This is a genomic window from Bacillus sp. CZDM1 (assembly GCF_055502545.1).
On record NZ_JBUESO010000021.1, the window covers coordinates 1 to 57,671 of the forward strand.

Annotated in this window: 56 protein-coding genes and 1 riboswitch (1 of these 57 running past the window's edge); of the genes, 6 read left to right on the plus strand and 50 right to left on the minus strand. The window is 40.7% G+C overall.

Features of this window, described 5'->3' with window-relative positions:
• Positions 1-343: 343 nt before the first annotated feature.
• The 9 genes from ACY3XC_RS26530 to ACY3XC_RS26570 form a co-directional block, all read right to left on the minus strand.
• Entirely contained in the window at positions 344-1,810 is a 1,467-nt protein-coding gene (locus tag ACY3XC_RS26530; protein WP_464871231.1) for a nicotinate phosphoribosyltransferase, read from the minus strand.
• 58 nt (positions 1,811-1,868) lie between these two features.
• Positions 1,869-2,420 (minus strand): cysteine hydrolase family protein, encoded by a 552-nt coding sequence (locus ACY3XC_RS26535; RefSeq protein ID WP_464871232.1) that lies wholly within the window; start codon positions 2,418-2,420, stop codon positions 1,869-1,871.
• Positions 2,421-2,522: 102 nt separating this feature from the next.
• Positions 2,523-3,464 (minus strand): diacylglycerol kinase, encoded by a 942-nt coding sequence (locus ACY3XC_RS26540; protein ID WP_464871233.1) that lies wholly within the window; start codon positions 3,462-3,464, stop codon positions 2,523-2,525.
• Positions 3,465-3,642: 178 nt separating this feature from the next.
• Complete coding sequence (locus ACY3XC_RS26545) at positions 3,643-4,557, minus strand: hypothetical protein (RefSeq protein ID WP_464871234.1); 915 nt, start codon at positions 4,555-4,557, stop codon at positions 3,643-3,645.
• Complete coding sequence (locus tag ACY3XC_RS26550) at positions 4,554-4,646, minus strand: LPXTG cell wall anchor domain-containing protein (RefSeq protein ID WP_464871235.1); 93 nt, start codon at positions 4,644-4,646, stop codon at positions 4,554-4,556. The genes ACY3XC_RS26545 and ACY3XC_RS26550 overlap by 4 nt, the downstream gene beginning before the upstream one ends.
• On the minus strand, positions 4,643-5,719 hold the full coding sequence (locus ACY3XC_RS26555) for a hypothetical protein (protein WP_464871236.1): 1,077 nt from the start codon (positions 5,717-5,719) through the stop codon (positions 4,643-4,645). Before ACY3XC_RS26555 ends, ACY3XC_RS26550 begins: the two co-directional genes overlap by 4 nt.
• Positions 5,716-6,198 (minus strand): anti-sigma factor family protein, encoded by a 483-nt coding sequence (locus ACY3XC_RS26560; protein WP_464871237.1) that lies wholly within the window; start codon positions 6,196-6,198, stop codon positions 5,716-5,718. Before ACY3XC_RS26560 ends, ACY3XC_RS26555 begins: the two co-directional genes overlap by 4 nt.
• On the minus strand, positions 6,195-6,728 hold the full coding sequence (locus ACY3XC_RS26565) for an RNA polymerase sigma factor (RefSeq protein WP_464871239.1): 534 nt from the start codon (positions 6,726-6,728) through the stop codon (positions 6,195-6,197). The genes ACY3XC_RS26560 and ACY3XC_RS26565 overlap by 4 nt, the downstream gene beginning before the upstream one ends.
• Before the next feature lie 90 nt (positions 6,729-6,818).
• Positions 6,819-6,965: a hypothetical protein gene (locus tag ACY3XC_RS26570; protein WP_464871240.1), complete on the minus strand. Its 147-nt coding sequence runs from the start codon at positions 6,963-6,965 to the stop codon at positions 6,819-6,821.
• Positions 6,966-7,062: 97 nt separating this feature from the next.
• Here ACY3XC_RS26570 and plsY point away from each other — a divergent pair, with 97 nt between their 5' ends.
• Positions 7,063-7,689: a glycerol-3-phosphate 1-O-acyltransferase PlsY gene (gene plsY, locus ACY3XC_RS26575; protein WP_464871241.1), complete on the plus strand. Its 627-nt coding sequence runs from the start codon at positions 7,063-7,065 to the stop codon at positions 7,687-7,689.
• Positions 7,690-7,723: 34 nt separating this feature from the next.
• On the opposite strand, the gene ACY3XC_RS26580 is transcribed toward plsY, so the two are convergent.
• Entirely contained in the window at positions 7,724-8,275 is a 552-nt protein-coding gene (locus ACY3XC_RS26580; protein WP_464871282.1) for a thioredoxin family protein, read from the minus strand.
• A 204-nt stretch (positions 8,276-8,479) separates the two neighbouring features.
• Here ACY3XC_RS26580 and putP point away from each other — a divergent pair, with 204 nt between their 5' ends.
• A complete protein-coding gene (gene putP, locus ACY3XC_RS26585) occupies positions 8,480-9,958 on the plus strand; it encodes a sodium/proline symporter PutP (RefSeq protein ID WP_464871242.1) in 1,479 nt (492 codons plus the stop codon).
• Between the two features lie 530 nt (positions 9,959-10,488).
• On the opposite strand, the gene gatB is transcribed toward putP, so the two are convergent.
• The 9 genes from gatB to aceB all read right to left on the minus strand — a co-directional run bounded on the left by gatB (position 10,489) and on the right by aceB (position 18,771).
• Entirely contained in the window at positions 10,489-11,916 is a 1,428-nt protein-coding gene (gatB, locus tag ACY3XC_RS26590) for an Asp-tRNA(Asn)/Glu-tRNA(Gln) amidotransferase subunit GatB (RefSeq protein ID WP_464871243.1), read from the minus strand.
• A 12-nt stretch (positions 11,917-11,928) separates the two neighbouring features.
• Positions 11,929-13,386 carry an Asp-tRNA(Asn)/Glu-tRNA(Gln) amidotransferase subunit GatA gene (gatA, locus tag ACY3XC_RS26595; RefSeq protein WP_464871244.1) on the minus strand — a complete coding sequence of 486 codons (1,458 nt, stop codon included), beginning with the start codon at positions 13,384-13,386 and terminating at the stop codon, positions 11,929-11,931.
• Positions 13,387-13,398: 12 nt separating this feature from the next.
• Positions 13,399-13,692, minus strand: coding sequence for an Asp-tRNA(Asn)/Glu-tRNA(Gln) amidotransferase subunit GatC (gene gatC / locus ACY3XC_RS26600; RefSeq protein ID WP_179159343.1), 294 nt, complete (start codon positions 13,690-13,692; stop codon positions 13,399-13,401).
• 163 nt (positions 13,693-13,855) lie between these two features.
• Entirely contained in the window at positions 13,856-14,212 is a 357-nt protein-coding gene (locus ACY3XC_RS26605) for a hypothetical protein (RefSeq protein ID WP_179159341.1), read from the minus strand.
• Positions 14,213-14,245: 33 nt separating this feature from the next.
• Positions 14,246-14,788, minus strand: coding sequence for a hypothetical protein (locus tag ACY3XC_RS26610; protein WP_464871245.1), 543 nt, complete (start codon positions 14,786-14,788; stop codon positions 14,246-14,248).
• A 295-nt stretch (positions 14,789-15,083) separates the two neighbouring features.
• The gene (locus ACY3XC_RS26615) at positions 15,084-15,515 is read right to left on the minus strand and encodes a YueI family protein (RefSeq protein ID WP_464871246.1); all 432 of its coding nucleotides are present in this window, start codon (positions 15,513-15,515) and stop codon (positions 15,084-15,086) included.
• 156 nt (positions 15,516-15,671) lie between these two features.
• Complete coding sequence (locus tag ACY3XC_RS26620; RefSeq protein ID WP_464871247.1) at positions 15,672-15,821, minus strand: hypothetical protein; 150 nt, start codon at positions 15,819-15,821, stop codon at positions 15,672-15,674.
• Between the two features lie 48 nt (positions 15,822-15,869).
• Complete coding sequence (gene aceA / locus ACY3XC_RS26625) at positions 15,870-17,147, minus strand: isocitrate lyase (protein ID WP_464871248.1); 1,278 nt, start codon at positions 17,145-17,147, stop codon at positions 15,870-15,872.
• 31 nt (positions 17,148-17,178) lie between these two features.
• Positions 17,179-18,771 (minus strand): malate synthase A, encoded by a 1,593-nt coding sequence (aceB, locus tag ACY3XC_RS26630; RefSeq protein ID WP_464871249.1) that lies wholly within the window; start codon positions 18,769-18,771, stop codon positions 17,179-17,181.
• Positions 18,772-19,023: 252 nt separating this feature from the next.
• Between aceB and ACY3XC_RS26635 the strand changes: the two genes are divergently transcribed.
• Positions 19,024-19,230, plus strand: coding sequence for a hypothetical protein (locus ACY3XC_RS26635; protein ID WP_179159334.1), 207 nt, complete (start codon positions 19,024-19,026; stop codon positions 19,228-19,230).
• Between the two features lie 50 nt (positions 19,231-19,280).
• Here the strand turns inward: ACY3XC_RS26635 and ACY3XC_RS26640 are convergent, their stop codons facing one another.
• The gene (locus ACY3XC_RS26640) at positions 19,281-20,333 is read right to left on the minus strand and encodes a glycoside hydrolase family 15 protein (RefSeq protein ID WP_464871250.1); all 1,053 of its coding nucleotides are present in this window, start codon (positions 20,331-20,333) and stop codon (positions 19,281-19,283) included.
• A 164-nt stretch (positions 20,334-20,497) separates the two neighbouring features.
• Here ACY3XC_RS26640 and ACY3XC_RS26645 point away from each other — a divergent pair, with 164 nt between their 5' ends.
• A complete protein-coding gene (locus ACY3XC_RS26645; RefSeq protein WP_179159332.1) occupies positions 20,498-20,674 on the plus strand; it encodes a hypothetical protein in 177 nt (58 codons plus the stop codon).
• 19 nt (positions 20,675-20,693) lie between these two features.
• On the opposite strand, the gene ACY3XC_RS26650 is transcribed toward ACY3XC_RS26645, so the two are convergent.
• The 12 genes from ACY3XC_RS26650 to ACY3XC_RS26705 form a co-directional block, all read right to left on the minus strand.
• Positions 20,694-21,320, minus strand: coding sequence for an NAD(P)-binding protein (locus tag ACY3XC_RS26650; RefSeq protein WP_464871251.1), 627 nt, complete (start codon positions 21,318-21,320; stop codon positions 20,694-20,696).
• A 9-nt stretch (positions 21,321-21,329) separates the two neighbouring features.
• Positions 21,330-22,775, minus strand: a complete 1,446-nt coding sequence (gene cobA / locus ACY3XC_RS26655; RefSeq protein ID WP_464871252.1) for a uroporphyrinogen-III C-methyltransferase — start codon at positions 22,773-22,775, stop codon at positions 21,330-21,332.
• Between the two features lie 37 nt (positions 22,776-22,812).
• Positions 22,813-23,133 carry a nitrite reductase small subunit NirD gene (gene nirD, locus ACY3XC_RS26660; protein ID WP_464871253.1) on the minus strand — a complete coding sequence of 107 codons (321 nt, stop codon included), beginning with the start codon at positions 23,131-23,133 and terminating at the stop codon, positions 22,813-22,815.
• 6 nt (positions 23,134-23,139) lie between these two features.
• Positions 23,140-25,554 carry a nitrite reductase large subunit NirB gene (nirB, locus tag ACY3XC_RS26665; protein ID WP_464871254.1) on the minus strand — a complete coding sequence of 805 codons (2,415 nt, stop codon included), beginning with the start codon at positions 25,552-25,554 and terminating at the stop codon, positions 23,140-23,142.
• 349 nt (positions 25,555-25,903) lie between these two features.
• Positions 25,904-27,451: an L-glutamate gamma-semialdehyde dehydrogenase gene (gene pruA / locus ACY3XC_RS26670; RefSeq protein ID WP_464871255.1), complete on the minus strand. Its 1,548-nt coding sequence runs from the start codon at positions 27,449-27,451 to the stop codon at positions 25,904-25,906.
• 128 nt (positions 27,452-27,579) lie between these two features.
• Positions 27,580-28,746: a CamS family sex pheromone protein gene (locus ACY3XC_RS26675; protein ID WP_179159326.1), complete on the minus strand. Its 1,167-nt coding sequence runs from the start codon at positions 28,744-28,746 to the stop codon at positions 27,580-27,582.
• Between the two features lie 13 nt (positions 28,747-28,759).
• On the minus strand, positions 28,760-30,766 hold the full coding sequence (gene ligA / locus ACY3XC_RS26680; RefSeq protein ID WP_464871256.1) for an NAD-dependent DNA ligase LigA: 2,007 nt from the start codon (positions 30,764-30,766) through the stop codon (positions 28,760-28,762).
• A 73-nt stretch (positions 30,767-30,839) separates the two neighbouring features.
• Positions 30,840-33,134: a DNA helicase PcrA gene (pcrA, locus tag ACY3XC_RS26685; RefSeq protein ID WP_464871257.1), complete on the minus strand. Its 2,295-nt coding sequence runs from the start codon at positions 33,132-33,134 to the stop codon at positions 30,840-30,842.
• Positions 33,135-33,198: 64 nt separating this feature from the next.
• Positions 33,199-33,882, minus strand: a complete 684-nt coding sequence (pcrB, locus tag ACY3XC_RS26690; protein ID WP_464871258.1) for a heptaprenylglyceryl phosphate synthase — start codon at positions 33,880-33,882, stop codon at positions 33,199-33,201.
• Positions 33,883-34,131: 249 nt separating this feature from the next.
• The gene (locus ACY3XC_RS26695) at positions 34,132-34,443 is read right to left on the minus strand and encodes a YerC/YecD family TrpR-related protein (RefSeq protein ID WP_283953524.1); all 312 of its coding nucleotides are present in this window, start codon (positions 34,441-34,443) and stop codon (positions 34,132-34,134) included.
• Positions 34,444-34,470: 27 nt separating this feature from the next.
• Positions 34,471-35,508, minus strand: a complete 1,038-nt coding sequence (locus ACY3XC_RS26700; RefSeq protein ID WP_464871259.1) for a DUF3048 domain-containing protein — start codon at positions 35,506-35,508, stop codon at positions 34,471-34,473.
• 123 nt (positions 35,509-35,631) lie between these two features.
• Positions 35,632-37,374 (minus strand): adenine deaminase C-terminal domain-containing protein, encoded by a 1,743-nt coding sequence (locus tag ACY3XC_RS26705; protein ID WP_464871260.1) that lies wholly within the window; start codon positions 37,372-37,374, stop codon positions 35,632-35,634.
• A gap of 168 nt (positions 37,375-37,542) precedes the next feature.
• Between ACY3XC_RS26705 and ACY3XC_RS26710 the strand changes: the two genes are divergently transcribed.
• Positions 37,543-37,833 (plus strand): YgaP family membrane protein, encoded by a 291-nt coding sequence (locus ACY3XC_RS26710; RefSeq protein WP_464871261.1) that lies wholly within the window; start codon positions 37,543-37,545, stop codon positions 37,831-37,833.
• Positions 37,834-38,198: 365 nt separating this feature from the next.
• Here the strand turns inward: ACY3XC_RS26710 and purD are convergent, their stop codons facing one another.
• The 18 genes from purD to ACY3XC_RS26800 form a co-directional block, all read right to left on the minus strand.
• Positions 38,199-39,470 (minus strand): phosphoribosylamine--glycine ligase, encoded by a 1,272-nt coding sequence (purD, locus tag ACY3XC_RS26715; RefSeq protein ID WP_464871262.1) that lies wholly within the window; start codon positions 39,468-39,470, stop codon positions 38,199-38,201.
• 15 nt (positions 39,471-39,485) lie between these two features.
• On the minus strand, positions 39,486-41,024 hold the full coding sequence (gene purH / locus ACY3XC_RS26720) for a bifunctional phosphoribosylaminoimidazolecarboxamide formyltransferase/IMP cyclohydrolase (protein WP_464871263.1): 1,539 nt from the start codon (positions 41,022-41,024) through the stop codon (positions 39,486-39,488).
• Positions 40,999-41,601, minus strand: a complete 603-nt coding sequence (gene purN, locus ACY3XC_RS26725; protein WP_464871264.1) for a phosphoribosylglycinamide formyltransferase — start codon at positions 41,599-41,601, stop codon at positions 40,999-41,001. Before purN ends, purH begins: the two co-directional genes overlap by 26 nt.
• A complete protein-coding gene (purM, locus tag ACY3XC_RS26730; protein WP_464871265.1) occupies positions 41,598-42,623 on the minus strand; it encodes a phosphoribosylformylglycinamidine cyclo-ligase in 1,026 nt (341 codons plus the stop codon). Before purM ends, purN begins: the two co-directional genes overlap by 4 nt.
• A gap of 11 nt (positions 42,624-42,634) precedes the next feature.
• A complete protein-coding gene (purF, locus tag ACY3XC_RS26735) occupies positions 42,635-44,041 on the minus strand; it encodes an amidophosphoribosyltransferase (RefSeq protein ID WP_464871266.1) in 1,407 nt (468 codons plus the stop codon).
• Positions 44,017-46,245, minus strand: coding sequence for a phosphoribosylformylglycinamidine synthase subunit PurL (gene purL / locus ACY3XC_RS26740; RefSeq protein WP_464871268.1), 2,229 nt, complete (start codon positions 46,243-46,245; stop codon positions 44,017-44,019). Before purL ends, purF begins: the two co-directional genes overlap by 25 nt.
• Positions 46,229-46,912 carry a phosphoribosylformylglycinamidine synthase subunit PurQ gene (purQ, locus tag ACY3XC_RS26745; RefSeq protein ID WP_464871269.1) on the minus strand — a complete coding sequence of 228 codons (684 nt, stop codon included), beginning with the start codon at positions 46,910-46,912 and terminating at the stop codon, positions 46,229-46,231. Before purQ ends, purL begins: the two co-directional genes overlap by 17 nt.
• On the minus strand, positions 46,909-47,163 hold the full coding sequence (purS, locus tag ACY3XC_RS26750; RefSeq protein WP_179159311.1) for a phosphoribosylformylglycinamidine synthase subunit PurS: 255 nt from the start codon (positions 47,161-47,163) through the stop codon (positions 46,909-46,911). The genes purQ and purS overlap by 4 nt, the downstream gene beginning before the upstream one ends.
• Positions 47,156-47,869, minus strand: coding sequence for a phosphoribosylaminoimidazolesuccinocarboxamide synthase (gene purC / locus ACY3XC_RS26755; protein ID WP_464871270.1), 714 nt, complete (start codon positions 47,867-47,869; stop codon positions 47,156-47,158). Before purC ends, purS begins: the two co-directional genes overlap by 8 nt.
• 78 nt (positions 47,870-47,947) lie before the next feature.
• Positions 47,948-49,246 (minus strand): adenylosuccinate lyase, encoded by a 1,299-nt coding sequence (purB, locus tag ACY3XC_RS26760; protein WP_464871271.1) that lies wholly within the window; start codon positions 49,244-49,246, stop codon positions 47,948-47,950.
• The gene (gene purK, locus ACY3XC_RS26765) at positions 49,243-50,391 is read right to left on the minus strand and encodes a 5-(carboxyamino)imidazole ribonucleotide synthase (protein WP_464871272.1); all 1,149 of its coding nucleotides are present in this window, start codon (positions 50,389-50,391) and stop codon (positions 49,243-49,245) included. Before purK ends, purB begins: the two co-directional genes overlap by 4 nt.
• Positions 50,384-50,872: a 5-(carboxyamino)imidazole ribonucleotide mutase gene (gene purE, locus ACY3XC_RS26770; RefSeq protein WP_464871273.1), complete on the minus strand. Its 489-nt coding sequence runs from the start codon at positions 50,870-50,872 to the stop codon at positions 50,384-50,386. The genes purK and purE overlap by 8 nt, the downstream gene beginning before the upstream one ends.
• 153 nt (positions 50,873-51,025) lie before the next feature.
• Positions 51,026-51,127, minus strand: a riboswitch (purine riboswitch).
• An 85-nt stretch (positions 51,128-51,212) separates the two neighbouring features.
• A complete protein-coding gene (locus ACY3XC_RS26775; RefSeq protein ID WP_464871274.1) occupies positions 51,213-51,410 on the minus strand; it encodes an NETI motif-containing protein in 198 nt (65 codons plus the stop codon).
• Positions 51,407-51,970 (minus strand): DUF2179 domain-containing protein, encoded by a 564-nt coding sequence (locus ACY3XC_RS26780; protein WP_464871283.1) that lies wholly within the window; start codon positions 51,968-51,970, stop codon positions 51,407-51,409. Before ACY3XC_RS26780 ends, ACY3XC_RS26775 begins: the two co-directional genes overlap by 4 nt.
• Before the next feature lie 97 nt (positions 51,971-52,067).
• Positions 52,068-53,990 (minus strand): ABC transporter permease, encoded by a 1,923-nt coding sequence (locus ACY3XC_RS26785; protein ID WP_464871275.1) that lies wholly within the window; start codon positions 53,988-53,990, stop codon positions 52,068-52,070.
• Positions 53,965-54,735, minus strand: coding sequence for an ABC transporter ATP-binding protein (locus ACY3XC_RS26790; RefSeq protein WP_464871276.1), 771 nt, complete (start codon positions 54,733-54,735; stop codon positions 53,965-53,967). The genes ACY3XC_RS26785 and ACY3XC_RS26790 overlap by 26 nt, the downstream gene beginning before the upstream one ends.
• A 108-nt stretch (positions 54,736-54,843) precedes the next feature.
• Complete coding sequence (locus ACY3XC_RS26795; protein ID WP_464871277.1) at positions 54,844-55,815, minus strand: sensor histidine kinase; 972 nt, start codon at positions 55,813-55,815, stop codon at positions 54,844-54,846.
• A complete protein-coding gene (locus tag ACY3XC_RS26800; RefSeq protein ID WP_464871278.1) occupies positions 55,812-56,513 on the minus strand; it encodes a response regulator in 702 nt (233 codons plus the stop codon). The genes ACY3XC_RS26795 and ACY3XC_RS26800 overlap by 4 nt, the downstream gene beginning before the upstream one ends.
• Before the next feature lie 58 nt (positions 56,514-56,571).
• Between ACY3XC_RS26800 and ACY3XC_RS26805 the strand changes: the two genes are divergently transcribed.
• A protein-coding gene (locus ACY3XC_RS26805) for a hypothetical protein (protein WP_464871279.1) crosses the window boundary here: on the plus strand, positions 56,572-57,671 show its 5' portion. Its footprint extends 121 nt past the window's final position; the window shows 1,100 of its 1,221 coding nt (coding positions 1-1,100); its start codon is at positions 56,572-56,574; its stop codon lies off the right edge, out of view.

Consider the following 57,671-nt stretch of genomic DNA (forward strand, 5'->3'; position numbering starts at 1 on the left):
GGATAACTGGGTTCGATTACAAACCCCTTGACTTTTTGGCTCAGAGTCAAGAAATCAGTATGGAAAAATTATACTTAGAATCCATATAAAGTAATATTTGTATACCCTTGTGGATATTTTTGCAATGCTAGTGGAAAACCTCCGCTTATTTTACCCTTTGCGGGTTACTCGATTAAGGACAAAACATTCTAATTAAAAGGGAATGAGCTTTATCTCAAAAATCAATGAAAACCTCATTCTGTTACATTACGGTGACCCGTATCACAAGAAAGTAAGGTTTTTTGTATTCCTAATAAAAAAACTCGCCAATCATCACTGCGGCGAGTTTTACTTTTTTTAAATACTATTCAGCCTTCATTTCAGCCACTTTCTCTTTTACTTCTTCAATATTTCTCATCTTGTTATCCCAGCATTTTTGACTAAGGTCAACTGGATATTCCTCTGGATTCATCGTACGTTTATACTCATCCCAGAGGGCAGCAAGATTTTGCTTTACATATTCACGCGATTCTTCCAGACATGGCATTTCATAGACAAGCTCACCTTTAGAGAAAATCACTTCATGAAGCTCTTTTGCGGTAAAGTTTGTCACGATCTTGTTCATATAGGTATGCGTTGGGTGGAACATTCTCAGGCGCTTCTCCGGCAATTTCTCATCCTCGAGCGCAATGTAGTCCCCTTCTGCATGGTTATTCTTATTATTGATAATACGGAAAATTTTCTTAATCCCCGGAGTCGTTACTTTCACCGGATTGGAAGAGATTTTTATTGTATCTTCCATTTTACCGTTTTCGCCTTCAATCGAAACAATTTTGTAAACTGCCCCAAGTGCTGCTTGTTCGTAGGCCGTAATCAGTTTAGTCCCAATTCCCCAGCTATCGATTTTCGCGCCCTGTGCTCTTAAGTTCAGGATCGTATACTCGTCCAAATCACTGGAAGCAAAGATTTTTGCGTCCTTAAACCCTGCCTCATCAAGCAATTTTCGTGCTTCCTTTGAAAGATAGGCTAAGTCCCCGCTGTCTAAACGGATTCCTATGAAATTAATAGAATCACCCATCTCCTTGGCGACTTTAATTGCATTCGGAACACCCAATCTTAACGTATCATATGTATCAACCAAAAAGACACAATCCTTATGAGATTCAGCATATTTCTTGAATGCGATATATTCGTCCTTATAGGCTTGAACCATCGAGTGAGCATGTGTACCCGAAACAGGGATTTGAAATAATTTACCCGCCCGAACATTACTTGTTCCATCAAAACCGGCTAGGTAAGCGGCTCGCGTACCCCAAATGGCCGCGTCCATTTCCTGAGCCCGGCGAGTACCGAACTCCATTGCAATTTCACTTCCAAGCACCTGCTTAATACGTGAAGCCTTCGTTGCGATTAATGTTTGATAATTAATGATGTTCAAAAGTGCCGTTTCAATCAACTGTGCTTCACAAAGCGGAGCATCGACGCTTAAAATTGGCTCATTTCCAAAAACAAGCTCGCCTTCTTTCATACAGCGAATCGTACCTGTAAAGCGCAAGCCCTTTAAGTAGTCTAAAAAGTCATCCTGGTAGCCGACTTCGTTTTTTAGATACTCCAAATCATCCTCTGAAAAGCGGAAGCCCTGGATAAACTGAATGACTTTTTCCAAACCAGCAAACACCGCATATCCATTCCCAAAAGGGAGCTTACGGAAAAACAATTCGAAAACTGCGCGTTTATTATATCTGCCGTCTCTCCAATACGTTTCTACCATATTGATCTGGTATAGATCAGTATGCAATGCTAAGCTATCATCCTGATAAATGTTTTTCATTCTAACCCTCCGAACCACTACTTTTTCAACATATTAAATAATTTTACCATTATAAAAACTATTTAACCAGCGCTCCAAGTGATTGTTCAAAGTGCCCTAATGCCCATTCATGGCCTTTTAGATTAAAGGACGCAACGGCTTCTTTATAAATCACGATCTTAAAGCCTTTATTGTATGCGTCTACAGCAGTATGAAGAACACAAATATCCGTGCAAACTCCAACTAGATGTACCTCCGTAATTCCTCGTTCCCGCAGCTTGATTTCAAGGTCGGTGCCTGCGAAAGCGGAGTACCGTGTTTTATCCATGTAATATACATTTTCTCGCTCTTTTTTCTCTTCAAAAAGTGTTTGCAGTTGACCAAACAAATCTCTTCCCGCCGTCCCACGAATATTATGCGGTGGAAATAGTTTTGTTTCTGGATGCAAGGAATCCCCTTCATCATGAACATCGATTGCAAAAACAACAAAATCACCGTTATCAATAAACTCACGTGTTAATTGAACAACCTTCTCTTCAATTGCCTGCCCTGGTTCACCACAGGTTAACGCCCCCGCATCTGCAACAAAATCATATGTATAATCAATATTAATGAATGCCTTCTTTTCCATTACGCTGCCTCCCCTTCACTTTTATATCCTATAATATTTCTGTGCTGAAATCATTTATTCCTCTAAACTAAAAAGCCCGCTCCATAGTGGAACGAACTTTTGTCAACTGTACCTTGTTCCCGGCACCCAATCAGTAGGTTTATCGAGCGGACGAATGTCATCGAGCGGTACAAATACTTCCAAATGCCTGTACAAGTTTGCGAACTCAGCGGGAAGCAATCCACCGAATTCACCATCAAGATTCAATTGTACCTTTTCAGTAGAATGAACTTTAATCCGACTCGCTTTCGCATAAATGACATTTGGATCATTTACATGCTCACCGCGAATTGCTAAAGTTGCGACTCGAACAAATTCTGCCAAATTAATTTTTTTCAGTATCAACAATGAAAATAAACCATCGTTGATTGATGAATCTGGCGCAATCTTTTCGAAGCCGCCGATTGAATTCGTCAGCCCCACAAGGAATAGCATTGCTTCCCCTTCAAAAAGCTTTCCATCGTACTCAATACTAACATCCGAGGGCTTAATGGAAGGGAGCATTTCCATCCCTTTTAAATAGTAGGCAAGCTGCCCCAGCATGGTTTTTAATTTACTTGGAACTTCATATGTAAGCTCCGTGATCCTGCCGCCGCCAGCAATATTAATAAAATACCTGTCATTGATTCGACCAATATCCACAGGAATCCGTTCGCCTCTGGTGATAATATCAACCGCTGCCCCAATGTCTCTTGGAATGTGCAAAGCCCTGGCAAAATCATTCGTTGTACCCGCTGGAATAATCCCCAGCTTTGGTCTGTACTCCTGCTCTGCAAGGCCATTGACCACTTCATTTATGGTACCATCGCCACCTGCAGCAATCACAACATCGTATTGGCGTTCAACCGCTATCCTAGCAGCAGCCGTTGCATCACCTGCACCCGTTGTCGCATGGCAAGAAGCTTCATAACCGGCAGCTTCAAGCTTCTCCAGAATCTCCGCTAGATGTCGCTTTAGAATTTCTCGTCCTGAAGTGGGATTATATATTAATCGTGCTCGTTTCATTTTCATCATCCTATTTCTTTGAAATCAATAATGGCATATGATGGGTCCATCCTATATTCTACCAATTTACCCTTTGGCTTACAATTATTAACCCAAGCAATATATCTTATTCTATCCATATTGCTGCCGTCTCCTATCATAACCTTTTTTTATTTTTTTGCAAAAAATAAGATGTGAATTAATTCGTATTTAAACTAACATTATAAGTATTCGTGATATTAATATGATATTTACCTTCCCCTGACTGGTATACAGCGTTTCTTTCTACACCTTCCACATTAGGATCCACCTTTTCGGTTACCTTCCACGCTCCATCTTTACCATTGACTTCACCTACACCAACTGCTGCAATGTTCAAATTGCTATCTTCTTCAACCTTTACATCTATTGATCCAGCTCCATTAATACTCCAGTCATTTTCAAGTGACCGCGGGTTTAACATTATTTCATTTCCGTTACCTATTACCTCAAGCTTCACACCCTTTGGAATTAGAATGGTGGCGGCCATTTCCTGGTGGCTATTAAATGGCCCCAATTCATTAGGAAGTGTCTTAACATTTATATAAAGTGTATCTCCCTTTTTATTCGCATACACATAGTCATTTGCACTTGCTATGAGCTTTTCCTTTTTCGGTGTCTGAATCCGGTAAGTTCCAAACATAGAGACCTCTTGCTCATCGGTTGCTTCAATCGTTGTTTGGTAGCCTACCGTTCTTAAGACAACGCGTTTGATACTATCATCCATTTGATAGGAAAAGTCAGGCAGCTCAAAAGATCGTTCTTCCCTCGCAACGACATCTTCTACTTTCTCCATGATTCCTGTTGCGCTAAGCATCGCAAACATAATTCCTACCGTTCCTAACAAACCAACAAAGACAATACTTAAAAAATCATATTTTAACACTGGCTTCTCCTGCCGCGAGAAAAATAAGTAGAGGAGAATTTCAATTCCAAGGACAATTAATAATATCGGCCACCATGCCGTCATCACATGGACCAAATCAAAACCTAGAAAATACGAGAGAAATAAGATGAGGCCAAGGAAAACAAGCGAGGCCCCCATCGAAAACGTACCAACACGCCATGTTCTCATGCCTGTTCCTCCTTTCTTTTTCTAAAAAGAAAACCAATTCCAGCTCCGATCAAAAGAACTCCTGTTAGTGTATGCTTCCATTTTTTCATGATTTCCCTTCCTCCCTTTTTTGCTTGCTTCCGGATAACAGCTTTATACCCCCGCCAATTAACAGCACACAGACGAGACCCGTTTGAAAATATCGTTGTATCCAAAACATTAAATCAATTTGGATGATATTCGATATCATTGGAGAGAAGACAGGAATCACCACATTCATGAATAGGTAGTAAATCCCCATAACCACTAATCCAATTCCAACCCACTTCTGATGATTAATTAAGTAAGAAATAATCGGAATATCGTCAATTTCTTCCTCTCCGTATTTAGATACCTTTTGCATGGCATCAAAAAAGCTATAAAACCAGATAATTGGAATCAAGAACAAGAAAATTCCAAGTCGTAAAATATCTAAGATGTAGATTGAAAATAGAAAGGCTGCCATTAATTGAATTCCACGTTTTTGTAAGCCAAGATACAAGTGACCTGCACCAGGGAAAATGGAAAGGAAAGTGGCAATGGATTTGCTCTTCTTTCCATCTTCTCTGCGTGTTTCAAAGTCTTCAAAAATAGTTCGATCAATAAGCTCCTCACCACGCTGCCTTTTGTTCAATTGCTGAACTGAGTCGAAAAAGCCGTACACCCAGATAATCGGCAACCCTGCTAAGAAAACGAGAAACTCTGAGCGACTACTAAGAGCCGTTATGAAAATCACCATAACACCAAGTCCTAAAAATGTTGCTAACAAGGTAAGTCCACGATTCATCAGTCCTAGTTGAAAATGGCCTAAGCCTGGGACAAACGACAGCACAATCGTATAGAATCGTTCTGATTCCTGAGCGGACTGTGATTGGGGTTCATCCGGGTTCGCTACTTGTAAAACTTTCTTTTGTTTAGAGATTTGAACCCCCATATCAATAAAACTAACCAAGTAGATAAAGATACCTATCATAAAGAACAGTACTGCAATTTCCCCATTGTAATTCATCAACCAGATCACCGTACAGAACGCTAAACTAACTACAGACAATAAATAGAAAACTCCCCGAAACATATTGCCGAAATAAATATGACCGAGGCCTGGAAAGAGAGATAGTGTTAACGCCTTAGTTGAACTTTTCATTTTTTATTTGCCTCCTTTTTCTCCAAAGAATCCATCCATGCAAAAGTTTTATCAATAACGCCTTCTGTCACCGAAGGCTTTTTTTCCTTCATATTCTGTGGTGCTTCTACAGCACTTGCATACGTAGCCAGCGACTGAAACACACCTGAAAAGGTAAGCAATAAAGTAGCTGCTGCGGCTAATAAATAATGAAACACCGCCTGTTGATAAAATGGCTTTTTAGCCTTTACCGTTTGTTTTGGTGCCGCAGGTTTTTTATCGGCTGCCTTTTGTTTCGATATATCTGCCATCACCAAGTCTGTAAAGCTGGACTCATTCGAAAGGATTGGAAGTGATGATTCATGGACAGATACTGCTTGTAAATAAAGCTCCAGACATTGGTCGCATGTATATAAGTGACTTTCAAATTCCTCACGGGTCTTTTCATTTATTTCATCTTTCACGTAATTCAACCACTCATCATAACTAAAATGCATCATGAAAAATCGTCCTCCTTCCAATTCTTTTTCATCCAAATACGCGCACGGTACAGCTTCGTTTCAATTGTTTTCACTTGTACATCTTGTTCTTCGGCCAATTGCTGATAGCTTTTTTCAGCTATATAAAAACCATATATGACATCTCGATAATTCTCAGGAAGCTCATCAAGTCTTTTTCTTACGAGCCTTTGCCTTTCATTAACGATTAGTTCCTTCTCAACAGCATCCTTTGGAGTGCCTAGTGCCTGCTGCTCCAAAGCCTCCATCACTTCTTCTTTCCTTCGTGCTTGCTTTCTCTTTATATCGATTGCATGATTTACGGCTATTCTGGTCATCCAAGTCTTAAAGCCTTGACTTTCGTATTGGGAGAGAGAGTTATATATTTTCATAAATACTTCTTGAGCGGCATCTTCCGCTTCCTTTTGATCACGAAGAACAGCAAAGACGGTCCGGAACACATCATTGCGGTATTTCTCAACCAAAAGGCGAAAGGCATGATCACTGCCGTCCATTACTTTTTGTATTAACACTGAATCACTAATCGCTCTCTCCCCCTTTCTTTTGCGACCTTCACCTTAATAGACGAGATGATTGTTACAAACCCCTACACTTTTAAAAAATTATTTTTCTTTTACATAATAAAATAGTAGCACAAAAAAAACGCGCGATTTAGTCGCACGTCCTAGGTATATAGGAATATCTTCTCTTGCTTTCGCATAAATTTTAGCAACTTGGCCAAGATTTATATGTTCCATATCGGTCGCCATTTTAAAATTTCCTATTTCAGGAATTATTAAAATGATACCATTGATTTATGGTAAAATGCTATTGTTAAAAAAGATACTCTGACAAAGGAATGATGATATGCTCTGGTTGCTGCTCCTTTCCTCCTATTTGATTGGAAGCATTCCGACTGCACTGATTGTGGGCAAGCTGGTCTATGGGGTTGATATCCGCGACCATGGAAGCAAAAATCCTGGTGCCACCAACACGTTAAGGGTTCTTGGAAAAGGGTCTGCCATTTTCGTGGTACTCGTCGATATTGGTAAAGGGGCACTCGCTGCTTACCTTCCTTTATACTTCGGCCTTGGTGTTGAACCTCTTTACTTTGGTCTGATGGCAGTAGTAGGACATTGCTATCCTGTTTTTGCCGGTTTTCGCGGTGGAAAAGCCATCGCTACAACTGCTGGAACGTTAGCAGTAGTAAATTTTCCATTGGCTTTAATTGCTTATGCAACGTTCTTCTTGGTAATATTTTTAACTAAATACGTATTTTTCGGCTCCATCTCTGTAGGACTTAGCCTGCTTATTTATTCTTATTTTTCACCAGAAATTAAATATGAACTTATCTTTTTATTTTTCACTTTATTTTTGATATATCTTCACCGTTCTAATATACGCAACCTTATTCTTGGAATTGAACCCAAAATAAATGACAAGAATCTAATTAACGACCGAATTCCACCTAAGAATAACGGTTTAAAAATGTAAAAAATCCCTGGCTGAACACGCCAGGGATTTATTTTTATAAAAAGGCTGTCATGATGCTGTTGGCAACGGTTTGCCAAATGGATGAATCATTCTGATAAGATGTCCCAAGACTCTTATATAATGTCATTTGCTTTTCTTGGAAATCCGGAGCTTCCTTATCAGGCAATTCAGCACGTCCCTTTTCTACAAGAGCCTGGATTTCAGGTGCACGAGGTCCCCAAACTCCAACTTCATTTCCTTCTTGGTCAATGAAAATAAATATCGGAATCGCTCTAGATGTACCATTCGTTAAATATTGGTCCATTAACTCAAGGTTTTGATCTCGTAGAACAAATCGAACTTCCATGCCAGCCGCTTCTGCTAATCTTAATAATACTGGGTTGTTAAGCATTGCGTCACCGCACCAATCCTCTGTTAGAACAATAGCTCTTAATTTTTTTGATTGGACTGCTTCAAGTTTTCGTTTGTCCTCTTCCCCTAACTCAAAGCGTTCATAAATGGAAAGCATTTCTTCTTTGTTCCGTGTCATTGTATTAATGTACTGATCTTTTGTTAATCCCTTTTGAAACCAAGAATTTAATTCCAACATTAACACTCCCTTCAACATACTATTATCATAATCCTTTCAATCCTTCCGTACAAACATATGGATTATCCCTTTCCTACTATTATATTTTCCTATTTTAAGAAAGTAATAAATTAACAATGGAAAAAGTATTCTTTAGTTGATAGAATATTTTATATATAGATAATATTATTTTAATTTTTTTCTACAATAGGGGGAAAATCTATGTCCAATGAAACACTTCAGCTAGTATCGATTGGAATTTACATTGCCATGATGCTTTTTATCGGTTGGTATTCTTATCGAAAAACTAGCAATCTAACGGATTACATGCTTGGGGGAAGGTCTTTGGGACCTGCTGTAACCGCTTTAAGTGCTGGGGCTGCGGATATGAGCGGCTGGCTGTTAATGGGCTTACCTGGAGGAATTTATGTAACCGGTTTAGCTGATGCCTGGATTGCGATTGGTTTAACAATTGGCGCTTATCTCAACTGGTTATTGGTTGCACCGCGACTACGCTCTTATACACAGGTTGCCAATGATTCCATTACGATTCCAAGCTATCTAGAAAACCGTTTTAAAGACAATACGAAATTGCTCCGAATTGTATCTGGTATTGTTATCCTTATTTTCTTTACTTTCTATGTTTCTTCTGGGATGGTTTCTGGAGCGGTCTTTTTTGAGAGTTCCTTTGGTACGAGTTACCATACCGGACTTTATATCGTTGGCGGCGTTGTAGTGGCATACACATTATTCGGAGGATTCTTAGCCGTAAGTTATACAGACTTTATTCAAGGACTAATGATGCTGGTAGCACTACTGCTTGTTCCGGCTATTGGAATTTTCAGTACGGGTGGTCCTGCAGAAACGTTTGAAACGATTCGCGCTATCGACCCAACTAAACTTGATATGTTAAAAGGAACAACCTTTTTAGGAATTGTTTCTGCAATGGCATGGGGACTCGGCTATTTTGGTCAGCCTCACATCATTGTCCGCTTTATGGCGATTAAGACGATTAAAGAAACAAAGAGCGCCCGCAGAATTGGTATGGGCTGGATGATTATAACCCTTATCGGGACAATTTTCACAGGATTAATTGGGATTGCTTTTTTTGAGAAGAATCCTCAACATGTACTAGAAAACCCTGAAGCCGTATTTATAGAATTGAGTCAGATATTATTCCACCCGCTATTTGCTGGTTTCGCACTGGCTGCGATTCTTGCGGCCATTATGAGTACGATTTCTTCTCAATTAATCGTAACATCCAGTGCATTGGTTGAAGATTTATACAAAGTGGTAATGAATAAAGAAGCAAAGGATAAACATCTTGTTTTCTTAGGGAGAATGGCTGTCCTTCTTGTCGCTGTCGTTGCGTCTGCTTTAGCTTTCAAGCAAAACAGTACGATATTAGACCTTGTTGCCTACGCATGGGCAGGGTTTGGAGCTGCCTTCGGTCCGGTTATCCTCTTAAGTCTATTCTGGAAAAAGATGACCAATTGGGGAGCACTTTTTGGAATGATCGTGGGTGCTGTCACCGTTATTGTTTGGAAAAATGTTGGTCTTGGCGACACACTTTACGAGATTGTTCCGGGTTTTGTCCTTAACCTAATCGTCGCTGTTATCGTAAGCTTCGTTACCTATAAGAAAAATGATGTGATTGAAAAAGAGTTTGATGAAAGTGTCCGCTTATTAACAAAGGAATAGAAACTTTTAGAAATACCTGGATATCAATATCCGGGTATTTTTTTCAATCTGACCGATCGACAATTCCCTCCTTTTCTTGTTAATCAAACGTTTGATTAGTTTTGATTCAACCCCTGATATTATAGGTTTTTTTATAAAAAAAGGGTAGAATCCTGTCATGTAACTAATCATTTGATTAAATAGCGGTAAAACCCTTCAACGAAAGGCCTTTTGCCTAAATTGATTTAAAATGATTGTCGATTTATCGATTGGAATCCAGTCCATTATCATTATTGGCTGCCAACAGGTAACCACTCGACAATAATCCCCAGCGCCAAGACTAATCAAACGTTTGATTAAATTATACTTCAAGCCAAATTATTAAAAGCTTTCCATAAAAAAAGGGATGAATTATGTCGTCTAATTAAACGTTTGATTAGTTTTATTCAAGTCCCTATGGGTAATGGGTTTTCCCGGGAAAACTTCAAAAAAATATGTCGGGATTTTTTCGACAAAAAAGCTGGCAGAATAATATCTGCCAGCTTCTTATTTTATCGTTTGCTTAATTCCTGATTTAATAATTTGTTTACTATTTGTGGGTTTGCCTGCCCCTTTGTCGCCTTCATTAGCTGCCCAACGAGGAAACCAACTGCCTTATTTTTTCCATTCTTAAAGTCTTCTACCGATTGTGGATTACCGTCGAGGACCTCTGAAATGATTTTCAACAGTGTTCCTTCATCTGAAATTTGTACAAGCCCTTTTTCCTTAACGATTTTCTCAGCATCGCCGCCATTATCAATCAACTCTTTGAAAACAGTCTTTGCGATTTTGGAAGAAATGGTTCCGTTCTCGATAAGCTTAATCATACTAGCTAAGCCTTCAGGTGTTAAAGCTATTTGGTGAAGTTCTTTCCCCTCAGCATTCAAGTAAGCAGATACATCTCCCATGATCCAGTTCGAAGCCAATTTCGCCTCTGCACCTGCTGCCACAGCTCCTTCAAAGAAATCAGCCATTTCTTTTGTTACTGTTAACACCTTGGCATCATAAACAGGTAATCCGAGTTCATTTATATAACGATTTTGCCGCTGGTCTGGAAGTTCAGGAATTTCAGCAGCAATTCGTGCTTTCCATTCCTCATCAATATAGATATCAAGTAAGTCTGGTTCTGGGAAGTATCGGTAATCGTCCGATCCTTCTTTTACACGCATCAGTAAGGTAGCTCCTGTGGCTTCATCAAATCGACGAGTCTCTTGATCAATTGTCCCTCCGCTAGTGACAACCTCACGCTGACGCTTTTCCTCAAATTCTAGACCTTTACGGACGAAGTTAAAAGAGTTTAAGTTCTTTAATTCTGTCTTCGTACCAAACTCTTCTTGTCCAACTGGGCGAATTGAAATATTGGCGTCACAACGTAAGGATCCTTCTTCCATCTTACAGTCAGAAACACCTGTATATTGGATGATGGATTTTAGTTTTTCAAGATAGGCATACGCCTCATCTGGAGTACGGATATCTGGTTCAGAAACGATTTCCACAAGCGGAGTTCCCTGGCGATTATAATCCACTAATGAATAGCCATTCCCGTGACTCAGTTTCCCTGCGTCTTCTTCTAAATGAATCCTTGTAATTCCAATCCGTTTTGTGTAGCCGTTTACCTCAATATCAATCCAGCCATGCTCCCCGATTGGCTTATCAAATTGAGAAATCTGATAGGCCTTCGGATTATCTGGATAAAAATAGTTCTTCCGATCAAATTTCGTGTGAGTAGCTACCTGGCAATTCAAGGCCATTGCTGCCTTCATTCCGAATTCCACTGCCTTTTTGTTAAGGACCGGCAGCACTCCTGGATAACCAAGGTCAATCACACTTGTATTCGTATTTGGCTCGGACCCAAAATGGTTTGGGCTGGCCGAAAAGATTTTCGAATCTGTCTTTAACTCTACATGCACTTCAAGTCCAATCACCGTTTCAAATTCCATCGTCTTCACCCCCTATAATCCTGGCTTCTGTTTATGAAAATCTGTTGCCTGTTCAAATGCATGTGCTACGCGATAAATGGTCGCTTCATCAAAGTGCTTGCCGATAATTTGCAAGCCAAGCGGCAATCCATTATCAAATCCACACGGAACGGAAATCCCCGGCACTCCTGCAAGATTAACGGGAATCGTTAGAATATCATTTGCGTACATTGTTAATGGGTCATCAATATTTTCACCAATTTTAAACGCTGGAGTTGGTGTGGTTGGACCAACTAGACAATCATATTTTTCAAATACATCTTCAAAGTCTTTCTTAATTAACGTTCGAACCTGTTGTGCTTTTTTGTAATAAGCATCGTAATAACCAGAACTTAATGCAAAGGTACCGAGCATGATTCTGCGTTTAACCTCGTCACCAAAGCCTTCAGATCTAGACTTCTTATATAAATCGAGTAAGTTATCAGCATTCGGAGTCCTATAGCCATATCGAACGCCATCAAAGCGAGCTAGATTGGCAGAAGCTTCTGAAGAAGAAAGCAAATAATAGGCCGCTAAAGCATATTTAGAATACGGCAGGGAAACCTCTTCCCACACTGCCCCCTGTTTTTCAAGCACCTTTAAAGCATCTAATACAGACTGACGGACTGTTTCATTTACGCCCTCGCCAAGATACTCTTTAGGTACGGCGATTTTTAACCCTTTAACATCTCCAGTTAATGCAGAGACGAAATTCGGTACATCCACATTCGCTGAGGTCGAGTCCATTGGATCTAGACCGGATATCGCTTGTAAAAGATAAGCATTATCTTCAACTGTTCTTGTAATCGGTCCAATTTGGTCAAGGGATGATGCAAATGCTACCAACCCGAATCGTGACACACGGCCATATGTTGGCTTTAACCCTACTACTCCGCAAAAAGCCGCCGGCTGACGAATAGATCCCCCTGTATCTGAACCTAATGAAAATAGTACTTCGCCTGCGGCAACAGAGGCCGCTGAGCCGCCTGATGAACCGCCTGGTACTCTCTCTAAGTCCCATGGATTACGGGTCTTTTGATAATGGGAATTTTCGTTTGAGGATCCCATCGCAAACTCATCCATATTTAACTTTCCAATCGTTACGGTTTCCTGCTGCTGCAGCTTTTGAATAACCGTAGCATCATAGATGGGATTAAAGTTTTCTAGTATCTTACTAGCACAGGTTGTCCGGAGTCCTTTTGTGACAATATTGTCCTTTATGCCAATCGGCATCCCAAATAACAAGTTATTTGCGGAGTTGGCAGTAAGCTTCTCATCTAGTGAGTTTGCCGTTTGTCTTGCCTTTTCCTCATCTAACGTTAGAAATGCTTGTACCTTGTCATCAACCTGAGCAATTCTTTTATACGATTCTTCAACAAGATCAGTGACCTTTAATTCCTTTTTATGTAAAAGTTCATGAAGATCTGAAACTTTATAATCAAATAAACTCACTTATCTTTCCCCCTACTCCCCCATGATTGCTGGGACTTTAATTTGTCCATCCTGGTGGTCTGGCGCATTTTTTAGTACTTCTTCACGTGGCAGTCCTGTTTGCTTGATGTCCTCACGGAAGATATTTTTCATATCCAGCACATGGTAGGTTGGTTCCACATTTTCCGTATCTAATTCATTTAACTGTTCTGCAAATGTAATAATCGCGTCCAACTGTTTCGTAAACTTCTCAGCCTCTTCTTCAGTTATCGCTAATCTAGCCAAGTTTGCTACATGTTTCACTTGCTCGTTTGAGATTCGTGTCATTTTTTTACCCCCAATCCCTTTTGTGTAATCATTTTATTATTGATAATACCAAACTTTTCCGCTTTACCGCAATGATTCCCTCATCAGTATTGGCAAAAGCATCGCTTTTTAGATTGATAGCATAAAAAAAAGAGCCGCAGCTCCTGATTTTTCAAACCATTATCTACAATCCATATTCCTTGTGCAGTGTCGCTGATTCTTGTGCCCATAATAATAATTGTGTTCTTTCAAAATACTGCTTTCCCTCAATAACAATATATGGAAGCATGGGGCCATCATAAGAACCTGTAGTATTTAATATTCTTTTTTCCTCAGCCATAATCTTTTTTAATTCATCTTCTGATATCCCTAAAAGTACAGATGTTTCTTTTATATTCAGTAGTATGCTGCCTTGTACCTCGGATTTACTGGAAGAATCAATTACTTCTGAGACTGGTTTTGAAGCAAGCAGATAACAGCCTATTATGATACCGATCGATAAAATCAATGATGAAGTCAAAAGTGATTTATTTTCTAGCATATATCCATCCCCAGAATTTCAATATGTATTAAACTATTGTGGAATTTCCTCGCCATTACCATTTAAAGCCTTGACCTTTGGCCGGTAGCCTATTCCAACATAGTATCGTTTTTTTCCTTCTTTCATTATCTTTGCTTTTTTGTATTCTTCACTATCCTGATCGGCTATTTCGATGGCTGTAATATTCTCATTATTGATTTCTCCAAACACAACGTAAATATCCTTAAGAACATTACCTTTGTCATCGTACTTGGTGTAGTTCTCATGATAAATGGAATAGGTTTCGCTCTCCGCATGCTCCCACCCATTCGGACCATCATTTTTCCATCCTTCTTCATCGTTCCCTTCAAAGAAAGAAACGCCCAGTACCGGTTCTTTTAAGTGTTTAACTTCTTCCCCTTCTGCTTTCGTAGAGTACAGAACTATAGTGATTCCATCAACTTTCTTCTTGTATAAAACTTCTTGTACTTCAAAAGGGATTGTTTCTGCGATGGCTTTTTCCAGAGTTGGATATTTGCATCCTGAAAGTATAATCATTAGAACAATCACAATAAAGAGTAATTTACATTTTCTCATAATTCTCCTCCTAGATTGGTCAGAGGTTAGCAATCTAGTAATCTCTAGTAAAAAGTACAAGACAAAAAAATCCCGACTTCCTACCTGACCATTTTTCTTTTCGTTCCCATTATGAGGTTGCTATTTAGTGTACTCCCTTCCTTATTAGTGGTTTAAATGGTAATCTCCTTACTAGTATAATATTCTAATTTTTTGTTAAATTCCAGTTATACCCAAATATAGTTCAAAATACCCCCTTCTAATGAACCTTGTGAATAACAAAGGAAGCAGTCGGGATAGACTGCTTCCTTTGTGTTTATCGTTTAAAAAGTTTCGCAAAAAGTCCTTTGCTTTTTTGTGGTTCAGGCTGACTAATTTCTTTTTGGGTGATGTAAATATCTTCTTTATCAATCGCTTCGTCCATCGCAAGCAATAAGCCCACTTCTGTATCATGTTCTTTGTTGGTTACAATTTTATGCTCAATATTGTGTTTGGCTGCTAATTTTACATACTTGGATAAGACGGTATAGTCCAGATTTCCATTTAGCAAGAGATTTACCTGAGGATTTTTCTTCATTTCCTTCTCCACTTGGGGATAAATCGTTGCTTCTGCCACTTGACTTTTCTTAAGAGCAAGAATGATGCGTTCTCGTAAGGTACCTAAAAATTTCCGCCTTTCATCCGGCTTCGTTTCCAAAGGTCCATGTATTCCCTGTTGAAGGACTTCCTCCACGTTCGGCTTTTTCAAACAGATCAACTCCATTAAAAGGGCTACTATTATGTATGATAATACCCTAAAAAATGTTCATTTCCAAAAAAGTCGTCACTATCAGAGAGTATTTTCTGCTATCCGAGAGTAAATCCTGCTATCCGCCAGTGTTTCCTTGCCATCCGCCAGTGTTTCTCACCATCCGCCAGTGTTTCTTGCTATCCGCCAGTGTTTCCTTGCCATCCGCCAGTATTTCCCGCCATCCGCAAGTATTTTCCGCCATCCGCAAGTATTTTCCGCCATCCGCAAGTATTTTCCGCCATCCGCAAGTAATTCTCCTGCCAAGCCAAAAATCCCCCTCTCCATTACGGAGAAGGGGGATTTGCCGTAAGATTACTTTGTAAATTGCTCTTCTTCAGTTGACCCTTTTAACGCGGTCGTAGAGGATGTTCCGCCCGTGATGACCATGGAAACTTGGTCAAAGTAGCCTGTTCCTACTTCACGCTGGTGTCTTGTTGCTGTGTAGCCGTATTGCTCGCTGTCGAACTCAGCCTGCTGCAATTCGGAGTATGCAGCCATGCCGCGCTCTTTGTAGCCGCGGGCAAGCTCAAACATGCTGTGGTTCAAGGCATGGAAGCCTGCAAGAGTTACAAATTGGAACTTGTAGCCCATTTTTCCAAGCTCTTGCTGGAATTTTGCAATCGTTTCTTGATCAAGTTTCTTCTTCCAGTTGAAGGATGGAGAACAGTTGTAGGCAAGCATTTTACCAGGGAACTTTTCATGAATCGCTTCTGCAAAACGTCTCGCTTCCTCAATGTTTGGCTCAGATGTTTCACACCAGATTAAATCAGCATATGGTGCATAGGCTAAGCCGCGGGCAATCGCCTGATCAAGACCTGCTTTTGTCCGGAAAAATCCTTCTGCCGTCCGCTCACCCGTAATGAACGGAGAGTCGTTCATATCAATATCACTCGTAATTAACTCAGCAGCATTTGCATCCGTGCGTGCAACCAATATCGTTGGAACACCCATAACATCAGCAGCCAAACGAGCTGCGATTAAATTCCGAACCGCTGTTTGAGTTGGAAGTAAGACTTTACCCCCTAAGTGACCGCATTTTTTCTCAGAGGAAAGCTGATCCTCAAAGTGAACGCCTGCAGCTCCTGCTTCAATCATTCCCTTCATCAATTCAAAGCAGTTTAACTGTCCGCCAAAGCCCGCTTCTGCGTCAGCAACAATTGGAACAAACCAGTCGATAGAATCATCGCCTTCTGAATGAGTAATTTGATCGGCACGCTGAAGTGCTTGGTTAATTCGCTTTACCACATTCGGTACGCTGTTTGCTGGATACAAGCTTTGGTCCGGATACATATTTCCAGAAAGGTTGGCATCTGCTGCAACCTGCCAGCCACTTAGGTAAATTGCCTTCAACCCAGCTTTTACCTGCTGAACCGCTTGATTCCCAGTTAACGCCCCTAGTGCATTAACGTAACTTTCTTCATTCATTTGCTGCCAAAGCTTTTCTGCACCACGTCTAGCCAATGTATGCTCGATATCAATAGAACCACGAAGCTTAATAACATCCTCAGCTGTATACGGTCTAGTAATCCCATTCCAACGTTTATCTAACTCCCAGCTTTCTTGTAATTCCTTCGCTCTTGAATTTGTCATTTTAAATTCCTCCTATTAATCTATTATTTTTTTATAAAAGCTTATACCCAGGTAATGTTAAAAACTCTACAAACTCATCATTTAGGATCAAGCTGTCAAATAGCTCAACCGCTTCAGTGAACCGGCCATTTTCATATGCGCAGTATCCAATTTCAGCCTGTATTTTCTCTAATTCCTCAGATTTAAATTGCTCATACAGATCGGCAGTTATTTTTCTTCCATCCGTGAGTACACCTTTTGGGTGACGGATCCACTGCCAAACTTGAGCCCGAGAGATTTCAGCTGTTGCCGCATCCTCCATTAAGTTATGAATGGGTGCAGCTCCTCTTCCAGATAACCACGAAGCAATATATTGAATTCCCACATTGATATTTACGCGCACACCTTCTTCGGTAATTTTACCGTTTGGTGTCTCGAGCAAATCACTGGCTGTTATCGTAATCTTTTGTTGTTTGTTTGTATGAATCTGATTAGCCATCGGCATTTCTCGATTGAACACTTCTAGTGCTACCGGTACAAGACCCGGGTGTGCGACCCATGTACCATCATGACCATCGTATGCTTCCCGTTCCTTATCAGCACGGACCTTTGCGAATGCTTCATCGTTAGCCTGCGGATTGTCGCGAATCGGTATTTGTGCCGCCATCCCGCCAATTGCAGGTGCTTTCCGTCGGTGACAAGTTTGAATAGTAAGCAATGAATAGGAACGCATAAATGGTACCGTCATCGTTACCTGGGATCGATCTGGAAGAATGATATTTTCATGGTTACGCAGTTTCTTCAAATAGCTAAAAATATAATCCCATCTGCCGCAGTTTAAGCCTGCTGAGTGTTCCTTTAATTCAAATAGAATTTCATTCATTTCAAATGCTGCCATAATGGTCTCAATTAAGACTGTCGCTTTAATCGTTCCTTGTGGTATCCCAAGTTTTTTCTGCGCAAAAATAAAGACATCATTCCAAAGCCGCGCTTCTAAATGGCTTTCTAGCTTTGGCAGGTAAAAATAAGGACCTGTTCGCCCGGCCAGCAAGTTTTTTACATTATGGAAAAAGTACATTCCAAAATCGAAAAAGCTCCCAGAAATAGGCTTGCCATTAAGCAGCACATGTTTCTCTTCTAAATGAAGTCCACGCGGTCTTACAAATAAAACTGCTGTTTCCTCATTCAGCACATATCTTTTTCCATTTTGATTTTCATAGGAAATCGTCCGATTTACTGCGTCTCTTAAGTTGATTTGTCCCTCGACGATATTTTCCCAGGTTGGTGAAGCAGCATCTTCACAGTCTGCCATAAAAACCTTTGCACCCGAATTTAGTGCGTTGATGACCATTTTTCTTTCCGTGGGTCCAGTAATCTCTACCCGGCGATCCAGGAGGTCTTTTGGCAATGGAGCAATTGTCCAGTCCCCATTACGAATTTGCTTTGTTTCAGGAAGGAAATCCGGAAGTTTTCCGTGATTCAATTCCTCTTGGCGTTTTTGCCTGTACTGTAACAGTTCAGTTCGCCTTGCACCAAAGCTATGCTCGAGTTCCTCGATAAATTTCAAACCTTCTGGTGTTAAAACCTCATCGTATCGCGCCTTCTTGGCACCAACTACTTCAATTCCTGTTGTTTGCGTCGACATGAACGTATTCACCTCTTTGTTATAATACAGTGTATATCCATGTGTTGTATTATATAACAATGATTTTCAAAATGGAACTACTTTTTCAGAAAATTTTCAAAAATAGGTACAAATTCCCTGTTGAAGTTTTCTTAAGTATTATTTCCAATCTGACTCGTTCAGTTAAAAGGTGACTTTTTCCAATAATAATTAGCAGATGGAAGGTCATTATATAGAGGTGATTCAATATTAATTTAAGGGGGAATAGATGTTATGCCACAAATTGATGTCAACCAATTAAATCAAGCGAAAGCGAATGTAACACTGACGCAAACCCTGCTTAGTCAAGCAATTGAAAAAGCAAATTCTGATCCAACCCTAGCTCAGGAAGCAATGAAACAGGCTTCCAACGAAATATCTTCCGCATTATCGGCTGTTACACAAGCACAAAATTCAGCTAAAACCTCTCCTTTGGAATAAATGCTGAACGAACCCAAAAGGGCTGCCGATATTCTCGGGCAGCCCTCCACTTATAAAATATGTTCATAACGCTCTTTTGCTAGGATATACATGGCACTTCCCCATCCTAGCGGTGTATTGGAATTATAGCTATCTGTTCTTGCAAAATACAGTTCTGGCAAGCTCCCGTCACTGAGCATTACCTTTTCTGTTCGATTTATATAATGATTTGCTTTTTCAACATTGCCTAACTCTAAATGGCAAAGCGCCAGCCACGGCAGCCCAAATGTCCATTCCGCCTCCGTACCATAATAAAACGGAAAATCGTGATGCCTTCCTTCATGTTCAACTGTGGAATAATAGGAATCACCCTTGTAGCGGATAACCCCGCGTTCACGCAATAAGTTTGATTCAATTTGGTCTACTACCACTCTCGATTCCTCCCCCATCAATACCCCATATGGGAAGATTAAACTCAATTGCGCTAAATCAAATGGACGGTCACTGCTTTCATGTGGATAAAGATTAGCCAGGGTCTGCCTGCCCTTCGTAATCCATTCTCCTGGCACAAATACTAAATCTTTTACAGCCTGTAAGCCTGCTACACACGCCCCAACAGAACTTGAATGGATTTCCCTCCATTCTTCCCACATACCATTGTCTGCGTCTTCCCAGTACTGTACACAGCCTAAATAGCCAACCAGCTTTTGTACAATCTCGTGATCCTTATCGTCTCTTAGGATATTTTTACCTTTCTTTTGGCCCATCCCAATCCCCCAAAGGATGGCTCCAATGGCGTCATGCTGAGCATGTCCCCAAGGTGTATCTATTTCCCTTACTTCAGAAGCAGAGTATCTAGCGTGAATGTACTCCCATTGCTCTCTTGGCCTTTGAACGGTATGAATATCCAACTTCCATTCGTATTCTCTAAATAAGTCCAATATCCGGTGGTAGGTCATTTCATAAATTTGATTGTTTTTTTCTAAATACGGTAAGGACATATAGAAAGAATCTCGTAACCAAACATAATGATAGTCCTTTGACGAAGAGGCCAAATACAATCCATGCGGCAAACGTAATTGATCTAAAATTTGATAGCTATGAAATATTTTCTCATTCATCATTTCAACCCCGTTTACTTTTTACCTATCTTTCTAACCCGTTTGCAGCCTTTTTATACAAAAAAAACCGTGTATAAACTATGAAAAAGTTGTCTATGCTTACTACTATAAAAATAGATTAGGAGAGTGGAGAAACATGAAGGTTTTGATAGTAGGGGAGAATAGCAATGAGCGTGGATGAATTAAATAAAATTATTGCTGTTAAAAGGATGGACTTAGAGGAATGTGAACAAGAACTTAATAGCCGATATTACCCTTCGATAGTAAGAGTTGCGATGATGAATTACATTATGAATTTACAAGAACAATTAGAGGAGTACGATAACAACCCTATTAATTTATAAAAAGAAATGACGTGCGAATTCACACGTCATTTTCTATGTTTTGCAAAAGCCTTGCAAAATCAGCTTCGCGATTTGGACTTTTCAAGAACTCCTCATTTACGATTGCGGTTAATACTTTTCCTTTTCTAGAGGGGTCTTTCACTTCTTTTAATATTCGCTGCCTGGAAGTAAATAGGAATTCTAGATACTCTTCATACTGTTCATCAAATTGGTTTTCTAGCTGTTCCCTGATTTTCCTTGCCAGTGTTGGACTAGCACCGCCTGTTGATACAGCAATGCTCAATCGTCCCCGTTGAATCTGTGAGGGAACATGAAAATCGGATCCATCTGGGTCATCGGCAATAGTCACCAGCTGCTGTTCGCCCGCTGCCATTTTAATAGACTGATTTAACTCATTGTCATTCGTAGCAGCAAAAATTAAAAACGCACCTTCAATGTCTTCTTTTGAAAAGGACTTTTCAAGCCACTCTATCAATCCACTACTTGCCAGTCCCTTAAGTTTATCGGTAGCCTGGGGGCTAATCACGGTGATAAGCGGGCCCGTACCAAGCAGTCCGGTTACTTTTCGCTCTGCAACCCTGCCGCCGCCAATGACCACTACTTTTTTTCCCTCGAGTCGTAACATAATCGGATAGTTCGAATTCAAGTATTCATCCTACCTTTCCTCAGGCATTTCCAGGCTGATTAAGTATTCCACCAAAGCTTTTCTTGTTGGGGAATCAGGCATTCCAGCTAACACTAAGCCCGCGCGTTCAACCGCTTCTTTTGTCTGCTGTCCCATACATACCACTTGTACACTTTTTAAAAGGTCAAACACGTCTATACCGCATTCCTTCAGGCTTTCAATAAATACCTCAACAGATGCCGCGCTTGGAAATACCATCGTATTAATGTCAGCTTCCGCTAGCATTCGTTGAAAAATAGGCAGAAACTGCTGGTCTAGCGTTTTTTTACTCGTGACTAGGAAGTCGGCATTTTCAAAATCATAGTTATTATTCTCTCCGACAACCAGCAAGCTACCTTCCTGTGGCATGTCCTCGATGAGTCTAGCAAGAAAACCACGCTCTCTTAATGCGTTAATAGATTTGCTGGAGCACCCATAGAAATCAGCAGGTATCCTCCGAATATCTATCCCCTTTTCGATAACTGCATTAAAAAATTCTCCGACACTTTCAGGGGATGCGAACAAAATTTTATCGTATTCGGTAATATTACCTAGCTCAACAGGCAATATAGTCTTTTTCCATTTTGGAAACTCGATAACATCTGCGCCCTTTTCCATCAATTCCTTCGCAATGCCACTAACACTTTCACCAGTACGGGCAAGTACTATTTGACGGCCGTACAAGGGCATTTTTTCAAACCAGCTGATTTTTTCACGGAGGGAAATGACTTCACCGACAAGAATAATGGACGGGTTGCTAAACTTAGCCTGTAATACCTTTGCTGCAATATCTGTTAGAGTGCCTTGTAGTGTCTTCTGGCGCCCGAATGTTCCCCACTGAATTAAAATGACTGGCGTGGCAGCTGGTTTGCCATGCGTGATAAGATTTTCACAGATATATGGCAGATTAGCTACGCCCATGTAAAAAGCAATCGTATCAACGCCGCGGACAAGGCCTTCCCAGTCAAGCATCGGCTTGCCATCTACTGATTTATCATGCGCCGTTACGACTGCAAACGATTCTGCATGCTCCCGATGGGTAACAGGAATTCCTGCATAAAGGGGGGCTGCAATCCCCGATGAAATGCCAGGAACAATTTCAAATGGAATTTGATCATGAGCAAGGGCTGCTGCTTCTTCGCCAACTCGTCCAAAAACACCAGGATCTCCGCCCTTTAGTCTGACTACCACTTTACCTTCCAGTGCCTTTTCAACTAAAAGGTCGTTGATATTCTCTTGGCGTAAAATATGGCGGTCAGGTAATTTGCCGCAATAAATCAGCTCGCAATCATCAGGAGCAAACTCCAATAACTTTGGATTGGCAAGCCGGTCATATAAAATAACTTCAGCCTGCTGGATTGCCTCCATTCCTTTTACCGTGATTAAGCGAACATCCCCCGGCCCTGCTCCTACTAGAAATACCTTTCCTGTTTTCATCCTGCAGCCATCCTTCCAAACGCTTTATAAAAAGCTCTTATATTATAATATAAACGTTATCTCCTTCTACTTCCACCTGATAGGTCTTTACCTGGCCTTCATCTGGTGCTTGAACTTTCCCATCCGCTAATGAGATTTTCCAATCATAAACTGGGCAGAAAACAAACTCACCGCTCACTAGACCTTCGTTTATGACACCGCCTTTTGGATGCGGACTTTGGTTTTCAATCGCAAATACCTTACCCTTTGTAACCTTAAATAACGCCACATCATTATCATGTATTTTCACAGAATATCCTGCCCTTACTGGGAGGTCAGAATAACTAGCAACTAGAGTCCGAGTTTTTGTTAAAATCATTTATAATCACTCCCCTGCCTTGACAGTGTGTACGGCATAATATTTATCTTTAATATTTTCACTTTCGATTGCTTCATTCCAAGGCTCAATGTACTTTTTCAATGTTTGATCAATACGCTCATTTAATGCTTTTCTCGTTTCTTCGTTAGCAAGGACCTCTTTGACATGCTCTAGGCCAATACGTTCTACCCACTTAGAAGTACGCTCCAAGTAATTCGCTGTTTCTCGGTAATATTGAAGGTAGGCACCGGTCAATTCCATGACCTCCGCTTCTGTTTTTACCGTAGCTAACAGGTCACCCGCACGAAGATCGACACCGCCGTTACCAGCCACATAAATTTCCCAGCCTCCATCAATTCCAACAAAGCCAATGTCTTTAATTCCAGCCTCTGAGCAGTTTCTTGGACAGGCAGACACACCCATTTTTACTTTATGCGGGGTATCAAGACGTTCAAATTTCTTCTCGAGCTCAATCCCAAGTGCCATTGAATCCTGTGTGCCATAGCGGCAGAATTGAGCTCCCACGCAGGTTTTAACCGTACGCAGTGTTTTCCCATAGGCATAACCTGATGGCATATCAAGCTCTTCCCACATGCTTGGCAGGTCTTCTTTTTTCACTCCGAACAAACCAATCCGCTGCCCTCCGGTTAATTTCACCAATGGTACCTCATACTTTTCAGCAACCTCAGCAATTTTTTTCAAATCAGCCGCACTTGTCACACCACCATACATTCTTGGAACGACTGAGTAGGTGCCATCCTTCTGAATATTCGCATGCATTTTCTCATTTACTAGACGTGAGTCACGATCATCCTTGTATTCGTCCATATGAATCATTCCTAGGTAGTAGTTGATAGCAGGACGGCATTTCGTACATCCTTCTTCGTTATTCCATTCTAGAACGTTCATAACTTCTTTAACACTTGTTAAGCCTTTTTCTTTAATTTCAGCAATCAATTCTTCACGACTGATGGTTGTACAACCACAAATGCTTGTTTTTTGCGCCGCAGCTGCATCGAATTGGTCACCAAGTGTATAGGCTAAAATGTCATTCACCATCGGTTTACAGCGTCCGCAAGAACGTCCGGCATTGGTACAATGACTTACTTGATCGAGAGTAGTCAGACCCTGCGTTTTGATTGCTTCAACGATTGCACCTTTCGTAACACCGTTACATCCGCATACCAATTCATCATTTGGCATCGAAGCAATGTCGCCGCTTCCGACTTCGGCTGAACATTGTGATTCAAAAATGGACACCCCAGTGATATCCTCTTTTTTGGTCAGCATTCGGAACAATCTTGTACTATCTTTTGTATCACCATATAGTACAATCCCAACAATTCTGTTATTGCGGACTAATACCCGTTTATAGATGCCTTCGTATTCGTTGTAGACCATAATGGATTTAGTGGTACCATCTTCAAAAATTTCACCTGCAGAGTAAAGGTCCACCCCAGCCACTTTAAGTTGAATTCCAGTTACTGAGCCTTCATATGGTGCTGCATCTTTCCCACAGATTCTTTCCGCCAGAATTTTACCTTGCTCGTATAATGGCGCAACCAAGCCGTAGACAATTTCCCTATGCTCAGCACATTCCCCAACAGCATACACATTCGGTGCACTTGTTTCCATAAAGTCATTAACAACAATTCCACGATTTACATAAATTCCGCTGTCTTTCGCTACACTGGTATTCGACTTTATTCCGATTGCCATTACTACAAGGTCCGCTCTCGCAAATGTCCCATCTTTAAAACGCAGACCAGCAACGCGCTCATCTCCGATAATTTCAACCGTTTCTTTTTCCATCAAAAATTTCATACCCTGTGATTCAAGCTCAGCTTTTAGTAACGAGGAAGCAATTGGATCCAATTGACGCTCCATTAAACTTGGCATAAGGTGTACAACATCGACCTTCATCCCAAGGTTCAGTAATCCTCTTGCTGCTTCAAGTCCAAGAAGCCCGCCGCCGATTACCACTGCCTTTTTATAGTGATTCGCTGAATTGATCATCATTTCACAATCTTTTTTATCACGAAACCCGGTCACACCTAATTTTTCCGCACCCGGAATTGGCAGGATAAAAGAATTGGAACCTGTGGCAATAATGAGTTCATCATACACTACTTCACGGCCTTGGTCGGATAGTACAAGCTTTTTTTGTGTATCAATCTTGGTTACTGCTTCACCAGTAAATAACTGAATATTATTTTCTTTATACCAGTCTAATGAATTTATTATGATATCTTCAAAGCTCGTATCTCCTTGAAGGATATTTGATAATTTTATGCGATTATAGTTTGGGTGTGGCTCTTGTCCAAAAATAGTAATTTCAAATTGCTCTGGTGAAAGTTTAAGAATTTCCTCTATAGTTCTAACTCCCGCCATCCCGTTTCCGATCATCACTAGTTTTTTCATATTGGATTCGCTCCTTTATAGTGGTTTATCTATGAATTTACGTTAATGATGTTTTTCTCTATAAAAACATTGTAAATGTTGAGGGGGCTGATTGATTGTGACGTACTTCACAATTCACTGTTAGTTTGTGAATCATTTCACATTATTGTCAAATATAAATTCGAAATTGTAGGAGAAAAAAAGTTTTGGACTATTTTCAGAGGGTTATGGACTTTTTCCAGAGGGTATGGACTTTTTTTTAATAGTTTTGGACTATTTTCAAGGGGTTATGGACTATTAGACATTATTTACCATAAATCCACGAATGAAAAAGCCCAACTCATATGAATTGGGCTTTAAAAATTGGGTATTAATACATCTCAGATGTTGTTTTAGCTTGCATATGAAGCAACAAGTAGTCAGGTCCGCCTGCTTTGGAGTCCGTTCCAGACATGTTGAAGCCGCCGAATGGCTGATAACCAACAATCGCACCTGTACATGAACGGTTGAAGTATAAGTTACCAACATGGAAGTCTTCACGAGCCTGCTCAAGGTGTTCACGATTCGTGGTGATTACTGCACCAGTTAAACCGTACTCAGTATTGTTCGCAATTTCAATTGCTTCCGTGAAATCCTTTGCTTTCGTGAAACCAACCACTGGACCAAAGATTTCTTCCTGCATGATTCGTGCATCTGGAGCTAGGTCTGCAACCACTGTTGGTTGAATGAAGTAGCCTTTTGAATTATCTCCTTCGCCGCCAGTCAATACCTTACCTTCTTGCTTGCCGATTTCTACATATTCCATGATTTTCTTAAATGCATTATTGTCGTTAACAGGACCCATGAATGTTCCTTGCTCAGTTGGGTCACCTACTGTTAATTCCTTCGTTAATTCAACCACACGATTCAATACGGTATCATAAACATCCTCAACGATAACCGCACGAGAGCATGCTGAACATTTTTGGCCTGAGAAACCAAATGCTCCTGCAACGATTGATTGTGCAGCAAGCTCAAGGTCTGCCTCTGAGTCAACTACAATCGTATCTTTACCGCCCATTTCAGCGATCAGACGCTTCATCCAAACTTGACCTGGGTTTACTTTAGAAGAACGTTGGAAAATACGAAGTCCAACATCACGTGAACCGGTGAAACTGATGAAACGAGTATCTTTATGGTCTACTAAGTAGTCCCCAACTTCTGCACCGCTTCCTGGTACAAAGTTTAATACGCCTTTAGGAAGACCTGCCTCTTCCATTACTTCAACGAATTTTGCTGCCACAACAGGAGTCGTAGAAGCCGGTTTCAAAAGAACCGTGTTACCAGCAACGATCGCTGCGACTGTTGTACCAGCCATAATTGCTAATGGGAAATTCCAAGGTGAAATAATAATACCAACGCCTAGCGGAATGTAGTTATAACGGTTAAATTCGTTTGGACGGCTATTTACTGGAACACCATCTTTAAGTGCCAGCATTTGGCGGCCATAATATTCAAGGAAGTCAATTGCTTCCGCTGTATCTGCATCCGCTTCTCTCCATGGTTTACCTGCTTCTTTTGTTAAAAGGGCAGAGAACTCATGCTTACGGCGGCGAATAATGGTCGCAGCTTTGAATAATACATCCGCACGTACTTCAGCTTTCACCTTTTTCCATGATTTGAATGCTTCAACCGCTGCCTGCATAGCCTGTTCCGCAAGATCCCTGCTAGCTTTGGATACACTGCCAATTACTTCTTTGTGATTAGATGGATTATAAGAGACGATTTTATCTTCAGTTGTTATTCTTTCCCCACCGATTACAAGTGGGTAGTCCTTGCCTAAGTAACTTTCAACTGTCTTTAAACCGTTTAAATAGTTTTGACGGTTTTCTTCATTGTTAAAATCTGTGAATGGTTCATGCTTATAAGGTTGTACCATGTCTAAAACCTCCTATGTAGTAAAAACATTACATCCTTGTACATTCTAACATGTTTCTTTTATAGCTATCAATGGGCAGACCCAGGAGGAATATTTTGGTAAAAAACCCGACCAAGAAGTCAGTCAGGCTAGTAAATATGCACAAATGGTTCCGCTTCGTTTGCCTTGCGGACAATTAATGCTTCTGGTCCGTCAACCGAAGTAACACTTACCGAAACGGATATATAATCTGGAAAATGCTCGAGGACAAGACCGGTTACATATTGAGTAAACCCAATGGCCTCGGATTTCCCGTAGAACTGAATCGGAATCGTAATATCCAAATCAGTAAATTGATCTCCAATATAAAAGGCACGGCCAATGACCCCGTTAAAGTTTGGAAAATATTCCTCAACATCCTGCTTAAAGTTTAAAAAGGCTGTTACATCATCGCGGTGTGCCTCTTGAGCTTCGGTTGATGGAAATAGGAAATACTTTTCAGAAACAGGCTCCCAAGCATTTATCGTTGAGCTTCCCTTATCAACATTGGCATAGGTGAAAAAGGTGCCAGGGACTACAGATGATCGGCTTTGCTGTTCAAATAGAGCAATGGTAATCGGAACATCCTTTAGATTTTTCGTTGCCCGGAGACGTTTAAGGACTTCTTCCGCAATCTTTTTCCCTTCCCGTTCCATTTCGGCAAATTCAATTTCCCTCTCAAAGTAAGGTTCACCTACTGCAGTACGATAATAATGGACGGAATTTAGTGCCAGTCCAATAACGACACCGCCCAATTTGACTGTTTCATTTTCACCTTTGATTAGGTAATCATGCTCTAAGATGTGGGCTAAGTAGATAGGACTATTACTATTTCCTTCCTGAAAATCTGCGCTGTCTTCCATAAGCGGGTTTAAGCCGATATTTTCATCTGCTTTTAAACCCTCTTCCTTCAATTGCGCTTCTGTAAATTTACGATTTAACCATAGCCTTACGGTATTACGCTTTAACTCCTGTCCTTCACGGAATAAATAGGTTTTAGGGTCAAATTGATGCTGCGCAATCCTCATCAAACCTGTTTCAAATTCATTAATGTCATATCTAGTATTAATATTCCCAACGATTAATCCGCGTGCTTCCCCAGGCTCGAACGGTAAAATCGTCCGATAATAATTATCGGAAATATTATATTTCGGAATAATTGCTTTCTCTTCCGCCTCTTCTTTTGTTTGCACAACATTCTCCTGTTTTTGAAAGTTTGGTGCACATCCACTGAGCAGAATGACAAAAGAAAGAGCGAGCAATGAGAGTTTTCTCACATCGATACACCTCTTATTTATTTAATTCTACCAAAAGCTTCTCCTCGTCCCAAACTTCAATTCCCAGCTCCTCGGCCTTCGTAAGCTTTGAACCCGCATCCTCACCCGCGATAACAAGGTGTGTTTTCTTGCTGACACTTCCTGAAACATTTCCTCCAAGAGCCTCAATCTTCTCTTTCGCTTCATTCCTAGAGAGCTGTTCCAATTTACCTGTCAGTACGACCGTTTTTCCAGCAAAAATACTATCTGATTCTTCAACTGAAACTGGTTTTGCTCCTTTGTATAGCATGTTTACTCCGGCCTCTGTTAATTCCTTAAGCAGAGCTTCCGCTTCTTCTTGTTCAAAAAAGGCAACAATCGAATCTGCCATTTTATCGCCGATTTCATTGATTCCAATCAAGTCTTCTTTTGTTGCAGATGCTAGTTTGTCCATAGTATCAAAGCTTTGTGCAAGTGTTTTAGCTGCTTTCGCACCAACATGGCGAATACCCAGGCCAAATAAAAGCTTTTCTAATGAATTGGCCTTCGATGCTTCAATCGCTTTTAACAGATTCGTAACTGACTTTTCGCCCATTCTTTCTAAGGCTATCAGCTGATCATAGGTTAGTTTATAAATATCGGCAACATCCGAGATTAATTTTTCTGAAAAAAGCTGGCTGATAACTTTTTCACCAAGGCCATCAATGTTCATTGCATCCCGTGATACAAAATGAATAAGTCCTTCACGAATTTGCGCCGGACACTTCGGATTAATACAGCGTAATGCAACCTCACCTTCAAAACGGACAAGCTCGCTTTCGCATTCTGGACAATGCGTTGGCATTTGGAAATCACGTTCATCCCCAGTACGTTGATCGAGAAGGACATTAACGACTTCAGGAATAATATCTCCAGCTTTCTTTACAACCACCTGATCGCCAATCTTTATATCTTTTTCTCGAATTAAGTCCTCATTATGCAAGGATGCACGCTGAACCGTAGTGCCAGCTACCTTAACCGGCTTTAAAATGGCAGTTGGCGTGACAACACCTGTCCTTCCAACACTTAATTCAATATCCAAAAGAGTTGTAACGACTTCTTCAGCAGGGAATTTATAGGCAATTGCCCAGCGTGGGCTTTTCGCCGTAGTTCCAAGCTTGCTTTGGTGTACATAGGAATCTACCTTAATAACAATTCCATCTATTTCATAGGGTAAATTTGGGCGTTTATCAACCCAGCTATTTACATATTCAATGACCTCGTTAATTGATGGACACTTTCGTCGCTCTTTATTTGTCTTAAAGCCAAGGTGATCTAAATAATCGAGTCCCTCACTATGTGAAGCAGCGTCTATCTCATTGCCTCCGCCTATTCCATATAAAAAGACATCAAGGTTCCGTGAAGCCGCAATTTTTGGATCAAGCTGCCTTAACGACCCCGCTGCCGCATTACGTGGATTTGCCGCTAACTCTTCCCCGCGTTCAGCCTTTGCTTTATTTAATGCTTCAAAAGAGCTCTTCGGCATGTAAGCCTCGCCTCGAACCTCTAATGTTGCACTTTCCCGCAAACGGAGGGGAATCGATTTGATTGTCTTTAAGTTTGCCGTAATATCCTCGCCAATGGTGCCGTCCCCTCTAGTTGCTCCTTGGATAAACAACCCATCTTCATAACGTAAGGAAACAGCAAGACCATCAATCTTTAATTCACAAACATAATTGAAATCATCTCCCACCGCCTGGCGAATACGGCGGTCAAAGTCCTTTAAATCCTGTTCATTAAAAGCATTACCTAAGCTTAGCATAGGTGTGCGGTGCTCTACTTTTTCAAATAAGTCTAGTACCTTACCGCCAACACGAACAGATGGTGAGTCTAGTGTTTTTAGTTCCGGAAAGTTTGCCTCCATCTCTAGCAGCTCCTGCAATAATCGATCGTACTCTGTATCGGGCACTGTAGGTTTATCCAGAACATAGTATTCATAGCCATATTGATTTAACAGGCTTTTTAGTTCATTGACTTTCAATTCCGCTGTTTGAAGGTCCATATATTCAGCCCTTTCATTGTAAAATAATACGAGAATAGCCCCATAACAGGGGCAATTCTTTTTTTATACTTATTTATACCTTTTTTGTAATAGGAGCGAACTTTGCTAGCAGCCGCTTGATGCCGGTAGGGCTAGGGAAAGCAATATCCAGCTCTGTTCCTTCGCCTTCTCCTTTAACGCTTACCACTGTTCCAATTCCCCATTTACCATGTTCAGCTTTATCGCCGACCCTCCAGCCGACAGTATCCCCGCCAGTTGAAGCAGCTAAAGGTCTCATGACTGGTTTTCTAGGTACCGGTGTTCCAAAGGAGGTTCCTGTCGTTCCAGAAGTACGGCTTCCAAAAGAAGTCCCTGTCGTTCCAGAAGTGCTTCTTCCAAAAGAAGTCCCTCTAGAGCCGAAAGGAGTATTCATCCGTTCCTGTTTTTCCACTCCTTCTAGAAGATCTTCCGGAATTTCACTGATAAACCGGGATGCAGGGTTCATGCTTGTACGCCCATACAATGTTCTCATCTGAGCATTGGTGATGAAAAGAGATTGCTCTGCCCGAGTAATACCTACGTATGCCAAGCGCCGCTCTTCTTCCATTTCAGCTTCTTCCATTAATGATCGACTATGAGGGAAAACTCCTTCTTCCAATCCAATTAAAAAGACGACTGGAAATTCCAGCCCTTTTGCAGAGTGCAAGGTCATAAGAGTAATGGAATCTGTTTTTTCACCGTCATCATCTAACGAATCAATATCGGCAACTAATGCTAAATCCGTTAAGAAAGCAACTAAACTCTTATCTTCACTCGCATCTTCAAAGTTCTTCGTAACAGATAATAATTCATCTAAGTTCTCAAGTCTGCTTTGGGCTTCGATTGATTTCTCTGCCTTCAGCATTTCACGGTAACCTGACTTATCTAAAATATCCTCTACCAGTTCTGTTACAGATAGAAACTCTTGCATTTGAGTATAGTTTTTAATTAAATCTCTAAATTCTCTTGCACCCTTCGTAATCTTTGGACTTAATCCTAGTAACTCAACGGAGTCGAGTGCCTGAAAAATAGAAATATCATGCATGGCAGCAAAGTCAGCCATTTTATCTACTGAGCTAGACCCAATACCGCGTTTTGGCACGTTAATAATACGCTGTAAGCTGATGTCATCATCAGGATTAGAAATAAGTCTCAAATAGGCAAGCATGTCCTTGATTTCTTTTCTGTCATAGAACTTCGTTCCGCCGACAATGCTATATTCAATATTGGACTTTAACAGCACTTCCTCCATTACACGGGATTGAGCGTTCGTCCGGTAAAGGATGGCAACGTCAGAATTCTTGTACTTGCCGCCCTTTGTTAATTCTTTAATTTTACCCACAACAAACTGTGCTTCACCTTGCTCACTATCTGCACGATAGTAAACCAGTTTGTTTCCCTCTGGGTTTTCTGTCCAAAGGTTCTTTGCTTTACGAGTTGCATTATTTTCGATCACTTTATTTGCAGCTAGTAGAATTCTTTTTGTGGAACGATAGTTTTGCTCTAAGAGAATGACCGCAGCATTCGGATAATCCTTCTCAAACGAGAGGATATTGGCAATGTCTGCACCCCGCCAGCGATAAATCGACTGATCAGAATCCCCGACAACGCATAGATTCTTAAAACGATTGGCGAGAAATTTAACCAGCATATACTGTGCTCGGTTTGTATCCTGATACTCGTCCACATGAATATACTGAAATTTCCGTTGATAATATTCAAGTACTTCAGGTACACGCTGAAACAGCTGAATCGTCATCATAATCAAGTCATCAAAATCGAGAGCCTGATTTTTCCGTAACCGTTTCTGATATTCTTTGTAAACATCGCTGACCGTTTGTTCAAAATAACCACCAGCTGTTTTTTCATACTCCTCAGGACCAATCAGTTCATTTTTCGCTGAACTGATAGCCCCCAAAATGGCCCGCGGGTCATTTTTTTTCGGATCAAGGTTTTTATCCTTAAGAATTCCTTTAACCACTGATTGCTGATCACCGGTGTCTAAAATCGTAAAGTTCCGGCTAAAGCCCATTCGATCAATGTCCCTGCGCAGTATTCTTACACACATCGAGTGGAAAGTAGAAATCCAAATATCTTCGGCTGTGCCGCCCATCATATTCCTGATACGCTCTCTCATTTCACGAGCTGCCTTATTTGTAAAGGTAATCGCTAAAATGTTATAAGGATTTACACGTTTCTCAACAATTAAATAGGCTATACGATGTGTTAGTACTCTCGTTTTTCCACTTCCTGCACCTGCCATTAGTAAAAGCGGACCGTCCGTTGCTTTTACTGCACTTTGCTGCTCTGGGTTTAACCCATTTAAAAGCTTGTCTGTTAAATATTGCATTCCTTCACCACCACACCAAACATTTGTTCTTATTTTAACTCTTTATCTCCAATTAAGCAAATTTTCATCGTACACTTTTTACTGTTGCTAACGCTTGTTCAAAATGATCATAAATGGCGTTTCCAACCACAATGACATCTGCATGCTCGGCCATTTCAACTGCTTGTTCAACTGATGAAATTCCCCCGCCATAAAATAGTACCGTTTTCTCAAGTACCGTTTTCACTTCCGAAACTAATTGAGGGTCTCCATATTTACCGCTATATTCAAGATAAAAGATTGGTAAATGGAACATCTTCTCAGCCATCATCGCGTACGCCTTTACTTCTTCGGCCGTAGAATCTGCAAGTGCAGATGTCAGTTTAGCTGCCTTGCATTCTTCATTCAATATGCAGTAGCCTTCCATGACAATCTCTTCCCAATCCATAATTTCACCAAATTCTTTTACTGCCCGATGGTGAAGTCCGGTTATCCACTTTGGATCATTGCTATTTAAAATTGTCGGAATAAAATAAAGGTCAAAACCAGGGGTAACGATATCAATACTTGAAACTTCGAGGACACAAGGAACAGTATAGCGGCGAATTCGAGCCATAAGGTCAAGAACCTTTTCCAGGGTTACCCCATCTGTTCCTCCAACCATAACACCATCTGTTCCGGATTCGCATATTTTCTCTAACCTATCATCCGATATCTCTTTATTTGGATCGAGTTTAAACACATGGCGCCACTCGCGAAAATCATACATCCCAAGATCCTCCCATTCATCCTACATTACACCATTATAGCATTAGCACATTCGATAAAAAAAGAAAACACTAATTGAAATGTTAACCAAATAAAAAGCGAAGCGCCTCGCACAGGGGCGACAGGCATAAGACGAGCCGGCGAGAAGGTTGGTCTTTACCTTCTTGACGGATTGGCTTATGACCCCGAGGCCCTAGGCGCTGGAGCTGGATTAAAAGGAAAAACCGAAGAGCTATGTCTTCGGCTTTGTTTATTTTTCTTCAGTTGTTTCTTCTGTTTTAATTCGCTCTAATACCATTTCATAGGTATCATTTCCAAAATTCAAGCAGCGTTTTACTCGTGAGATTGTTGCCGTGCTTGCACCAGTTTCTGTCTCAATTTTATGATAGGTGTTTCCCTCGCGAAGCATTCTCGCAACATCTAAACGTTGTGCTAATGATTGAATTTCATTAATGGTGCATAAGTCATCAAAAAATGCATAGCACTCTTCAAGATCCTTCAAGGAAAGAACGGCTTGGAATAACTGATCAAGCTCTTTCCCGCGTAATTTATTAATTTGCATATGTTTTACCCCTTTAATTGTTAAGTATTAGTCTACATTAAATGAAACACTTGATTGAAGACCAGGATTCGTTGGAACCACATTGACCCACGTTTTCCCTTGAACAAACGGAACAACTTCACCATTTCTCACAGGAACGATTAGACCGTTATCATTTTTCCATTCTACTTCCATTACCTTACCCTTTTGCAGTAAATAACCTGATCCACCTGATTCTAAATCAATTTCTTTATGAGCAACTTCATCTATGACCTGATGGGTAGTCTCAATAATGAACAGATTATCTAACAAAATGGGCTCTTTCGTCTCATAATCAATGGTTTGCTCCCCATCAGAATAGCGTTTGTATTTTCCAATTGAAGCATCATACTCGTAAATCGAATTGAAAACACCACTGGCGGAATATGAAATACTGACCGATTTCGCTTCATCCCCCGTTACCGATTTACTTTCATCCTCTGTTAAAAATGTAAATTCAGGTGGAGTCTGATCCATCGAGTACTTCTTTTCCTTTGCACCTTTTAAAACATTTTTATACGTAATATAGGAATTATGGGGTGCTTTCCGGAAGCTTGCTCTTTTAAAAAGTGTACCGTCATAGACCATTCCATTTAAATTATCAACATAGTCACGTTCGAGCATTTTTTGTGCCTCTTCACTGGAGCCGTGCGCTATAAAAAGAGCATTCAGACCTTTTGCAAGATCAATGTAATAGTCTCTTGCACTTCGAACAGGTCCAATATTTTCGGGTTTTTCGCTTTGGAAAACAGCAAGGAACCGGGTAACATCACCTTCGGCTAGAATTTCATAAACAATATCGGCTTTGTGTAAGCCAGATTGCGGTCTTGCTTTTGGATGATTATTTACCATAACCGCCACTGCCCTGCCATCTGTCTCCGTCTCTGAACCCACTCCAGTTAATGGGTAATGGTAGGGTATTTCATTCTCTACTTCTTCCTGTACCACTTCTTTTACAGGCTCTTTTGGTCCATTCGCCTTTTCTTTATCGCTGCACCCAGAGAGCAGTAAAAGAACTGCTGTTGCTGCAACAGCCCATTTCTTCATCTTCGCGTACACTCCTATCTCTATTCTCTAAGAAATCGAGTTTATCTTATATATATCTGTCTAGCTGCAGCGCCTAGAGGCTCGGGGCAAGGCGCATTCGCTTTTCTTTTTTACTTTTACATTTTAACGCATTATCGACGGAAAGAGTACAGTTTTGTTCATTACATCATACATTCCCTGTTGGGTAATTCGAATATAGGGCAAATGAGTAGCCGAAAAAAATAACAAACTGTAAACCGGATCTGAGAAGGAATACCCCCGCTCTTTTAATTCCACAAGCAATTTCTTTTCTTCCTCTATTAAATCCTTAATCGGGAGGTTTGACATAATTCCATTAAGCCGGAGCGGCACCTCGCATACAACCTGCTCTTCCTCAACCATGACAATACCACCGCCCAATTCCTTCATTCTATCAAAGGCAGCAATCATATCACGTTTATTTTTTCCAATCAGGATAATGTCACCTGTATTGGAAAATGAACTTGCGAGTGCAGAAAGATTGGTTGCAAATCCCTTTAGCAATGTATTAATCCTCCACTTGCCATTCCGATCTAGCAGCGTGAAGAAGCATTCATCGTGGGCGGTTGACAACTCTTCGCCTGAAGCATCAATCGCAATGGAATATGGTTTGGTAATAACTGAATTCTCCATCTTTATCCCAAATGGCATGGAAAATTGTAAATCGTCAACGCTTAAGTTCCAGTCCAGTTCCATAGGCTTAAGTCCATAATCATTCCAATTAACGGAGTGGTAAGCGTCCACCATTTGTCCGTCCCGTTTTACCCATTTCCCTTTTGCTAGTACAGAATGAGGTGTTGGATTTTCAATACTTGATAAGAAGTTGATATTCGCTACACGGCCAGTTGCAATATTCCCATGATGATGGTCAATGTTGTAGTAACGGGCGATATTAACTGTGGCCATATTATAGGCATCAATTACCGGTACACCTTTTTCAATGGCAATCCGAATCATCTGATCATTGATTCCTTGCTCATAAAAAGTAGATGTTGAACCGTCTGTGTTAAACATTAACCGATCATAGGCTTGTATTCCTAATCGTTTCATATCATCAAGTAAATCCGGCAGGTCTGGACGAATGGAGGAATATCGCAATGAAACCATATATCCCTGCATTAAGCGGTTGTATACTTCTTCACCTGTCATTGCCTCATGGTCACTATCTGCTCCTAACAACATTAATTTAGCTAATGTTTTCTCCGATGCCCCTGGAAAATGCCCTTCAATCTTTTTATTCAGCCTTTTTGTCTCTTGAATCCAGTGCAGCATCATATCATCGCCGTCTAACAATTTAGGCCAGCCAGTCAGCTCGCCGCCTTGTAGAACTGCGTCATGCTCTAACCAAGACTTAATATTGCTATGTGAAAAAACATCCTCTTCATTTAAAATTTCAGTTTGCGGATCAAACCGGCACCACCAGAACATAGTTGTTGGGATGGAACGTAAGTCCTTTAATAAAGAAAACGCTTCCCTTTTCTTCAAATTCATAACCAACGACATGTTGTCATTAATGATGGTTGTTGTTCCGAACTGGGATGCATAGGCCGCCAGAGTATGGGGATTATATAATTGAAAAGGATGGGCATGCGGCTCGATATAACCTGGAACCAGAATTTCATTTGTACAGTCAATGATTTCACAGTTATCCAATTTCGGTGGCAAATTCTCGCCAACATATACAATCCGATCTTCATATATCCAAATATTTGCGCGCATCCACTGGCGAAATATTTGATTTAAATATAAGGCATTTTTTAACAAAATTGTTGGTGAAGTTTTACCATCTAAAACGGATACATGCATGCGTAAATGTTTATTTTTCCATCGATAACGTTGTTCCAGCATACGATACCCCTCCCTTTCTTAGAAGCTATCTATCTATTAAGAATGTTGATTTAAAAGTAAAGAAAGCCCTTACAAAAATGAATTTAACTTTATACTATCATATATTACTGTTTAAAGCATTAAAGAATTGGATAATGACTGTAAAATTTTTGTGAAGGAGTGAACAAAATGAATATAACGAAGAATATTGGAATTTTGAACGCATTAATCAGGATTACGATTGGTCTTACAGTTCTTTCTTGGAGTACAGCTAAAATGGTTAAGTTTCCATGGAGAGACTCTTATTTGTTCATAGCCATTTGTGGTGCGATGAAGGTTGCTGAGGGAATTGTTCGTTTCTGTCCGGTTACCGCACTATTCGAAAAATATCAGGAAATGGAGAAGCAAACACCGCTTGCCCTCGGTGATGGCTCAAGCAACATTGATGGAGATGAAGTTCTGCCATACAACCCATCCTAAACTTTTTAAATAAGAGTTTAGATTAAATGCTAATCGTGCCCCTCTTTTTGAATTTTTGGAGTTTGTGGTAACGATTCGTCACTAATCGTGCCCCTTTCCTCGACTTTTTGGGGTTTACGGTAACGATTCATCACTAATCGTGCCCCTTTCCTCGACTTTTTGGGGTTTACGGTAACGATTCATCGCTAATCGTGCCCCTTTCCTCAATTTTTCGGGAGCAACGGTAACGATTATCATAAAAAAAGCGGGCTGACCTTAGTTTAGTTGGTCAGCCCTTAAAATGTCTCGGTGATATTTACCAGATAAGTCTAATCTGCTTTATCGACGGTATATTGTTGCACTTTTATTTGTATTTATCCGACGCTCTAATAAGAGACGCGCCCGATAGCCTTCGAGCCGATATCCTTACGATAGAAAACTCCGTCACATGATAATTTCTCGAGCTCCCGGTAGACAGTATCCTGCGCATCCTTTAAACTTTCAGATTTTGCACCTACCAAGAGAACCCTTCCTCCATCAGTAACAAATTCACCTAACTCGTTTTTATTGGTTCCTGCATGAAAGGTATATACTTCATTTGAAAAGTCCGCTAATCCTTTTAGAACAGCACCTTTTTCATACTGCTCTGGATATCCTTTGGCTGCAACTACAACGCCAACCATTGCTTGTTCATCCCAAACGAGCTCAGGTGTACCGCCGTCTAAAACCTCTAAAATGGTCTGAACCAAATCGGATTTTAATCTTGGTAAAATCACTTGTGTTTCTGGGTCTCCAAAGCGGGCATTAAACTCAATGACCTTTGGACCTTTTTCTGAAGCAATTAAACCTGCATATAAGATTCCACAAAAGCTTCTTCCCTCTTGAACCATAGCCCTCGCAGCAGGCTTAAGGATGGTTTCAATTGCGGTCTCAACTGTCCCATTCGGAATATGGGGAACTGGAGAATATGCACCCATTCCGCCTGTATTTGGACCGTTATCCCCATCAAAGGCACGCTTATGATCTTGAGCGATTTCCAGTGGTATCACCACTTCCCCATTCACAAACGCCATAAGGGAAAATTCCTCACCGTCCAAAAACTCTTCAATTACAACGCGTGCTGAAGCTTCACCAAATTTTTGACCAACCAGCATTTCTTCGGTACTTTGTAAGGCTTCTTCTAAAGTTAAGGCAACCGTGACGCCTTTTCCAGCCGCTAATCCGTCCGCCTTAATGACAATAGGTGCGCCTTTTTCTTCAATATATTGCTTTGCTTCTTGATAATTAGTGAATACAGCATAATCAGCAGTAGGAATCTCATACTTTCTCATGATTTCCTTTGCAAACGATTTGCTTCCTTCGATTTCAGCTGCCAATTTTCGCGGTCCGAATACAGCTAGACCTTCAGCTTCAAATTTATCTGCTAACCCTTCAAGCAAGGGAACTTCTGGTCCGATGATGGTAAGACCCACTTCCTGTTCCTTTGCGAATTGGATAAGTTGCTCATGATTACTTTCGTCAATCAAAATACGTTCTGCAACATCTTCCATTCCGTGATTACCAGGAGCTGCATATACCTTTTCAACCAGCGTGCTTTCACTTACCTTTCGGCACAGAGCATGTTCTCTTCCGCCTCGACCAATGATTAGAACCTTCACACATCTCACCTCATTTTAGTGTTTAAAATGTCTGACTCCGGTAAACACCATCGCAATTCCATATTCATCCGCTTTTTTGATGGAATCCTCATCGCGAATGGAACCGCCTGGTTGAATGATCGCGGTAATTCCTGCTTTCGCTGCGGCTTCTACCGTATCATCCATTGGGAAGAAGGCATCAGAGGCGAGTGCCGCTCCTGCTGCTTTTTCACCTGCTTGTTTTAAAGCAATTTCAGCAGCGCCAACCCTGTTCATTTGTCCTGCTCCAATTCCAATTGTCATGTCTTCTTTCGTTACGACAATGGCATTCGATTTCACATGCTTGACTACTTTCCAGCCCAGCTTTAATGCTTCCCATTCCTGCTCAGTTGGCTGTCTTTTCGTAGCTACTTTAATCTCCGCATTTTCTAACGTAAATGTGTCCTGCTCTTGTGCAAGCAGTCCGCCTTCAATGGTAGTCAGCTTCATCTCTGGTTTCTTAGCTCCAGAGAATGGAATTGTTAATAAACGCAGGTTCTTTTTCGCTTTTAAGATGGATAAAGCTTCCTCCGTGAAGGAAGGAGCAATAATGATTTCTAAGAATATCCCATAGAGTTTGCCAGCTGTTTCTGCATCCACTTCGCTGTTAAAGGCAATAATTCCGCCAAAAATAGAAACTGGGTCTGCAGCAAACGCTTTTTCAAAGGCAGTGAAACTATTGGTACCAGTACCGATACCACAAGGATTCATATGTTTCACGGCAACAGCTGCAGGTTCAGTAAATTCCTTTACAATCTGCAAAGCTGCATCTGCATCGTTAATATTATTATAAGAAAGCTCTTTTCCGTGAAGCTGCTCTGCATTCGCAATGGAGAACGTTGAACCAAGTGGTTTTTTATAAAAAGCAGCTTTTTGATGTGGATTTTCCCCGTAACGGAGCGACTGCTTCAGCTCATATGTAACGGTTAATTTTTCAGGATTTTCTTCCTGTGCAAGCTCTGTCATATATTCAGCAATTAGGGCATCATATGCTGCTGTATGACGGAAAACCTTTGCCGCAAGCTTTCTGCGTGTTTCAAGCGTTGTACTGCCCTCTGCTTTTAATTCCTCAATTACCTGGTTATAGTCAGCTGGATCAACGACCACGGTTACATATTGATGATTTTTAGCCGATGCACGTAACATCGTTGGACCGCCGATATCAATATTTTCAATCGCATCCTCAGTTGTTACATCCGGCTTTGCAATCGTTTGTTGAAAAGGATAAAGATTCACACAAACAATTTGGATTGGATCAATGCTATGCTCTTCAAGCTGTTTTTGATGCTGTTTATCATCGTGCTTTGCAAGTAAGCCGCCATGAATGAACGGGTTTAACGTTTTTACACGTCCTTCTAATATTTCTGGAAAGCCGGTTACATCACTAACACCAAGGACAGGAATACCTTGTTCTTGAAGTGCTTTCTTCGTTCCGCCCGTTGAAATAATTTCAAACCCTAAGCTGACTAATTCTTTAGCAAACTCAGAAATACCATTTTTATCAGAAACACTAATAAGTGCGCGCTTTTTTGTCACTTTTAACTTCCCCTCTCGTTAACAGCATTTGCAGGATAGATGGATAAAGCTTATGCTCGATATTTTGTATTTTCTGCTGCAGGCTTTCTCTTGTTTCCTTTTCACTGAGCTGGACTCGTTCTTGGACAATAACGGGTCCAGTGTCCATTCCTTCATCAACAAAGTGAATCGTAACTCCACTCCATTTCGCTTTTGCCGCCAGCGCCTGACCAATCGCGTCTTTACCAGGAAAGGCAGGAAGAAGCGACGGATGGATATTAATAATTCTTCCCGAAAATTCCCTTAATAATGTTGGACCTATTAGCCTCATATAGCCTGCAAGTACAATAAATTCTACACCAAAGCTTGTTAATTTCTCCAAAACAACCTCTTCATAGGCTTCTTTTGAGCTATATTCTTTTGGATTAAAAGTAAAAGCAGGGATATGCGCAGCATTTGCACGCTTGATCGCATAGGCTCCAGGTTTATCACTAATGAGCAGCGCTATGTCCGCTTCTAGTTCTCCAGTTTTCACAACATCAATCATTGCTTGAAAATTGCTTCCACTTCCCGAGGCAAAAACAGCTATTTTTTTCATCTGCGGCCACCTAGGTCAATTCCTTCTTGCTCTGTCACCACACCAATTTCATAAGCAGTTTCCCCTGATTGGTTTAAATGATCCATTAAATCTGCGGCGATATTCTTATCAACGGCCATCACCATGCCGATGCCCATGTTAAAGATGTTATACATCTCCTGCGGTTCAATTTGTCCAACCGTAGTGATTAGATTAAAAATCGGTGGAATCTCCCAGCTTTTTTCATAGATCGCTGCTCCAAGACCCTTCGGAAGCATCCGGGGGATATTCTCAATAAAGCCACCCCCGGTAATATGGGCCATTCCTTTTACTTCAAACTTTTTTAAAGCGGACAGAACCGGTTTCACATAAATCTTTGTAGGTTTTAATAATTCTTCGCCCAAACTGCAGCCAAGCTCGTCAACGTATTCTGTTAACGCCCAATTATTAAACACCTTTCTCACGAGTGAATAGCCATTGCTGTGAATTCCACTCGAAGCTAACCCAATCAGCACATCGCCTGACTTGATATTTTCCCCCGTAATCAATTGGGATTTCTCACAGGCACCAACCGTAAATCCAGCAAGGTCATATTCATTCTCACTATATAATCCAGGCATTTCAGCTGTTTCTCCGCCAATGAGTGCGCAGCCTGCCTGCTCACAGCCGTCTGCAATTCCTTTTACAATGGCCTCGATTTTTTCAGGTTCAGCCTTCCCGCAAGCAATATAATCTAAAAAGAACAAAGGCTCTGCCCCTTGGACGACGATATCATTGACACACATTGCAACGGCATCAATACCAATACTATCATGCTTATCCATCCAAAAAGCGATCATAAGCTTAGTACCTACACCGTCTGTTCCTGAGACAAGAACAGGCTCTTTTAGGTTAAGCGCTGATAGGTCAAACATTCCGCCGAATCCACCTAACCCGCCTAACAAACCAGATCTGGCTGTTTTTTGTACATGCTTTTTCATTCTCTCAACAGCCTCGTAACCTGCTTCGATGTTTACCCCTGCTTCTCTATAAGCGTTCGCCATGATGGTCCCTCCTATTTTTGATAATAATATTGGAGCGTATCTGGATAAATCTCAGTTGGATAGTTCCCGGTAAAGCAGCCTAGGCAGAATCCATTCGTTCCTTCGGTTTTCATGATTGCCCCTACCATCCCCTCCGTACTTAGGAATGTTAGTGAATCAGCACCAATCAGCTCTCTAATTTCTTCCACTGATTTATCTGAGGCTATTAATTCTTCCTTCGATGATGTATCAATTCCATAAAAACATGGATTTTTAATCGGCGGAGAACTGATAACAACGTGTACCTCTTTCGCTCCTGCCTCTTTTAGCAAGTTAACAATTCGTCTGCTCGTCGTTCCTCGAACGATTGAGTCATCAACCATAACGACACGTTTTCCTTCCACAACCCCACGAACAGCAGATAATTTCATCTTTACTCCCTGCTCCCGTAACGTTTGGGTTGGCTGAATAAAGGTTCTGCCTACATACTTGTTTTTAATTAGTCCCATCTCATAGGGAATACCTGCAGCTTCTGCATATCCAATTGCTGCAGAAATACTGGAATCCGGAACTCCCGTTACTACATCTGCTTCAATCGGTGCTTCTACCGCTAATCTTTTCCCCATGTTTTTACGGGCTGTATGAACATTGATTCCTTGGATATTACTATCAGGTCTTGAGAAATAAACATATTCCATTGTACATATCGACTTAGTTGAATTGAACGCAAATTGTTCTGAGGTGATTCCCTCTTCATTGATGATCAATAATTCACCAGGTCTGATATCGCGGATGTATTCTGCTCCTACAACATCAAAGGCACAGGTCTCAGAAGCAACCACATAGGCATCTCCAAGACAGCCTAGCGAAAGGGGTCTTAATCCATGAGGATCGAGAGCAACCATTAATTCCTTCTCTGTTAAAATTAAATAGGCATAGGCTCCTTTTAACATCGAAAGTGCATTTTTCACCTGATCCTTCAAATGAGGATAACCACTTCTCCTGATTAAATGAGCCAACACCTCTGTGTCAGAGCTTGTTTGAAAAATACTTCCTTGTGCTTCAAGCTGATGTTTTAAGAAATTAGCATTTACTAAATTACCATTATGAGCAAGAGCAAGACTTCCAGTTTGGGAATGGAACAGCAAGGGCTGGACGTTCTCATAGCCGCCGCCCCCAGCTGTTGCATAACGAACATGCCCAATTGCAGAAGTACCCTTTAATTTTTCCATCACGTCCGCTGTGAAAATCTCTGAAACTAGGCCTTCACCCTTCACAACTCCAAGCTTATCTCCGTCAGAAACAACAATACCTGTACCCTCTTGGCCACGGTGCTGCAGGCTATGAAGCCCATAATAGGTAAGCTGTGCAGAATCTGGGTGTCCAAAGACACCAAAGACTCCGCACTCTTCGTTTAATCCCTTGATTTCAGCAAGCATGGGATAGCTCCTTTCCAGGCATCCTTTAATTCATTAACTGAAGCTTCTAAAATCGTGTTATTCTCTACATTTACCTTTAATGTGGCTGTATCATTGACTTCACCAATCAGTTTCGCTTCTACTAAACTTTCAAACTCTGATTGATGTTCTTTTTTCACGGTCAGTAGGAAACGTGATTGTGTTTCGCTAAATAATGCAGTTACTGGGTTACCTTCAATCGTGATAGTCGCCCCAAGCTGAGCATCGCCAAAAAGACTTTCAGCAGCCGCAACACCTAGACCACCTTCAGAAAGGTCATGTGCCGATTGAACAACTCCTGCACGAATAGCTGCCAACACTTGATTCTGTCTTTCTTTTTCTAGTTGAATATTAAGTTCAGGAGCTTTACCAAAAATCCGTCCGTTTTGCAGTTTTTGTAACTCACTGCCACCAAACTCATCTTTAGTTTCCCCAACTAAGTAAATAAGGTCACCACTTGTTTTAAAGTTCTGTGTGGTAATATGATCAAGATCTGTTACTAAGCCCACCATTCCAATTACCGGTGTTGGATAAATCGCTGTTCCGCTTGTTTCGTTATATAAAGAGACGTTACCGCCAATAACTGGAGTTTCTAGCACACGGCAAGCCTCGCTGATTCCATCTGCTGATTTTTCAATCTGCCAAAATACTTCTGGCTTTTCTGGATTTCCAAAATTCAAGTTATCCGTAATGGCTAATGGCACTGCACCTGAGCAAACGATATTACGTGCTGCTTCTGCAACCGCAATTTTCCCGCCTACCTCTGGATCTAAAAATACATAGCGTGAGTTACAATCAGTCGTCATTGCCAATGCCTTACGCGTTCCGCGGATTCTGACAACAGAAGCGTCTGATCCAGGTGAAACGACTGTATTCGTACGCACCATATAATCGTATTGATTATATACCCATTCCTTGCTTGCCACTGTTGGCTGGCTAAGAATTTGTTTCAATGTTTCATTCAAATCTTCAACCTGTGGGACTTCTACTTCTAATGCTTGGAATTCCTGATAATAAATTGGTTCTCTTGATGGCTTATGATAAACAGGTGCGTCCTCAGCTAAGGCATCTGCTGGGACATCTGCCACGATTTCGCCATGCTGCAGTAAACGAAGTTTTTTATCATCTGTTACTGTACCGATTGCTACTGCTTCAAGGTCGTATTTTGTAAATAGATCTTTGATTTCCTGCTCTCTTCCCTTTTTAACAACAATCAGCATCCGCTCTTGTGATTCCGAAAGCATCATCTCATATGCAGTCATACCAGTTTCACGCTGTGGAACCAGGTCTAAATTCATTTCAATACCCATTCCAGCTTTACTTGCCATTTCTGCTGAAGAACTTGTTAATCCTGCAGCACCCATATCTTGAATGCCGACAAGGGCATCTGATTGAATTAACTCAAGGCAGGCTTCTAGTAAAAGCTTTTCCATGAATGGGTCGCCCACTTGAACCGCCGGGCGGTTTTCATCGGATTGTTCTGTTAGTTCTTCAGAAGCAAAGGTAGCTCCATGAATTCCATCACGGCCTGTTTTCGCCCCAACATACATCACTGTATTGCCAACACCTTGTGCAAGACCTTTTTTAATATCTTTATGATCAATTAAACCGACACACATAGCGTTTACTAATGGATTGCCATCATAACATGGTTCAAATTGAATTTCGCCGCCAACTGTCGGGATTCCGATGCAGTTACCGTATCCAGCGATTCCAGCTACAACTTCTTTGAATAAGTAGCGCACTCGTGCAGATTCATCAAGTTCACCGAATCGAAGTGAGTTTAATAGAGCTATAGGACGTGCACCCATTGAGAAGATATCACGGATAATGCCGCCAACACCTGTAGCCGCCCCTTGATATGGCTCGATGGCTGATGGGTGGTTATGGCTTTCGATTTTGAACACAACCGCTTGGTTATCGCCGATATCAACAATTCCTGCCCCTTCCCCAGGACCCTGAAGAACACGCTCACCTGTCGTTGGGAATTTTCTTAAGACTGGTTTAGAGTTTTTATAACTGCAATGCTCAGACCACATGACCGAAAATAATCCTGTTTCAGTGTAGTTCGGTGTCCGGCCAAGAATGTTTTCAATCTGGGTGAATTCTTCATCGGATAAGCCCATTTGCTGATAAAGTTTTTCTGTCTTTACTTGATCTGGTCTTGGTTCATGCTTTAACAACATTTGCTTCCCTCCAGCTTCTTACAATCGATTGAAATAATTTTAATCCATCTGCCCCGCCTAATAACACATCAACGGCTCTTTCCGGGTGCGGCATCATCCCGAGGACATTTCCTTTTTCATTGATAATTCCTGCAATATCTTCTAAACTTCCGTTCGGGTTATCTTGGTAAGTAAAAACGATTTGATTATTTTCTTTAAGCTTAACGAGCGTTTCTTCATCACAATAGTAATTTCCTTCACCATGAGCGACAGGGATTGAAATGGTTTCCCCTTCACGGTAGGCGGTAGAAAACATCGTCTGATTGTTCACTACCTTTAATTCAACCGGTTTACAGATAAAGGATAGACTTTCATTTCGTCTCATGGCCCCAGGCAGTAATCCTGCTTCCAATAAAATTTGAAATCCGTTGCAGACACCTAGAATCGGTTTCCCTGCTTCCGCTGCTTTTACGACTGCTGGCATTACCTTACTAAAACGGGCAATGGCGCCTGTACGTAAATAATCGCCGTATGAAAAGCCGCCAGGAAGTAAGATTCCATCAAACTCATCTAAGCTCTCAGTGTCATGCCATACATATTCAACCTGTTCACCAAGTTCATCCTTAATCGCATGGTACATATCGATATCACAGTTAGACCCCGGAAAAACGATGACTGCAAACTTCACTGAGGAACACACTCCTCTACTTCATAACGGTAGTCTTCAATGACTGTATTTGCTAATAGCTTGCTGCAAATCTCATTGATCACTACATCAAGGTCACGCTCTGATTTTTCAAGGGTTAGTTCCATATATTTACCGATTCGAACATCGGATACTTCCGGATAATTTAATGAGTGGAGTGAATGAGTTACTGCCTTACCTTGTGGATCTAATACACTTTCTCTTAACGTGACATACACCTTTACCTTAAACATGCTGTTTTCCCCCTAATCTGGCTAAAATGGTTTCATAGGCTTCTGTTAAACTTCCAAGGTCACGACGGAACACATCTTTATCGAGCTTTTCATTTGTTTTTTTGTCCCAAAGTCTGCAGGTGTCTGGTGAAATCTCATCTGCTAATAGAATCTTGCCTTCATGGTCCTTACCAAACTCTAGCTTGAAATCGATGAGGTTAATGCCTAGCTCGGTAAAAAAGCTTGATAAAACTGTATTAATTTTTAGTGCTTTTTCTTTTAGGCTGTTTAGTTCCTCTTTTGTTGCTATGTTCAATTCATAGATATGGGGTCTGGTTAGTAATGGGTCGCCAAGATCATCATTTTTTAGATAAAACTCAACTAGCGGCTTTGTCAGTTCTTTACCTTCTTCGATTCCTAATCGCTTTGAAAGGCTTCCCGCAGCGACATTACGAACGACAACCTCAAGCGGAATAATCGTTACTCTTTTAACCAGCTGCTCCGTTTCAGAAATTCTTTTAATGAAATGCGACTCAATTCCCTGGTCTTTAAGCTTTAAAAATAGCAAACTTGTAATTTCGTTGTTTAAACGGCCTTTACCCGTGATATCTGCCTTCTTTTGCCCGTTGAAAGCTGTGGCCGAATCCTTATATTCAATTAAAACAGTCTGTTCATCATCGGTACTAAAAATTCGTTTCGCTTTTCCTTCATAAAGAAGTTCTCTCATAAAGAATGCCTCCTAAAATTGCAATATTGGGAATCTTCAAGATAAGTAAAGGGTGCTAATGCACCCCCTATTCATTTTTTAATCGTTTAACCCTAATCGGCCAAAGATGGTATCGACATGCTGCAGGTGGTAGTTGTAATCAAAGCAGTCTGCAATTTCTTCCGCTGAAAGCAGGCTTGTAATTTTCGGCTCTTCTTCAATCAAACCGCGGAATGGTACTTGATTATCCCATGATTCCGCTGTTTTTGGCTGAACCGTATCATAAGCCTCTTCACGTGATAATCCCTTATCAATCAACGCTAAGAGGACACGCTGGGAGTAAATCAATCCTAACGTCCGGTCCATGTTACGAAGCATATTTTCTGGATAGACAGTTAGGTTTTTAATAATGTTGCCAAAACGATTTAACATGTAGTTCAAGGCAATTGTTGCATCCGGTAAAATGATCCGTTCTGCAGAAGAGTGTGAAATATCGCGCTCATGCCATAATGGAACATTTTCATAGGCTGTCATCATATAGCCGCGAATCACACGCGCTAAACCTGTCATATTTTCGGACCCAATTGGGTTGCGTTTATGCGGCATCGCAGAAGATCCTTTTTGTCCTTTTGCAAAAAACTCTTCCACTTCACGCGTTTCACTTTTTTGTAAACCGCGGACTTCAACGGCAAACTTTTCAACTGAAGTTGCAATTAAAGCGATTGTTGACATATAGTGTGCATGGCGGTCGCGCTGCAAGGTTTGGGTTGAGATTGGTGCAGGCTGGGTACCCAGCTTTTCACACACATATTGCTCAACAAATGGGTTGATATTAGCGTAGGTTCCCACAGCTCCGGAAATCTTCCCAAACTCAACACCAGCAGCTGCCTGATTAAAGCGCTCCAGGTTTCGTTTCATTTCTTCATACCAAAGTGCGAGCTTTAAACCAAAGGTAGTCGGTTCCGCATGTACGCCGTGCGTACGCCCCATCATGACGGTAAATTTATGTTGTATTGCTTTGTTCTTTAGGATTTCAATAAAGTTTTCAAGATCCTTACGGATAATCGCATTGGCTTGCTTTAATAAGTAAGAAAGTGCGGTATCAACTACATCCGTTGAAGTTAAACCGTAATGCACCCACTTCCGCTCTTCCCCTAACGTCTCGGAAACTGCGCGAGTAAAGGCAACCACATCATGTCTTGTTTCTTCTTCGATTTCTTTAATCCGTTCAATATCAAAGGATGCATTTTCACGAAGCTTCTTTACGTCCTCTTTCGGAATTTCACCTAATTCTGCCCATGCCTCACAGGCAAGGATTTCAACCTCAAGCCAAGCTTTAAAGCGGTTTTCCTCCGTCCAAATCGCACCCATTTCAGGTCTTGTATAACGATCAATCATCTTTTGGCCTCCAAACTTTTTTCTTCCCAAATTAAGGTTTTTTCAACTTCTTCGATTACACTCTCAAGAGAATCGCATAGTATCGTAACATGCCCCATCTTTCTTTTTACCTTAGGGTCTTTTTTTCCGTACAAATGAACTTTCCAATCTGTTACGTTTGTTACATTTTCTAACACGTTTTGAACATGCTCTCCTAATATATTGACCATAACCGCAGGTTTTAATAGCTCTGTCTTACCAAGGGGCAGGTTACACACAGCCCTAATGTGCTGTTCAAATTGTGACGTTTCACAAGCTTCAATTGTATAATGCCCTGAATTATGCGGTCTAGGAGCGAGTTCATTTATGTAAATGATGTCCCCCGCTGTTAAAAACATTTCAACCGCCAGTGTCCCAACTAACTCAAATGCATTAGCAAGCTGTATTGCTGACTGAATTGCCTTGTTCTCTGCTTGTTTACTAATACGTGCCGGCGCAATGGTTTGGTGGAGAATATTATCACGATGAATATTTTCTCCTACCGGAAATACTGCTGTTTCACCATTTGAATTTCTAACGATAATAACTGAAATTTCTTTTGTAAAAGTAATCCATTTTTCCAAGATACATTGGCCGTTAACTAAAAGCGCTTGAACCTCTTCAATATCCTGAGGTCCTTTAAGAACAAATTGCCCTTTACCGTCATAGCCGCCTCGTGCTGTTTTCAATACAACGGGATAGCCAAGACGTTCACAATTTCCCTGAAGGTCATCAATCGAGTTAATCACGGCATAGGGTGCCACTTGAACACCTGCGTTTCCAATTGCTTCTTTTTCTTTCACTCGGTCCTGAGTAATCTCAAGTAAACTCTTACCCTGTGGCACATAGGCTTGATTACATAGCCATTCAAGTGCTTCAGCATCAATATTTTCAAATTCGTAGGTAATGACATCACTTACTGCGGCTAAGTTCCTAATCGCTTCTAAGTCATCATAGTCGCCAACTACCTTATAGTCTGCTACCTGCCCGCACGGTGAATCCTCCACTGGATCAAGAACTGCGATTCGATAACCCATTGCTCGAGCGGAAAGGGCCATCATCCTTCCCAGCTGGCCGCCGCCGATTATTCCTATTGTCTGACCCGGTAAAATAGTTTTATTAGACAAGCTGATCACTACTTTCTATTACCGTCTTTTTAGACTCCAAGCGAACTTGTTCTAGTCTTTCTTCTAGTTTCGAATCATTAATCGATACAATCTGGGCTGCCAATAACCCTGCATTTGTTGCACCAGCTTTTCCAATGGCCACCGTCGCCACCGGTACGCCTGCTGGCATCTGTACGATGGACAATAATGAATCCATTCCATTCAATGCCTTCGATTGAACAGGAACCCCGATCACTGGTAATGTAGTTTTGGCTGCAACCATACCTGGCAAATGAGCGGCACCGCCTGCACCTGCAATGATTACCTGGATGCCTCTTGCTCTTGCATTCTCAGCAAATTCAAACATCAAATCAGGTGTACGGTGGGCTGAAACCACCTTCTTTTCATAAGGAACTTCTAACTGGTCTAGGATTTCACAGGTATGCTTCATCGTTTCCCAATCTGATTTACTTCCCATAATTACCGCCACAATCGGATTCATGTTCTCTCCCCTTTGTTTAGCGCGTACGCTTTTCTTACTTACCAATATAAAAAGCCCAAACAGATACTTCCCCAATTTCATGAAATGAGAGAAAGTAGTCTGTCCGGGCTGAAATCGGCACAGTAAATGACCATGAAACGAGTGAACGTTTCCGGCATTTCCACTTCCCCTCATAGTCCAATCATTTACGGTAATTGGGTAGATACTTATGGGCCATATTCCCATTATTATACGAGGGTGTTACGTTATATATTTTTTTGACACCTTTATATTACAATTTTAGGCGCAAATGGTCAATAAAAACGAACGATTTTATTTCTTTTAAAAATAACGTTCGTTTTTACTCCGGACTAACAGCCTCAAATACAATCTGCCTTCCAACCGGTTCGTAGGTAGTTTCTTTTCCATTAACTACCTCCTGAAAGATAGGTTTTTCCGTACGGCGCACCGGAACATACCCCTGTTTTTTCATCCGCTCCAAACAAGCTTCGATACTTTCATTTTCTTGTACTTCAAATTGCATTTTCTTTTTACTCATGAAAATAATTTCCCTCTTTTCACAGATTTCACCCAGAATCCCCCATGGATTGACTTTGGTTCATAGACAATAATGAAGGCTTTTGGATCCAGCGACTTAATCAAGTCATATAATTTCAGTTCAAATTTTCTAGGTGTTAAGATTTGTAAGGCCATCCGATTTCCCTCTAGACCATTCGCCTCCCAGTTTGTTACACCATAACCTTTTTCTCTTAACACTTTAGGCAATTCTTTATCATATTCTTTTGTAATCACATTAACCGTAATATAGCCTAATGCCAGCTTTTCTTCTATTTTCATACCGACTATAACCCCAATTCCATAACCTATCGCATAAGCAATCAGATTTTGGATTTCATCAAGATTATTTAAAACAAGACCGAGGCCTAACACATAAATAACGACCTCAATCATACTAAGAAAAGCCGCCAAATACCGCTGACCTTTTAACGTTAGAATCATTCTTATTGTAAAAAAAGATACATATACAATATTGATAACCAAGATAATCGCAACCATCATAAAGCTATTCTCTAACACAAATACCCTCCTCTTCCACATATTTAATATCGTTTTTGTTAGTTTAACCCTTTTTATTAACTTTTTCATTAATTTAAAAAAAGACCTGACAATTTTGACAGGTCCCCACTTCTTCCTTCTAAATTAACGTTTTTTTCAGGTTTCTTAAATAATTGTGGCGAATGAAAAAGAAATAAATGACTTGCGCAATAAAAAAGCATGCAAGGACTATGATCATCTCCGTTGCAATCGACATCGTGAAAAGGCTTTGCAATGCCATGTATGCAAAAACACTGTGAATCATTGCTACGATGATGGGAACAAAGAAAAGAAGGACAAGCTGCTGCGTAACGATCTTGTTAAGCTCCCCGTCTGTCAATCCCACCTTCTTAATCGTTAAATATAAGCGGCGATCATATTCTAGGTCTGCATACAGACGGAAATAAAGGAAGCTTCCGGCTGCAATAAAGAAGACTGCACCGATAAGCAAGGCCACAAACAAACTCATCCGATACATGCTCATTTTAAGATTATATAAGGTGCCGCTAACCATTAAGGCGAATTCTTTTGAATCAATAGCCTCATCATCTCTAGGAGCATAAGCAGCTCCATCTTCTACAAGATGATCGGCGATTCCCTCTGTTTTTTCAAACTCATCTGTATAAAAGCCGGTAAATGTATCCGTGCTTACCGCTGAAAGTTTTTGAAACAATTCATCACTAATCACAAGACCTTCACTAAACAAAATTTGATAAGGAAAAACAACATGTTCTGTTTCTTTATTTTGTAGAAGCTTAATTTCCTCTTGTTTTAACGTATAGGTCTGCGGATCAAAGGTCTCTAGTGACGATGTTAGCAAGGCTAAGCCTTCAGTCCCTGTTAAATCCTGTTCCGTAAAAGTATAACCAGCCATTTCTGAGGATTTTTTATAGTCAGAAAAGGCTACGACAGGTACCCACTCGCGTGCATATTCGTCAGATAAATCAGTTATTTCAACATATTTAATAGGAATTTTTAATGTAGAATAATCTACTTTCTTCTCTTCTAACTCCTGTTCGATTTGTTGTAGGTTTTGCTGGTGGATAGGGTGTTCACCCTTCGCAATATAACTTATTGCTGCGGGATAATTCTCGCGAAATTCCTTAGTCATCACATTCATGGATGCAAGTGTCCCCACCGCACAAAAAGCGACTGTGGAAACAATCGTGACCATGAAAAACATCCGGGCATTATCTTTTAATCGATATGCAAGACTTGAATAGGTAATGATATTTGTCTTTCTCCAAAATAATGATCGGTTCTTCTGGAGCAATTTAGTAAGGAACACCGACAGCTGGGTATAAAAGAAGTAGGTTCCGATAATGGTCATTGTAATAACAGGAAGTATTCGCATAAACATCGTTTGAAGCGTGGTTGTTGCTGCTAAATAATAACCGGTGATTAATAATATTGCAGACAAAATGGAAAGCACCTTAGAAACCTTTGGATCTTTTTTAGGCCTTTCTCCTGCCTGAAATAAATCAATTAACTGATTAACCCTAACCAAGGCCGTGGTAAAAATAGAAATACATAGGAATAATACTAAAAAGGCTCCGATCGTCCATCCTAGTGCTTTACCTGATAAATAGAATGGCAGTAACTCAATCCCAATCATTCTCGAGCCGATCATCAAAAACAATTTACCTGTGATGATTCCTGCACCAATCCCCGTAATAATGGCGGCAACGCCAATCAGCATATTTTCTAAAAAAACCATAGTGTTCAACTGGCTTCTCGTCATGCCGTGCATCATCAATATCCCAAATTCCCGCTTTCTAGTTTTCAAAAAGGTGCTGACAGAATACAGGACAAATAAGAAGGAGAAAATATACATAATCACTTCAGCTGCTGTCATTAATTCAATCGCTGCAGCAGCTGTTACACCCTTATTAATATCCGGATTAAAGATAAACAGAGCATAAACAAAGAAAATCATCACAGAAAATGCACTGCTTAAAAAATAGGCGGCATAGGTCCGTTTATTGCGGATAACGTTTCTAAAGGCGAACTGTTGAAAGGTCATGACTGTTCCCCCCTAACAGCGCCAGCATATCGATGATTTTTTGGAAAAATGCCTGGCGATTGTCTCCCCGGTAAATCTCATTATATAGCTGTCCATCTTTTATGAAAATAACTCGGTGACAATAGCTCGCTGCAACCGCGTCATGGGTTACCATTAATGCCGTCGCCTTATCTTCTTTATTAATCGTCGAAATGGTTTCCATGACATCCTTAGCAGATTTTGAATCTAAGTTACCAGTTGGTTCATCCGCTAAGATAAGCGAAGGCTGGTGAATAATCGCCCGAGCGATTGCCGTTCTTTGCATCTGCCCTCCAGAAACTTCGTATATGCGTTTCTTTAAGATTGAATCAATCCCGAGCTTTTGCGCAACATAATTAAGCTTTTTATCCATCTCACTGACCTTCACTCCATCTAGCGTTAGTGGAAGGACAATATTTTCCTCTACGGTTAACGTATCTAGTAAATTAAAATGTTGGAAGACAAACCCAAGTTCATGTCTGCGAAAAAGAGCTGTTTCCTTTCGATTTAATTGATGTGGATTTTTACCGTTGATTAATACCTCACCAGAACTGGGCTGATCGATGGTTGAGATTAGATTTAACAGGGTCGTTTTTCCGCTCCCTGACGGCCCCATAATCCCGACAAATTCACCTTTTTCGATTGAAAAATTAATATTTTCTAAAGCTTTATGCGCCACTTTTCCCTCATATATCTTTGCTAATTGTTTTACAGTTAAGATAGACAAGACCTTCACTCCCTGCTCTTTATTTCTTGACTTTATTCTAGCTTGTAAAGGCCGGTCCTAACCATTTCCTAAACTTACAGTTAGCTTACAAGATTGTAAGGTAGATTGTTAAAAAATAATCCGGATAGTTGTTCCCTTATTTACCGTGGACTCTATCTCCACTTGATGTCCGAGGTTATCGCATATCTGCTTAACTAGAAAGAGCCCCATTCCGGTTGACTCTTGAAAGTTCCGGCCATTTTCACCTGTAAAATAGGGATCAAAGACTCTTGGCAGGTCACCCTTAGGAATTCCGACTCCTTCATCCTCGATTTCTAACACAACGTTCGTACTCCGTTTATAGCCTTTAAGGTGAATTTTTCGATTATCTCCAGATGTATAACGCACCGCATTCGTAACAATCTGAGTGATGGCAAAGCTCAGCCACTTTTCATCGGAGGCAATCATCAAACTCTTATCCACCTCTACAGAAGGAAAAACACGATTTCGGATAAATAATCGTTTTTGATTGGAGGTAACCGAGCGTACAACCTTTTCTAAAGGGAGCATTTCTACATAAAAATCATGTTCAAATTCATCTAGGCGGGCTGTATATAACACCATATCCAGCCCTTTTTTCAAACGGTCCAGTTCATCACCGATTGCCGTGAAGCGTGGTTCATCTTCATCCTGTATCATCAAATGAATAACAGACAAGGGGGTTTTCATTTGATGCACCCATTGATTAATAAACTGAATATGATTCTTTAATTTATGCTGATGATGATGTAAACCATTTTGATACTGACGGTATTGGCTTTTCAATAACAGTTGTAGACTTGCTGCTAATGGAGCCCTAGAACCAGCCTCGGGAATTTCATCCAAAGGGGTGTGTGGTTCTTCTAAACGCTTGTAAAAGTTTCGATGGGTTAGATACCTGTAAATCAGATACCCGGTAAACAAACAGCCGCTGAGGATTCCTGCATACAAGCTAATCGAAAAATTTCGGTACCCATCCAGCCAAAAAACAAATAAGATAAGAACTAATTGAGTGATATAGATAATAATTAGGGGAATTTGTTCCTTTAAGAAAAGTTTCAAAAGTGTGTCCCCCAATTAGAAGAAAGACGATATCCTTGTCCACGAATCGTTTGCAAAGCATCCACAATATTCAATTCTATCAACTTTTTTCGTACGCGTGTAATGTATACATTTAGCGTATTGTCATCAACAAAAACTTGATCATCCCATATTTTTTCAAGCAAACGGTCACGACTTACGACTCTCTCAGACCTCCTCATCAATTCTTCTAAAATCTTGCCCTCTGTATGACTGATTTCTATCTTTTGATTTTGATAACTCAAAGTTAGTCTTTCTATATCTAGTCTTAATCCCTCTACATCGATGAATCGATCACCTTGAGAACTAGCGAACTCCCCGTATGCACGACGAAGCTGGCTATTGATTTTGGCTACCGCTATATCGTAATCAAATGGCTTTGTAATATAATCATCCGCACCATTTTCCAGAGCCATCACCTGGTCCATCTTTCCTTCTCGGGCAGAAATAAAAATAATTGGACATGTGGATACCTTGCGAATTTGCCGGCACCAATAATAGCCATCGTATTTAGGTAAATTAACATCAAGTAAGACCAGGTGTGGGGAGTATCTTTCAAATTGCTCTAAAACCGAATCAAACTGATTAATTGGCTGGGTGTCAAAGCCAAACTTATGTAAATGTTCATCAAGCAGCGTTACAAGTTGTTTATCATCCTCAACAATAAAAATTTTGAACATATTTTTCTCCTTATTTTGGGAATTATAAGATTTAAAGATATTTTAGGCGGGTGTACGAATGAAAAAGATTCTCTTCTTGATTTTTACGATATTTATCTTCCTTCCAGTTTCCGCATCAGCAGAACCAAAGGAAAATCTGAAAGCAGCTTTTGTAAGAAACGATCATTTATGGCTAAAAATAAGGGATAAGGAAGTGAGAATTTCTGATGCTGGCTATATACGATATCCAAAATGGTCATTCGATGGCAGCTGGGTTGCCTATTTGAAGGGAGCCAAGGAAGGGGATGTTATGGACCTTTGGCTCTACAACAGTAAGAGCAATCGACATTTTAAGGTTAAAGAAAATGTTGGTGATAATTTCCAATGGTCACACAGTGAAAATAAAATTGGTTTCCAAGTTGTAAAGAATTTATTTATTTTAGATACCAGCCAATTAGGCTTATTCATCCCTATAGCCAAAAACATTGAAAATTTCTCTTGGCAGCCCACTGGCAGTGGTTTGCTTGTGTCAACAAAGAAAAGTCCAAAACTTGATTCAGATATTATTTTATCAAAAGTTATCTTGAGAAAAAAAGAAAAGCCTATTATTAACCATTTTTATACCATTAAGATTGATGAAAATGAAACCTTTGCCTCTACAAGTGAATTTAAATGGTCAAATGATAAGAAGTGGATTAGCTTTCTGTTAATTCCTACCGCATCTCTATCGGCTGACGGGAATACTTTATGTATCCTCTCCTCTAACGGAAAAATATTTCAAATGGCAGATGAAATGTTAAATGAACCTGCTTGGATCCAATGGGCTCCCTTTAATGGGCTGTTAGGATATGTAAGTGGTGTTGGCCGAGAAGCAGCCATCAATAAAAGAATGCAGGTTATCAAACTCCCATCTATGAAAACGGTCTTGTATACACCAAGGGGCTCTGTAGATCGTGACTTTACCTGGCAAAATAATCGAACCATAGTTGTCTCGCGTTCAAAGGAAAATGGATCAGCGGACTTGGAGCAAAGAGCATTGCCAAGCCTATATAGGATAAACCTTTCAGATAACACTCAGACTCCACTCACTGTTCCATCAGAAAAAGATGGCGATTTCAGACCAAAAATCGTCAGGAATAACCTATTTTGGATTAGAACTGATAGAAAAAATGCCCATGT

What these genes read in the sequence shown, in the direction of transcription:
- ACY3XC_RS26530 (WP_464871231.1), bottom strand. Translation starts at nt 1,810, where the DNA reads ATGAAAAACATTTATCAGGATGATAGCTTAGCATTGCATACTGATCTA.
- putP (WP_464871242.1), top strand. Translation starts at nt 8,480, where the DNA reads ATGTCCAATGAAACACTTCAGCTAGTATCGATTGGAATTTACATTGCC.
- aceA (WP_464871248.1), bottom strand. Translation starts at nt 17,147, where the DNA reads ATGACAAATTCAAGAGCGAAGGAATTACAAGAAAGCTGGGAGTTAGAT.
- pruA (WP_464871255.1), bottom strand. Translation starts at nt 27,451, where the DNA reads ATGGTACAACCTTATAAGCATGAACCATTCACAGATTTTAACAATGAA.
- ACY3XC_RS26800 (WP_464871278.1), bottom strand. Translation starts at nt 56,513, where the DNA reads ATGTTCAAAATTTTTATTGTTGAGGATGATAAACAACTTGTAACGCTG.
- ACY3XC_RS26645 (WP_179159332.1), top strand. Translation starts at nt 20,498, where the DNA reads ATGAGCGTGGATGAATTAAATAAAATTATTGCTGTTAAAAGGATGGAC.
- ACY3XC_RS26605 (WP_179159341.1), bottom strand. Translation starts at nt 14,212, where the DNA reads ATGCTAGAAAATAAATCACTTTTGACTTCATCATTGATTTTATCGATC.
- gatB (WP_464871243.1), bottom strand. Translation starts at nt 11,916, where the DNA reads ATGGAATTTGAAACGGTGATTGGACTTGAAGTGCATGTAGAGTTAAAG.
- ACY3XC_RS26640 (WP_464871250.1), bottom strand. Translation starts at nt 20,333, where the DNA reads ATGATGAATGAGAAAATATTTCATAGCTATCAAATTTTAGATCAATTA.
- ACY3XC_RS26540 (WP_464871233.1), bottom strand. Translation starts at nt 3,464, where the DNA reads ATGAAACGAGCACGATTAATATATAATCCCACTTCAGGACGAGAAATT.
- purL (WP_464871268.1), bottom strand. Translation starts at nt 46,245, where the DNA reads ATGTTGTTAAAGCATGAACCAAGACCAGATCAAGTAAAGACAGAAAAA.
- ACY3XC_RS26710 (WP_464871261.1), top strand. Translation starts at nt 37,543, where the DNA reads ATGAATATAACGAAGAATATTGGAATTTTGAACGCATTAATCAGGATT.
- ACY3XC_RS26695 (WP_283953524.1), bottom strand. Translation starts at nt 34,443, where the DNA reads ATGCAAATTAATAAATTACGCGGGAAAGAGCTTGATCAGTTATTCCAA.
- ligA (WP_464871256.1), bottom strand. Translation starts at nt 30,766, where the DNA reads ATGGACCTTCAAACAGCGGAATTGAAAGTCAATGAACTAAAAAGCCTG.
- ACY3XC_RS26780 (WP_464871283.1), bottom strand. Translation starts at nt 51,970, where the DNA reads ATGTGGAAGAGGAGGGTATTTGTGTTAGAGAATAGCTTTATGATGGTT.
- nirD (WP_464871253.1), bottom strand. Translation starts at nt 23,133, where the DNA reads ATGATTTTAACAAAAACTCGGACTCTAGTTGCTAGTTATTCTGACCTC.
- ACY3XC_RS26545 (WP_464871234.1), bottom strand. Translation starts at nt 4,557, where the DNA reads ATGAGAACATGGCGTGTTGGTACGTTTTCGATGGGGGCCTCGCTTGTT.
- purC (WP_464871270.1), bottom strand. Translation starts at nt 47,869, where the DNA reads ATGAGAGAACTTCTTTATGAAGGAAAAGCGAAACGAATTTTTAGTACC.
- ACY3XC_RS26610 (WP_464871245.1), bottom strand. Translation starts at nt 14,788, where the DNA reads ATGAGAAAATGTAAATTACTCTTTATTGTGATTGTTCTAATGATTATA.
- pcrB (WP_464871258.1), bottom strand. Translation starts at nt 33,882, where the DNA reads ATGTATGATTTTCGCGAGTGGCGCCATGTGTTTAAACTCGATCCAAAT.
- ACY3XC_RS26560 (WP_464871237.1), bottom strand. Translation starts at nt 6,198, where the DNA reads ATGATGCATTTTAGTTATGATGAGTGGTTGAATTACGTGAAAGATGAA.
- purS (WP_179159311.1), bottom strand. Translation starts at nt 47,163, where the DNA reads ATGTTTAAGGTAAAGGTGTATGTCACGTTAAGAGAAAGTGTATTAGAT.
- aceB (WP_464871249.1), bottom strand. Translation starts at nt 18,771, where the DNA reads ATGTCGACGCAAACAACAGGAATTGAAGTAGTTGGTGCCAAGAAGGCG.
- pcrA (WP_464871257.1), bottom strand. Translation starts at nt 33,134, where the DNA reads ATGCAATATTTAACAGACAAGCTTTTAAATGGGTTAAACCCAGAGCAG.
- ACY3XC_RS26635 (WP_179159334.1), top strand. Translation starts at nt 19,024, where the DNA reads ATGCCACAAATTGATGTCAACCAATTAAATCAAGCGAAAGCGAATGTA.
- purM (WP_464871265.1), bottom strand. Translation starts at nt 42,623, where the DNA reads ATGGCGAACGCTTATAGAGAAGCAGGGGTAAACATCGAAGCAGGTTAC.
- ACY3XC_RS26700 (WP_464871259.1), bottom strand. Translation starts at nt 35,508, where the DNA reads ATGAAGAAATGGGCTGTTGCAGCAACAGCAGTTCTTTTACTGCTCTCT.
- ACY3XC_RS26570 (WP_464871240.1), bottom strand. Translation starts at nt 6,965, where the DNA reads ATGGCGACCGATATGGAACATATAAATCTTGGCCAAGTTGCTAAAATT.
- purF (WP_464871266.1), bottom strand. Translation starts at nt 44,041, where the DNA reads ATGCTTGCTGAAATCAAGGGATTAAACGAAGAGTGCGGAGTCTTTGGT.
- ACY3XC_RS26550 (WP_464871235.1), bottom strand. Translation starts at nt 4,646, where the DNA reads ATGAAAAAATGGAAGCATACACTAACAGGAGTTCTTTTGATCGGAGCT.
- cobA (WP_464871252.1), bottom strand. Translation starts at nt 22,775, where the DNA reads ATGAAAACAGGAAAGGTATTTCTAGTAGGAGCAGGGCCGGGGGATGTT.
- ACY3XC_RS26705 (WP_464871260.1), bottom strand. Translation starts at nt 37,374, where the DNA reads ATGCTGGAACAACGTTATCGATGGAAAAATAAACATTTACGCATGCAT.
- purE (WP_464871273.1), bottom strand. Translation starts at nt 50,872, where the DNA reads ATGAATCCGATTGTGGCGGTAATTATGGGAAGTAAATCAGATTGGGAA.
- purN (WP_464871264.1), bottom strand. Translation starts at nt 41,601, where the DNA reads ATGAAAAAAATAGCTGTTTTTGCCTCGGGAAGTGGAAGCAATTTTCAA.
- purB (WP_464871271.1), bottom strand. Translation starts at nt 49,246, where the DNA reads ATGATTGATCGTTATACAAGACCTGAAATGGGTGCGATTTGGACGGAG.
- ACY3XC_RS26535 (WP_464871232.1), bottom strand. Translation starts at nt 2,420, where the DNA reads ATGGAAAAGAAGGCATTCATTAATATTGATTATACATATGATTTTGTT.
- ACY3XC_RS26555 (WP_464871236.1), bottom strand. Translation starts at nt 5,719, where the DNA reads ATGAAAAGTTCAACTAAGGCGTTAACACTATCTCTCTTTCCAGGCCTC.
- plsY (WP_464871241.1), top strand. Translation starts at nt 7,063, where the DNA reads ATGCTCTGGTTGCTGCTCCTTTCCTCCTATTTGATTGGAAGCATTCCG.
- ACY3XC_RS26775 (WP_464871274.1), bottom strand. Translation starts at nt 51,410, where the DNA reads ATGAGTAAAAAGAAAATGCAATTTGAAGTACAAGAAAATGAAAGTATC.
- gatC (WP_179159343.1), bottom strand. Translation starts at nt 13,692, where the DNA reads ATGACACGAATCTCAAACGAGCAAGTGAAACATGTAGCAAACTTGGCT.
- nirB (WP_464871254.1), bottom strand. Translation starts at nt 25,554, where the DNA reads ATGAAAAAACTAGTGATGATCGGAAACGGGATGGCGGGAGTTAGAACT.
- ACY3XC_RS26785 (WP_464871275.1), bottom strand. Translation starts at nt 53,990, where the DNA reads ATGACCTTTCAACAGTTCGCCTTTAGAAACGTTATCCGCAATAAACGG.